This is a genomic window from Rhodospirillales bacterium, from assembly GCA_014323865.1.
Lineage (GTDB): Bacteria > Pseudomonadota > Alphaproteobacteria > SP197 > SP197 > SP197.
The window spans coordinates 1-57,671 of record JACONG010000007.1 but is presented as its reverse complement, the minus strand read 5'-3'; the positions used below and the strand labels follow the sequence as shown (position 1 = coordinate 57,671).

Here is a 57,671-nt window from a genome sequence, read left to right as displayed (position 1 = left end):
TCGACTTCGGCACCACGGAAGTCATCCATCGCCGGTTGGCTGACCACGTCACGGGCCTGCTGGATACAGGCGCGCAGGTCTTCGAGATCGCGCGGGTCGTCGAGGAAGTTGAAGTCGATGAGCGGCCGCTCCCCCGGATCGGCCGAAGCAAGCCTGACGGTCCCCCGGCTGTGCTCCCGCAGCGTGCCGACGCATGTGCAGAAGCCGCCGCGTTTGGTGCTGGCACCCCAGCCGTCCAGCAGGAATGGGAAGAAATGGTACTGGATGTCAGGATGCGGCTTGTCGGGCGTCGAGCGGGTGAAGGCGCCGACCTCGACGAAATTCGTGGCGCAGGGTCCGTCCTGGGTCAGGAACCACTGGACACCCGCCGCCACCTTGCGCAGCGGGCTGGCCGCGATCCTGTTCAGGGTGTGACCGATCTCCGCGCCCCACTGAACGTGAAGCTCGAGATGATCCTGCAAGTTCCCGCCGACACCCGGCAGATCGTGCACGACCTCAATGCCGTGCTCGCGCAGGTGATCGGCGGGTCCGATGCCCGACAGCATCAGGAGATGGGGCGACGAGAACGCACCGGCCGCAATGATGACCTCGCGTTCCGCACGGATGGTCTCGCCGGTGCCGAGTAACACGCCGACAGCCCGCTTGCCCTCAATCACGATGCGGTGGGTTTCCGCGCCGGTGCGGATCGTCAGGTTGGGTCGGCCTTTGACCGGCTTGAGGTAGGCATGCCACGTGCTGGCCCGCTGACCGCCGTCGATATTCTGGTCGAACGACCCGAAGCCCTCCTGCTGGTAGCCGTTGACGTCGTTGGTTCGGGAAAAGCCCGCCTGTTCGCCGGCCTCAACGAAGGCCCGGTTGAGGTCCATGCGAATGCCGAAGGTCTTCGTGGCCACGGGGCCGTCGCCGCCATGCCACGGCGTCTCGCCGCGCACATTGGATTCGCAGCGCTTGAAGTAGGGCAGCACGTCGGCATAACCCCAGCATTGCGCACCCTCTTCTTCCCAGCGCTCGAAGTCGCGCGCGTGACCCCTGATGTAGGCCATGCCGTTGATCGCCGACGAGCCACCCAGCCCCTTGCCACGCGGCTGATAGATCTTGCGGCCGGCCAGTTTCTTCTGCGGCACCGAGCGATAGGACCAGTTGTAGGGTCCGCCGAGGAAATGCATGCCGAAGCCGGCCGGCATGCGGATCGACCAGTGATCGGTGGAACCGCCCGCCTCGAGCAGAAGCACGCGGACGTCCGGTTCCTCGCTCAGACGGGCCGCCAGCGATCCGCCGCCCGATCCCGCACCGACGACGATGTAGTCGTAGCCCGCCATGTCCGCCCCTTTTCGCGTCAGCGTTTCTGGTCGCTCCAGCTCGTGTCGTAGATGCCCTGGATGTCGCCCTCGTCACGGACATACTCACGCGAGGCATCACGCATCGGCTGCCAGTCCCACGGATCGTTTTTGCCGACAGACAACGCCTTCTCGAGGAAGGTACGGGCGCGCTGGCTCGCGATCACCCGCTCCTTCAGGTCTGCCGTGTCCCACTGACGATGGATCTCGGCCTTGAGTTCGGCTTCAGCATCAGCCACGTCCACGGAGCCCGCACGGTTGGTTAGCTCGTCGGGATCGTCTTCGAGGTCATAAAGCAGTGGCGGGTCGTCATCGCAGTGGACGTACTTCCAGCGGCCACGGCGGACCATCAGCAGGGGCGATTCCGCACCCTCGCCGCAGTACTCGCTGTAGGCGGTATCGGCCCAGCCGTCAGTGTTACCGCTTGCCAGGCCGGCCATGCTGCCGCCGTCGATCGGCGAAAAAAGCTCGGGCATCGCACCGTCGTTCGCCCACTCCAGGAACGTGGGGAAGAGATCGAGCAGCGAGACATTCTCCCTGACCCGTCGGGCGCCGTAGGTACCGGGCGCGTGCACGATCATCGGGATCCGCGCCGACCACTCGTGGAAGCTCATCTTGAACCACATGCCGCGCTCGCCAAGCATATCGCCGTGGTCGCCCGAGACAACGATGATGGTATTGCCCCTCTCGCCGATCGCCTCGAGCGTTTCGAGCACGCGGCCGATGCGCTCGTCGAGCCAGGTCACCACCGCATAGTAGGCCCGCCGCGCCCTGCGGACATCGTCCAGCCCGACCTCGTCCATATGACGACCGATCGTGTAATAGAGACGACGACTGTGAGGATCGCGCTCATCAAGCGGGATGTCGCCGACCCGGGGCTCGTCGATCTCGTCGTCGGTATAGAGGTCCCAGTGGTTCGGCGGCGCGAGATAGGGATCGTGCGGGCTGATAAAGCTGGTAGCGAGAAAGAAGGGACTGTCGTCGCCACGGTCGGCATGGTCGTGCAGCCAGCGGCAGGCCTCGACCGTGACCTCCTCGTCGTACTTCACGTTCACGCTGCGCCGCCACGGACCTGCGTCCAGCAGGGCGCGCATGGAGTGGTACCAGGGCTCCCAATAGGTCGGGCCGAGGGTCCAGTCCGTAGTCCACAGGAAGTTGGCAGGATAGACGTCGGTCGTGACGCGGTCTTCGAAGCCGTGGAGCTGGTCGGGGCCGACAAAGTGCATCTTGCCCGACAGACACGTGTGATAGCCCATCATGCGCAGGTAGTGCGCAAAGGTCGGCACCTCCGACGACAGCGTGTTCGCGTTGTCGTAGGAACCAACACGCGACGGCAGGCGGCCCGACATCAGGCTGTACCGCGCTGGCGCACAGACCGGGTAGTTGCAGTAGGCATTCTCGAAGACGACGCCCTCGGCCGCCAACCTCTCGAGATTCGGCGTGCGGCAGACCGTGCCGCCATAGGGCTTGAGCACCTGCGGGGCGAGCTGGTCCATCATGAGGAAGAGGATGTTGGGCTGCTTGGTCATCGGTGCTCCACGGCAACAGCGGCTGGCTCTCGGTCGAAAGCAGAGACTAGACTCAGCCATAGCTTTGGGACCGCCAACATGTCCATGCCCGACAGCGTCTGGGCCGCAAGCGCCGCACCTGCCGCCGAGATGCCTAACCCATGGCGGAAAGTGAGGAGGCCGCCGTCGTCATCGTGGGCGGCGGCTTCACCAGTCTGAGGGCGGCGCTCCATTGTTTCGGAACTCGGCAAGTCGGTCATCGTGCTGGAGGCGGACGAACCCGGCTGGGGGCACATACGGCCGCGACAGCGGGCAGGTCAATCCGGGCTGGCGCATGCTGCCGTCGGAGATCCCGGCGAAGTACGGCAGCAACCGGGGTGCCGCCGTGCTCGACAAGGCAACCGATCTCATCTTCGGCCTGATAGAACGGCACGGCGTCGTCTGCGACCACGAACGCCCCGGTTTCGTTCACGCGGGCTTCGGCAATACGTTCCTCGAATCCTGGGTCAGGGAATGGGGCGAGTTGGGTGTGACGGTCGAACGTTACGACCACCAAGGCCTCAGGGACATGATCGGCACCGATTTCTATCATCCCGGCATGCGGGAGCCCCGAAGCGGTCACCTGCAGCCGCTGTACTACACTCGCGGCATGGCGCACACCGCCCTTGAGAAAGGTGCCATGGTATACGGTCGAACCCGTGCGACCAGCATCCATCAGGAGGGCAAGGGCTAGCGATTGGTCGCCGAGGGCGGCGAGGTGGCGGCCGAGCACGTGCCGCTATGTACCAACGGCTACACAGACCGTTCGTGGCCCGATCTCAAAAACCGTCGTTTCCATCGGCGACCGACCCCCTGAACGAGACACAGCTCGCCCATGTGCTGCTCGGCCGCCATGCCGTCGCTGAGACCCGCCGGGCGTTGCACTACTTCCAACTCGACCGCGACAACCACTTCGTCATCAATGGGTGGGGGCAATTTCACGAACCTCAGCGAACCCGTTTCCGTCGAACACCTCAAGAAGACGGCCGCCGAGATCTACCCGGCGCTGTACGGCATCGGCTGGCAATTCAAGTGGGACGGCCAGGTCGCCATCACGACAGACCACACGCCGTGCCTCTTCAAGCTGGCCGAGAACGTTCATGCCGGTATGGTCTTCAACAGCCACGGCGTTGCAATGTGTTCCATGTTCGGCATCCAGCTCGCCCGCGTCGTCCTGGGCGAGGAACCGGACATGACGATCGAGCCGACCGAAATCGTGCCCAATCACGCTTTCCGGCAACTGGGCCTGGCATGGTTCCTGGTGAGCGGCTGCCTTCTCGACCGCGGCGACATGCAGGAAGCAACCGCGACCTGGGACCGAGTGCGCCGGTGTACCAGCCACGCACGCCCGGCCACAGCAAGCGCGATCAGCACAAGCGCTGGGCCCTGCCCGATCGGGTGTTTTTCGTCTGCTGCGCCTGCCACATCCTAGCCTACGCCTTTCTGGAACGGCACGACCGGTGGCGAGATGGAGGCACTCTGGATCCGTCCCATCAACAGCTTTACCGGCAATCAACATCGTCGTGAGCTTCGGCGACAGGGTGTTCGACTACCACGGCTACAGCGACTGCTGGTTCTTCATGGATCGCTATTGGGCTCGGGCGCGGCGCCGCCACCCCGTTTGGGACGGAACGATCCGTGCCCTGCCCCGCGCGGTTATGGTCTCGGAACCGCTCTCGCGCACCTGCGACGGTCTGTGGCTGCGGCAGCCCGACCGGTTTCTGCACGATGCGATGCCGCGTGCTGAAGCCTATCTGGCCCGGTTCCCCGGACCCTGTGACAGCACGATGTCTTCGGGAGGCAGCATCGTCGCGACGGCCTGTGCCCGCGCCCAATCACGGAAAGCCGCAACCGGCGGCCGTTCCAGGGCGTGCGGCAGGCATACGAAATAGACGCGGCAGTCGAGTTCCAGCGTCAGGGAGAACGGTGCGGCAAGGCGTCCACGGCGGATGTCTTCCTGAACGAGGCCGCGCGGTTCGAACGCGATCCCATAGACCTGCCGATGCACGTCATCAAGCTGTGCATCGGCCATGGCCCAGCATCCCTACCCCTCGTTCCAGTACCCGCAGCCCCAATGGTCCTCGAAGTGATCGGCAACGAAGTAGTCGGCAAATCCGCGGCGCACCCGCGCAGGCCTGCCCTGGTGTCACAGCATCGCCGTGAGCATGAGGGAAAAGTCGCGCCATGTGCCGACCGCGCGATCGAAGAGATCGCTTCACCGTCAACGGGCGGGGATCGACTGCAACAATCGCCGCCTGCCGCTCGGCGACCGGAAGTGTCGCGCGTGACTGCTGTCAGAACACCACCGGCGGGGTGCCGTCGTGAAGGCCGCCGACGTGATCAGGGACAGCAGGTCATCGAACAGGCGGACGCGCTCGTCGATGTCGGAGAACGGACCGTGCGCGGCACAGTCCATCTGGTGGCCCCCGCGTTCAGTCGTCCGCCGTCGCACCGCCCTCGGACTTGCGCCGGGCGATGAAGGCCGTCAGTTCCTCGCGGATCGCTGGATCCATGGCCGGCTCCTCATATTCGGCAAGCAGCTGCTTGTAGACCTTGTGGGCGCGTTGGGTGGCGTCGAGTGCGCCGTCTTCCCTCCAGGTTTCCCAATTGCGCCAATCCGACAGAACGGGCTCGTAGAAGGCTGACTCATAGCGGTCGAGGGTGTGCTGGGTGCCGAAGTAGTGACCGCCGGGACCGACATCGCGCATGGCTTCGATGCCGAGCTCAGGCTCGGAGAAATCGAGCGGCTCCAACGCCTTCATCAGCGTCTGGACCATCTCGAGATCGATCACGATCTTCTCGAAGGACGCGCGCAGACCGCCCTCGAGCCAGCCGAAGCTGTGCATGATCATGTGGGTGTGGCCCATGACCGTCGCCCAGAGCGACATCGCACCTTCATAGGTCGCCTGGGCGTCGGGCCAGTTCGAAGCGTTCACGTTCGACGAGCGGTACGGGATGCCGTAGCGCCGTGCGAGCTGCGCTCCGGCCAGCACCGCCTTCACATACTCGGGCGTCCCGAACGCGGGCGCACCCGATTTCATATCGACGTTCGAAGTGAATCCGCCATAGACCATCGGCGCACCGGGATTGACCGTCTGGCAGAAGGCGATGCCAGCCAGGGCCTCGGCGTTCTGCTGGGTCAGCGCGCCAGCCATCGAGACCGGCGCCATCGCGCCTGCCAGCGTGAACGGCGTGACCACGACCACCTGGTTGCGCCGCGACATCTCGATCATGCCCAGCATCATCGGGATATCTAGCTGGAGTGGAGAGTTGCAGTTCACCACTGTCCAGATGCTGGGTTCGGTGAGAAGCGTCATTTCGTCGACACCACGCGCGATGCGCACCATCTCGATGGCATCCAGGATCTTGCGACGGCCGAGCGAGTAACCGAAGGCGACCTTGTCGGTGATCAGGAACTGTTCGCCGACGATGTCGAGATAACGGATGTTGGGTTCCACATCGATCGGTTCCAGCATTGGCGTGCAGCCGTGCACCGCATTGATGACCTGGGCCAGGCGCAGCAGATCACGATAGTCCTTCAGATTGCCCGCCCGGCGGCCGCCCTCGATGTCGGAGATGTTGGGGTTGCCGGCCACGGGGAAGAAGTTGACGTGGTTGCCACCCAGCACCCGGCTGCGTTCCGGATTGCGTGCGTGGATCGTGTACTGCGAGGGCGCCTTGGCGACGGCTTCCTCAATGAAGCCACGGTCGAAACGCACCCGCGTCTCACCCGGCGTCACGGCAACACCGGCCCCTTTCAGGACATCGCGCGCCTCATCAAGCAGAATGTTGACGCCAATCTCCTCCAGGACGCGCATGGAGCCGTCGTGCACCGCCTCGATCTCGTCGGCGCTGGCGATTTCCATGGGCGGATAGGGATTGCGTACTACGGTCCAAGGGAGTTGCGGCACCTTGCGCTCAGGGCTCTCGCTGCGGCGGCGGCCGGCGGCCTGTCTGTTCTTCGCGCGTCGTGCCATGTCGAGCTGCTCCCCTTGGTCTGCCTGCGCATATCACATCCATGAGCGCGAAAGATAAAGCGCCGGCGGGAAACCCCGCCGGCACCATTCAAAAATTCTATCAAACGATCAGGCCATCGAATCGTCAATCCAAACCTCTTCGTAGGGCCAGCCCGCACCCATCGAGAACGCGGAACTGCCGTGATAGTTCTGGATTCGTGAGGTCGTGGCCTCGATGTAGTTCGAGAAGAACGGCAGGAAGACCCCACCCTCGTCGTGCAGGATGGTGCACGCCTCATGGTAGATCTCCTGACGCTTTGCGAGGTCCGTCTCCAGACGGCCCATGACGAGCAGTTCGTCGAAGCGCTCGTTGCACCAGAAGGTCTCGTTCCACGAGCCGCCGCAGGCCAGCGCAATCGTGAGGATGGCATCGGCCGTCGGACGCGAGTTCCAGCCGGTCACGCAGAACGGCACCTGCATCCAAGTGTGGCTCCAGTAGCCGTCATCGGGCACGCGATTGAGCGCGATGTCGATCCCGGCTTCACGGGCGTTCTCCTGAAGGATGATGCTGGCATCGATCGCATTGGCATGACCCGCGTTCGAAACGGCCAGCTTGATCGAGCTGAGTCCGGCCTTGTCCCAGTACCACTTGGCCTTCTCGGGATCGTAGTTGTGCTGTGGGATGTCGTTGGAATAGGTCGGCAGACCCGGATTGACCGGGAAATCGTTGCCGACCTTGCCGTGGCCAAGCAGCACGTTCTCGACTAGGAAATCGCGGTCGACGCAGTGCTTCATCGCAAGGCGCAGATTATTGTCGTCGGTCGGCGCCCGGTTGGTTGCCATGATCCAGGCCATCCAGGAGCCCGACGGCGTGGAGTGAACCTTGACGTCGGACGACTGCTCCAGGAGCGAGGCGACGCGCGGCTCGACGCTGGGACCGATGTCGATGTCGCCAGCACGCAACGCGCTTGAACGGGCGGCGTTGTCGGGGATGCCCTGGGTGATGAACGCGTCGACGTGGCCCGCGTTCTCGTTCCAGTAGTTGCCGAACTTCTCAGCGACCGACGCAAGGCCCGGTGTGAACTCAGTCAGCTTGTAGGGGCCGGTGCCGACCACCACGTCACCGTCGACCCAGCCTTCCGGAACGATGGACATGTGAAAGTCGTGCGCCAGCGTGACCGGCAAGTCCGCATTGCCGGAGTTCAACGTTATCTTCACCACGTCGGGACCATCGGACTGCATGTCGATGATCGGTTCGAGAAGCGGCTTCGCCGGCGATTCCGAACCTTCCTTAATGTGCTCGTTGAGCGAATAGATCACGTCGTCGGCGGTCAGCGTCTTGCCGTTGTGGAACTCGACGCCATCACGCAGCACAAAGGTCCATTCACTGGCCTGATTGGCCGCTTCCCACTCGACTGCCAGGTTGGGCACAACATTCATGTCGCGGTCGAGATTGGTCAGCCGGTTGTAGACCTGATAGGCGCGCTGAATGTCGGTATTGTTGGTCATCTTGGTCGGGTCGAAGGTTTCTTCGGCACCCGTGTATTCGCCGGCGACATTGACTTCGCCGCCCTTGATCGGTGTCTCTGCGACACCGGCGGTGGTCAGCATGCCGGTTGCGACCGTCGCGGTGACGCCTAGGGCACCGGCACGGCCGATGAACTCGCGCCGGTCTATCTTGCCGACCTTGACCTCTTCAACCATCCAGTTCAGCTGTTTGTCGCTCATCACTAGCCTCCTCATCGATATTGTTGGCCCGCAGACTCGCGCACCTTGGAAAAGCCTCTACTCACAAAGACATCAAATGCAAGAACGAGAAAAGGGGCCGCCCGATGCCGGACGACCCCTTGAGATCACTCAAAAACGAAGATCAGGAACCGGCACCAATCCAACCGCGCCAGGTATCTTCGTTGTCGGCGAGCCACTGCTCAGCAGCCTCTTCGGGCTCCATACCGTCGATGTCGGCGAGCTTGGACATCACCGCGATGTCGAGATTCGAGAAATTGATCTTCTGCACGATCTCGTAGGCACCGGGCCAGTTGTCGGGGAAGCCTTCCCAGACACCGATCTTGAGATAACCGCCCTTCGGGTTACCGCAGTCGTAAGTGGCATCCGGGTTCATGCCCCAGGACGGATCGTCGAGGCAGCCCTCGCCGTACTCCGGAAACTCGATGAACTTGCCATCATAGACCGCCTCGATGAAGTTCGGCGTCCAGTTGAACAGCACGATCGGCTCGCCGCGCGACGAAGCCGCATCGAGTTCGGCCCACAGAGCGGCAGCCGAACCGGCATTTACGACCTCGAAGTTCATACCGAGGCCGTCGACACGCTCCTGATCATGCTTGAGCCAGTCGACCGGACCGGCCAGAAAGCGACCCCTCGGCGCGGTCTCGGGCGTGGAGAACATCTCGGCGCAGCCGTTGAGAGCCTGCCAGTCGGGCAGACCCGGGCAGGCCTCCTCGACGTAATCCGGATACCACCACTCTTCACGGGTCTTGGCGTCGTGGGTCTGGGCGTCGATCACGCAGCCCTCGTCGACCACCTTCTCGAAAGCGACGCCGAAAGCACCCTGCCAAACCTCATGAACGATGTCGATGTCGCCTTCGCACATCGACGTGTAGACCACCTGGCTGTCGGCCGGGATGTACTCGACTTCGTAGCCGGCGTCTTCAAAGATAGCGCCCAAAATATAGGAACCGACGATCTGACTCGACCAGTTGTGGATCGGAATCTTGATCGGATCGTCACTGTCCGCGCTGACCGTTCCCGCAGCAAGCATCAGACCTGCCGCCACTGCGGCAAACCCCTTCACGATACGCATGGTTCAGTCTCCCTTTGTCTCCAAGACGTGAGCGTAAAACACCATGCACCCACTCCTCTTTCGGAATCGGGCACACACTGCCACCATTGTGATTGGTATGAATTGATACGGCAGCGTTAGACCATCATCGTCCTTTTGACTAGAAATGCAAGGCGGAATCATTCTTTTTTGACGCTTGAGGAGTCACGGGGCATCGTGGCCGTAAGCAGAACAGCGACCAACAAAACATAAAGGGGGCGCGGTGTCAGAGGCGGAAATCTCCTGCCGTGGAGTCTGGAAACTCTACGGCCCTGATCCTACGGGCGTATTGCGTGAACACGGTGGTAATCCGCCGCCCGATGCGGTGAAAGCCAGCGGTCACATCTCGGCCGTGCGCGATGCCTCCTTCGATGTCTCGTCGGGAGAGATCCTCGTCATCATGGGACTCAGCGGCTCGGGCAAGTCGACCCTGGTGCGCTGCCTGTCACGCCTGATCGACCCCACGGCCGGCGAGGTCTTCATCGACGGCCAGGATCTCGCCCGGGCAAGCGAAAGGGAGATGATCGATCTGCGTCGCCACAAGATGGGCATGGTCTTCCAGCACTTCGCCCTGCTGCCGCATCGCACGGTCATCGAGAACGTCGCGTTTCCGCTCGAGGTTCAGGGCATCGACAAAGCCGCCCGCCGGAAAAGGGCGATGGAGATCATCGAACTGGTCGGCCTGAAAGGTCGTGAACGTTACTACCCACGTGAGCTTTCCGGCGGCCAGCAGCAGCGCGTCGGCATCGCTCGCAGCCTGGCGGTCGAACCCGATATCTGGTTTCTCGACGAGCCATTTTCCGCACTCGACCCCCTGATTCGTCATGAAATGCAGGATGAGTTCCTTCGCCTGCAGTCGATGCTGAACAAGACCATTGTCTTCATCACACACGATTTCGACGAAGCCATCCGCCTGGCCGACCGAGTGGCCATCATGTTCGAAGGTCAGATCCAACAGCTCGCGACACCCGAGGAGATCGTGACCGCGCCCGCAACCAACTATGTCGCCGAGTTCACCAAGAACGTCCCGCGGGAGAAGATCCTGCGCATCCACACGATCATGGACGCTGCAACCGACGGCGAGGCGGCCGACCAGACGGTCCATGAGAACGACCGGATCGCCGATGCCGCCGCGATGATCCTGGAACAGGACAAGCCGGTCCGCGTCATCGGTGCGAACGACGCCGTCGTCGGTTCCGTCAGCCGCAAGAACGTGATCAACGCATTGTTTGCCCCGGGTGCCTGATCGTGGCCATCGCCGACACCGTCGAGCATGACAATGAAGGCGCCGCACGCGCGCGCCTGCTGGGTCAGTTCGGTCTGGTCTTCCTCCCTTTTGTTGCGTTGCTGACGCTGCGTCCTGTTATGCCCGACTGGGCGATTGTTCCGCCCGAAACGTGGACGGTTCCCTTCATCGACTGGATCAACGCCATTGTCGAAGTCCTGAGCAACGAAGAGATTCTCGGTCTCTTTACATTCAAGGACACCACCCGCTTCATGGCGGAAACCATCGAGATCCCACTCGATTTCGCCGAAGGCGTCCTGATCTCGGGCTTCAAAAGGCCCTGGAAGCTGCCGCCTCTGCCCTGGGTCATGATCGCGGGCCTGGCGGCCGTGCTGGGCTGGTGGATCGGCGGTTGGCGCATGGCGCTGCTGGCGGGCGGCTGCTTTGTCTACTTCGCCGTCTTCGGCAAGTGGAAGCCGTCGATGCTGACCTTCTCGCTGGTCATGGTCGCGGCACCGGTCGCCGGCCTGCTCGGCATCGCGCTTGGCCTGCTGGCCTACAAGAGGCAATGGTTCGAACGCATCCTGACACCATTACTCAACGTGATGCAGTCGATGCCGCACTTCTCGTACCTTATCCCCGTCGCGGTGTTCATCGGCGTCAGCCACAAGGCCGGCGCAATCGCGACGATCCTGTTCGCCCTGCCCCCGATGGCGCGTCTCACCCTGCTCGGTCTGAAGGGCGTCTTGCCGGAGGTGCGCGAGGCCGGTGTCATGGGCGGCTGCACGAAACACCAGATGCTGCTGAAGGTTGAGATCCCGGCAGCGCGCAACGCCATCATGGTCGGCGTCAACCAGGTCATCATGCAGTGCCTCGCCATGGTCGTCATCGCCTCGTTCATCGGCGCCAAGGGCCTGGGCAACGACCTGCTGTTCCGCCTGCAGTCGCTGCGCATCGGCCAGGCGCTGGAAATCGGCGTCGCGATCGTGCTGATGGCGATTACGCTCGACCGGCTCAGCCAGACGCTCGCTCAGCGTCAGCCCGAGCATGCGCCCAATGGCCCCTGGTGGAAGCGCCACCTTTATATCTGCGCTGCCCTCGGCGTTGTCGCCGCCTCAATCGGTGCGGCGCTGATCACCGACTGGGCCGTGAAGTGGCCGCGTTCGGCTGCAGTGACAACGGCGCCGCTGTGGGACGGCATCGTCGATTACATTCAGGTCCACTTCTTCGATGCGCTCGAGATCGTCCGCGACGGTCTCTTGCTCCACGTCCTGATCCCGGTCCGAACGGCATTTCAGTGGATGCCATGGCCTGCCGTTGTTGCAATCACCGGCCTGGCAGGATGGGTTCTGGGGGGCTGGCGCCTCGCCGCGACGGTTTCGGCCTTTATAATGTTCATCGTGCTCGCGGGCTTCTGGGAACGCGCGCTGATCACCGCCTACATGGTCGCCGTCGCCGTCGTGCTCTGCGTCCTAATCGGCGTTCCGATCGGCATCTGGGCCGCCCGGTCGGAATGGCGCGCCAAGGCCGTGCAGTTCGCCTGCGACACCTTCCAGACCTTCCCGTCCTTCATCTACCTGATTCCCGTCATCATGCTGTTCCGGGTCGGCGATATGGCCGCGATCGCCGCGATCGTGATATATGCGACAATTCCCGCCGTCCGCTACACCATGTTCGGTCTGCGTAACGTGCCGAGCCAGATTGAGGAGGCCGGACGGACCTCGGGCTGCAACCGCTTCCAATTGCTCTGGAAGGTTCGCCTGCCGCTCGCCTTCCCTGAGATCATGCTGGGCGTGAATCAGACGATCATGTTTGCGCTCTTCATGGTGATCATCGCCGCATTCATCGGCACCCGCGACCTCGGCCAAGAGATTTTCCGCGCTCTGACCTTCCAGGACGCTGGCAAAGGCCTCGTCATCGGCTTGTGCGTCGCCTTCATGGGCTTGACAGCCGATCGATTGATCAACGCGTGGGCGACAAAGAGACGGGCACAGTTCGACCAATCCGCCTGAGGTTAGGCCTCACCGAAATTCACAAGATTCCGGTGCCCGCACGACCACATGTCATGTCAGCATCGTCGTTTGCGTGTTAGAGTGGGCCGCACTCAGTTGGAATCGCGGGCGGTTCCAACTGAGTGCGTGAATTCGCTCTGCATCCAAAGACTCAAAGCATCTTCACTCGTTCAGATTGATACAATCTGAACGGGATATGCTCTAGTGATAGGCAGGGTAATTCATCTAGATGAATTGAGAGCCTCCATGCTTCAGCCTGTGATCCAGGCTGCCCCCGACTACCTCAACCCCCGGATCAGGCCGGGCCTGCTGCTCCATGACGTTCCCGTCGTGGAGGCCACGCCCGAGTCGCTGCGCAAGTTCGGCGAGCTGGTGACCGATCCCCACGGGCATGATGTCGAGATCGTGCGTTGGCCGGCGACCGGTCGATCCCGACAGCGGCGACGAGGCGAGGGCATCTTCCCGACGGTCGAGCGCGGCAGCTTCTTCAACAAGCAGGGCCGCGTGCATGCGCGCGTGTCGGTCGACTTCGCGCGCGAATTCGGCTTGCTGCTGAAGGTTCCGCTCTGACAGGATGCGCCCGCGGCAATCGTCGCAGAGTGTCATCCTTGCATGGTCCCCTGCTCTGCTTCCAGCATCCGACGGCCGCGCAACGGTTGCGCGTGATCCGTGTCGCCAGCGGGCGCACGTGGCTTCCAGTCCCCTGCGGAGCCGACGGATGAGCCGCACGAACGAGGCGCACCAGCACGACAGTTCCGGAGTTGCGATCGCGGTCATCATCGCCGGCGTCGGCCTTCTCACCATGGGCGATATCATCGCCAAGATCGTCATGTAAAACCAGACGCCGTTCTTCTACGTGCTGTGCCGCACGATCTTTGCCTTCGTGCCGGTCCTGATCGCCCTGCAGATCACGCGGACATGGCGGCAGTTGAGGACAAGGCGGCCCGGCGCGCAGATCGCACGCGGCTTCTCCATGGCGATGGCCTACACCTGCTACCTTCAGTGCATCCAGGTGCTGCCCATCGCCGATGCCACCGCGATCGTCTTCTCATCGCCGTTCCTGGTGGCACTCGCGGCACGGGTCCTGCTCGGCGAAACGGTGCCGCTGATCCGCTGGATCGCCATCGGCCTGGGCTTCCTGGGCGCACTGGTGATCGTGCAGCCGGGAACCGAGGCGTTTCAGCCAGCCGCACTCTGGGCCGTGGGCGGTGCGATAGCATTGGCGATCACGACACTCCTCGCCCGCCGTCTGGGAACGACCGAACCCGCACCGGTCACGTCCTTCTATACGACCTGCGCCTTCATGTTGCTGGGTCTGATCCCGGTTCTGACCTTCCCCGGTCACTGGGCGCCGGTGTCGGACATCGAATGGCTGATGATCGCCGCCGGCGGGCTCAGTGCGGGCACAGCGCACTCCCTCATCATCCTCGCATACCGCAAGGGCGAAGCCAGCCTCGTGGCACCCTTCGAGTATTCGTCGCTGCCGATCGCTGTCGTGCTGGGCTATCTCGCGTTCGGCGATATCCCGACGCTGCCGGTCGCCATCGGCATCGGCATGATCATCCTCGCCAGCGTCCTTCTGGCGCGAAAGGTCTAGAGCGGATTCACCCGTTCAGATTGATTCAATCTGAACGGAATATGCTCTAGCCAGTCGCGGCACGTGCCATGGCCGCCTCGAGCATATCCATGTGATCGGCACCGAAGTAGAGCTTGTCACCGAACAGGAAGCTCGGAACGCCGAACACGCCCGCGGCGATGGCCTCATCGGTGTTGTCGGCCACAGCCTGCTTGTAGACCGGAGCCTCGACGATCTCGGCGATCGCGCGTGGGCCGAGGCCGGTCGCGTCGGCCACCGCCTGGAGCCAATCGAGATCGGTGATGTCGGCATGTTCGGACCAGTAGCCGCGCATCACGGCCTGGACGAAGGCGGACGCACAGCCTTGTTCGGCAGCGTAGACGCAGGCGCGCAAGGCGCGCGACGGTCGCAGCGGATAGTCCGGATGGGGGTCATAGGCCAGGCCGTGTTCGGCCATCCGGTCGTGAACGTCCTGTTCGTACCAGGCGACCCGTGCCGGGGTCTGGTCCATTGGCCGCATGCCGTCGATGCGCTTCATCAGCTTGGGCAGGTGGATCGGCCGCCAGATAACCGGCGCGTTGTGGCGTCGGGCCATCGCGTCGATCCGCGTCGACGCGAGATAGGACCAGGGGCTGTGCACGTCGAAGAAGAATGTGACCGACGGCACGACGGACCGTTCGCGCTGTTCCGCCTGACGATCGAGGAAGCGCTCAAGGTCGATCACCGCGCGGATGTGCTCGCCGCGCATAACCTCGCGGCCGTCCTGCTCCAGCCGCACCCCAAAACTGATCTTGCGCCTCTCCGTGCCCGTGACTTCGGCGCGGACCGTGACCGGTCGGCCAACATAGGCCGCACCAACGTGATCGACCGCCACCCGCGTGCCGACACTCGCCTCCCCCTCCTCGAAATGGGGATGCAGAAGCTGCCCGCAGGCCGTCTCGACCCAGACGATCATGGTGACGGTCGAAACCACCTCGACCCCGACATTGCCGATCGCAGCGGCGGTGTCATCGGCCGTGGGATCGAAGCGGATCGTGTGAGCGAGGTCTTCAGGGACGGGGCGCATGTCGGATAGGCGTGAACAAGCGCGATTACGCCGCCCTAGGCCAGCACAGCGGGAACTCCGGTGCGTCCATCACATCGCCCGGTTGCAGAACCACGTCGCGGAACGGTGGTGATGTCGGACCGGGGCGCGTAGCGAAGCGGGCGTCGTCGCCGATCCAGCGGGCGGAGACGGCGCGGCGCGGAGTCGAGAGTGAGCGGTTGGCCGGCGCGCCATGGACCGTGAGGTAGTGGAAGCAGATGCCGTCGCCCGGCTCCAGATCGAAGCCGCGGATATCGTAGTTGGCGCGGTTGGCCTCGATATCGGGCAGCTTCTCGTAGGTGTCGGCTTCGCCGTAGAGCGGCTGCGTGTTGAAACGCTCGGGCGTAAAGCTGCGGCCCCATTTGTGGGAGCCCGCGACGAACTCGGGGCTGGTGGCGCGCGCCACGGGATCGAGCGGAATCCAGATCGACACGTTCTGCCAGCCGTCGACGCAGTAGTAGGTCTGGTCGTGATGCCAGGGCGTGGCGATGGTCGCGCCCGCTTCCTTGACCAGCACATGCTCGTGGAACAAACGTGCGGTCTCCGACTGCATCAGCGCGGCTGCCAGCTCGGCACAGCGTGAGTGGCGCAGAAAGTCCTCATACTCGGGGATGCGCTGCCAGTTGCAGTAGTCGCTCATGAAGAGCCGGCCGCCATCGTCGTGATAGAGCTTTCCGTTCGCGCCGGGCTGATCGAGGTTCTGCTGCACACCTTTCGACAGGCTCTCGACCCAGTCGGGGAACAGGCTCTTGATGAGGACGACGCCGTCGGCCTGATAGGTGTCGATCGTTTCCTGACTGACGAGATCGGACATGGCAGCAATCCTCTGACTCGGAGGACCATTGCGCGTCTGGCCTGTCGCTTCAAGCCTTGCCGGTCCACGCCCTCCCGCTAAGCTTCGATCAGACGGGGAGAATCACATGGGTCACACGCTGGAGGTGTTCCAGCCGAGCTGGGCGATGGAACAACGCGCACCTGACGGCCTGGAATGGACGCTCGACGAGACGTTCCGGATGATCAAGGAGGCGGGCTACGACGGCATGTCGATCCACATGGTCTCGGACGACTTCCCGACCGTCGAACAGGCCAAGCCACTGTTCGACGAATACGGTCTGGAGAACATCCTGGTCGCCTTCCCCTGCGATGTGGAGGACCTGAAACCCGTCTTCGCGATGGCGAACAAACTCGGGAGCCGTTTCGTTGCGATCAACGCGGTTGTCTCCCCCTACACGCCCGACGAGGGCGCCGACCATGTCTGCCGTAGCCTGGCGCTGGCCGACAAGATTGGGGTCGAGGCGCATTTCGAACGGCACCTTTACACACTGACGAACGGCCTCTTCCACACCGGGCAGGTCATGGACCTCGTGCCGGAGATGGAGATCGCCTGCGACCTGAGCCATGCCGTCGTCAGCCGCGAGGTCGTGCTGCCGCTCGGCGACGTGCACAGGGCGGCCTTCGACAAGGTGCTCAAACGTTGTGCAGGCCTTCAGGGCCGCATCGCCACCCGTGAGCAGGTGCAAATCGCGATCGACTGGCCCCAGCACGCCGAATGGGTGGCGCTGTTCAACATCTGGTGGGAGCAGGCCATACACCAGTGGCATGAACGCAAGCCTGACGGCGCAATCCTGAACTTCCTCTGCGAATTGGGTTCGCCGCCCTACGGCATCACGGGTACCGACCGCTGGGACCAGGCCCTGATTCTGGAGGACTGGGCGCGTGCGACATGGGCCGTGCTCAACGCGGAGGCGGCGTGATCCCGCTTCCCGTGGATGCCGTCCGGATAGGCCAGTGCGTCAGCCACCATGCCGCGCGGGAGCCAGAGCGCGAAGCCGCGGTCCACGACCAGATGCGCCTGACCTACGGCCAGCTCGACGACGCCATGGCGCGCTGGGCCAAGGCGCTGCTCGCTGCAGGCGTCGGCAAGGGTGACCGCGTCGCCATGCTCTGCCCGCCCTCGGTCGAGTGGCTGACCGTGATGCTGGCGACGACCGAGATCGGCGCGATCTGGACCGGCTATCATCCGCGTTACCAGCTGCCTGAGTTCCGCCATGTCACGGAGCTTGCCGAGCCCATCGTTCTGGTAGCCTTCCGCTACATCCACGGCCGCGACTGCGAGAAGGAATTGCTGGCCCTCATGGCCGAGGTCCCGTCGATCCGCACGCTGGTGACGATTGATGCGCCACTCGAGGGCGGCACCATGGCGGACGCCTTTCTGAGAGCCGGTGACGACGTCACCGACAACCGGCTCGAAGCGGCGCGCGCATCGGTTACCATCGATGATACCGCCGTGCTGATCTTCACCTCGGGAACCACCGGGCAGCCCAAGGCGGCCATGGTGAAGCATCGCGCCCTGCTGACCGGTAGCGCGGTGGAGCTCGAGCACTGGCCGATGGACCGGCCCCGCATCCTTCACATGATGCCAACCAACCACATCGCGGGCGTCGGCATGACCGGCGTGTTCGGCATCTATGCCGGCGGCACGCTGGTGTTTCAGGACCGCTTCGACCCCGGCGGCCTGCTGCGCCTGCTCGAAGAGGAACAGATCGATCACCTTCTGGGCTCGCCGGTCCAGTTCCACATGATGGCGAACCATCCCGATCTCACCCGACGCGACCTCTCGAACCTCAAGTTCATGACTTGGGGAGGTGCGCCGATGGCCGCCGACGTGGTGGCGACACTGAACGACCTGCCCTGCGCCCTGCGCACCAGCTTCGGCATGACCGAGCTCGGCCTCTATATCACCTTCACCGCGGCCGATGCAGATTTCGAAGTGCTCTCGCGTACCATCGGCAAGCCGCATGCCGGGTTCGACATCCGCGTTGCCGATGCCGAGGGCAACGTGGCAGCGCCCGGCGAACAGGGTGAAATTCAGGCGCGCGGCGACTGGCTGCTGGCGGGTTACTTCCGCGATGACGACGCGACCCGCAAGGCCTACACCGCCGACGGTTGGTTTCGCACCGGCGACGTGGTCGAGGTCTGGGCCGACGGCAACTTGGAGATCGTCGGACGGACCAAGGAGATGTTCATCTCCGGCGGCTTCAATATCTATCCGCGCGAGGTCGAGATCGCGATCGAGGAACACCCCGACACCGGTCTCGTCGCGGTTCTCGGTGTGCCGGACAAGGTATTCAGCGAGGTCGGCTATGCGTTCGTGGAAGCACGATCAGGAACAGCGCTGAACGAAGCCGGTCTGGATGCCTGGTGTCGTGAGCGCCTGGCCAACTACAAGGTGCCCAAAACCTTCGATATCCGCGCAGAGCTTCCACGTCTGCCCATCGGCAAGATCGACAAACAGACCCTGAAGCGGGAACTTGAGACCAGAGGCAACAGGGAGTCGACGTGATGACAGTCCGACCTGAACCCACCGCCAGCATCACAGGGTCAAGGCCGACGTTGAGCCCTAAGGCTTCGGAGTTCCCGGCGCACATCACCTGGCCCGGAAACAAGGAGATGGCGATCCATCCCGACTACATGGTGGATGCCACGCCCTGCCCTGCCGTCGAAGCCATACGACCACTTCTCCGATGCATGACGGACCAGGACGCTCTGTGGCCCACCTGTGCCGGCCGACGGCCCGATCAACCCGCCCGTGATCTGCAACGTGATGTGGGCGATTACCGACTTCACGGTCGAGAACGGAGCCACGCGCCTGGTGCCGGGAAGCCGCCTCTCGGGCGTGGAGCCCGATCCCGAAGCCACGTTCGACACGGTGCAGGCGATCGCGCCGGCGGGCTGCATCGTTCTGTGGGAAGGCCGAACCTGGCATGCCGCCAGCCTCAACACCCGCCGCACATCGCGCATCGGCATCACCACCTACTGGGCCGCACCCTTCATCCGTCATCTGCTCAACTTCACCTATGGAACCAGATCCGAAGTGATCGCGGGACTGAGCGATCATGAACGTGCGCTGATGGGGTTCGGGCCATGGAGCACCTACGGCTCGATCGGCGACTTCAACGCCAAGCGGGCTTCGCCCGGAGACGAGAACACGGGCGAACTGAAGTGAACCTCAACCGGAGTTTCATCGCGGCCAAGGGAGCAATGCGACCGCAGAGCCGGGATTCCGTCTCGCGACAGCTTCAAGATTGAACATGACCGAGATCCCGGGCAGCCGCATTGCGGCTTCCGGGATGACACCAAGGGGGTTCAGTCCAGCCAGTACGGGTTCGACCAAGCGCGCTTGCCGTCCTTATCGATCACGGTGATGCGGAAGTAGCTGTCCTCGAAAGGGTAGAGGTCGAAACTGGCGCGGGTGATGCAGTCGCCCATCTCGCGCCCGGAACGGGAGCCGCGGCCCTGGATCGCGATCACGCTGGCTTCGGACGAGCGGACATTGACCCTGCCGTCCTCGACCGCGATGTCATGGATCTCGGGTCCCATGCTGGAGTAGTAACGCCCCGCCTTGAGGCTATGGAGCAGGAGTTCCGGCTCGTTCTCCTCGGCCTGCACCATCACCCAGCCACCGAGCCAGTCGTGGGTCAGTTCGTGGGCATCGTCGGCCGCATAGCCCGAGAGCTTCCAGCCCTCGTTGAGCAGGACATCGAGGAAGGGCCAGTCGTGGCCACGGTCGACCTCGACGGCGCTGCCGTGGTTGTAGATCTCGACCGCATGGGCAAAGGGCAGCTCGCGTGCGTCGGCATGGGTCAGGCCGTACCAGGACGGATGCACGATGCCAATGAAGGCGCCAGCCTCGTGGGCACGCCTGGCAATCTCGGGCCCCGTCTCACCGTCTCTCAACGGCTCGAAGTCGAACGGCAGCCCGATCGACTTGATATGCCAGATCTCGCCCACTGAGGTTTCCGGGGCGTGCAGTTCAGCACCGATGATCGTGGTGAAGTCGTCCGTGCGATAGGGCCGCGTGTCGGTCACCGTATAGCCGTAGACCTCCATGAAGTGGTCGGTCATCACGAGGAAGTCGTAGCCCTTCTCGCGATAGGCATTGCACACCGCGTCCGGCGCTAGGCTGCCGTCGGAGTTCGTGCTGTGGGTGTGCATGTTGCCCTTGTAGAAGTTACCGGGCCATCTGAAGTCCAGATTGTCCATGAGAGGCGCTCCTGCTGCACGCACGAGGATGCGATGCGTCCACATCTCCAAAGCAGCACTGTGACAAGCGTGTTCTTGCCTGGCAATCAGTCTTCAAGCTCAAGGACGATCAGCACCTTGGTCAGGGTCTCACGATCGATGTCGCAGGCGAGCATGTGGTCGAGGCGGGACCTGTGCGGTTGAAGCCATCGTGCACGATTTAGCGGCTGCCCGGCGGAACCGACGACCAGGTCAGCACCGTGCCGTCGTTGGGAATGCCCTCGCCGTTCATCCAGTCGGCCATAACATCGTGCTTGGACGGCCGCCCGTTGCTCTCTATACGTCCGGCGACCGAAAGCATGGGAACCTCGTCGACGATCTCGACGATCGCCTCGGCGTTTCGTCCAGATAGGCGTCGCGCACATTGAGCCGGACCTGATACAGATCGGTCGTGCGTCCGACCGCACCACGGCCGCGATGGCCTCGGCCGATTGGGCGATCGTGGCCTCCGTGTTGAGGTCGACTACCTTCCACGTCGAAACCGGCCACTTTAGAGAGCGGCAATCTGGTCGACGATACCGAGCGCCTGGGGCACCTCGAGAAGATCGGTGAGAGAGCCCGGCACCAGCAGAAGTTGACAGAAAATCCAAACCGTGCAAAAAATCCCGCATCCGAAAAATAGTGCAATATTGGCACCGCAGACATGGCCAAAGGCAGACCGACCACACGCCAGACTGAAGACGACGATCTCGTTGAGCGTGCTGCGTGGCTGCATTTTGTCGGTGGTCTGGCTCAAGGCGAAGTGGCGGCGCGGCTCGGCATGTCGACAACGCGGGCGCATCGGGCAATCTCGAAGGCGCAGGCGAGCGGAATTGTGCAGATTGTGGTCAATGCGACATCCGCGACCTGTCTGGAGATGGAAAACAAGATCGCCGAAACCTATGAGCTTTCTCTGTGCAGGGTGGCGATGGATCTGCCGGAACGGGGTCCGCTTCCTTTGAAGAGCCTCGGTGCTGCCGGCGGAGACTGGCTCACCCAGGCCATCACCAGCAAAGCGCATGATGTCATCGGCGTTGCCCATGGCCGTACCATCGCAGCCATGGTCGAACAGCTTGGGCGTACGCCGAAGACCGAAAAGGTGTTCGTATCGCTGTTGGGCGGGTTGACCCGATCTCTCGCGGCCAACCCTTACGATGTGATCCACCGGCTGGCGCAGAAAACGGGCGCGGACGCCTATCTGATGCCGGTGCCGTTGTTCGCAGATTCGGCCGGGGACCGTGAGGTGATGCTGGCGCAATCCATGTTGACAGAGGCGTTCAACCGGATGCACAGCGCCACGCTGGCCGTTGTCGGTATTGGCGATCTGTCGACGTCGATCGGGGCAAGCATGGCCGGTACCCAGGGGTTCAATGTGGGGCAGAGCCTGCGGCAAAGCGGGGCCGCGGCCGAGATCCTCGGGCAATTCATAGACGAAAACGGCGCAAAAATCGCCACCCCCTTGGACGGCCGGACAATGGCGCTGGATCTTTGCGATCTCAAGGGACGCGACGTGGTCGCTGTTGCCGGTGGCAACGGCAAAGTGAGCGCGATCAGGGCTGCACTCAGAAGTGGCATCTTGACAGGTTTGATTATCGACGAGGCAACCGCTCGCATTCTCGTCGAAGGGCTGGAGGGCAAAGACGCCGTAGCGGCCGATCAATTGCGAGCTTTGGGAGGACAAGGAAATGCATGATAAGGGAAAAGACCTAATCAGGGCCTATATGCGCGGCCAGATGAGCCGTCGGAGCTTGCTCCGTGGGCTGGCGAGCATGGGTGTGACGGCAGGCACAGCGTCGGTTCTTGTGAATGCTGCGGCGACCCAGGCGCTGGCCGCTGATTTCGATTGGAAAGCGCATTCCGGAAAATCGATCAAGCTTCTTTTGAACAAGCACCCCTACACGGATGCGATGCTGGCCAATCTGGACAACTTCAAAGAGCTGACCGGTATGGAAGTCGCCTATGACATCTTCCCGGAAGATGTATATTTCGACAAGGTGACCGCCGCCCTGAGTTCCCGGTCCAGCGAATATGATGCGTTCATGACCGGCGCGTATATGACATGGACCTATGGTCCTGCGGGCTGGATCGTCGATCACAACGAATGGATCGACGACCCCTCCAAAACCAACCCGAATTACAACTGGACCGACATGCTCGAAGGCGTGCGCAAATCCTGTGCCTGGAATGGTCGTCCTGGCGGGGCGCTCGGTTCGGATGATGCGTTCCAGTGGTGTATTCCGTGGGGCTACGAGCAAAACAATCTCGCCTACAATGTGGAGATGGTGGACAAGGCCGGTGTGGGCGTGCCAACCAATATCGACGAGCTGGTTGAAACCGCGGCCAAGCTGCAGGCGGCAAACGAAGGTGTTTATGGAATCGGTGTGCGCGGTTCGCGGAGCTGGGCGACCATCCACCCCGGTTTCCTGTCAGGCTATGCCAACTTTGGTCAAAGGGATCTCAACGTCTCCGATGACGGCAAATTGTCGGCCGCCATGAACACGGATGTGTCCAAGCACTACCACAGCAAATGGGTCAAGATGATCCAGGACAGCGGCGCTGCAGACTGGTCGACACATACCTGGTATCAGGTCGGCACGGATCTCGGCGCAGGAAAATCCGCCATGATCTATGATGCGGATATTCTGGGTTACTTCATGAATGGCGGCGAAAACGCCATGGCGGGCAAGCTGGCCTATGCGCCTTTTGCGGCCAACCCCGCGTCGGCTGCGCCGACGCCGAACATCTGGATCTGGTCCCTGGCCATGTCCAAGTTCAGCCAGGATCTCGATGCGACGTGGTACTTCATGCAATGGGCATCTGGTCCGGAACACGGTCTCTTTGGCGCGACCCAGATGGATTTCGTCAATCCGGTGCGCCAATCGGTCTGGGATGACGCAGGCTTCCGCAAACGCCTCAGCGACAGCTATCCGGGCTATGTGGAAATGCATGATGTGTCCGCATCTGGTGCCAAGATACACTTTACCGCGCAACCGCTGTTCTTTGACCTGACAACGGAATGGGCAGCGACCTTGCAGAAAATGGTGGCCAATGAGGTTCCCGTGGACGAAGGGCTCGACCAACTGGCCGAGAGCGTCAACGGCCAGCTCAAGGACGCAGGCTTGGGCTGACACATCGGATCGCGGCGGGCCATCTCGAGCCCGCCGCATTCCAAAGGACGACATTATGGCCAATGTGACCGGCGCCACCCAGGCAAGGCGGCGCTTTCGTGTCCCTTCCAGAGTATTTCCCTACCTGTTGAGCCTGCCGGCTCTTCTGGTTTGCATCGGTATCCTGATCCCGTTTTTCACAGCTGTGTGGTATTCGCTGCAGAAATTCCGGTTATCGCAGCCTTGGAACCGGGGTATTAATTGGGGTGAGAACTATCTCAATTTTCTCACGGATTCGTCGTTCTGGAACACGCTTCAAGTCAGCCTGATCTATGCCTTTCTGACCGTCGGGCTTGAATTGCTTCTGGGGCTCGGCATCGCGCTCCTTTTGCAAAAACGCACGCGGCTGAATAATTTTGTGTCGATCATGCTTTTAATGCCGTTGATGACAGCCCCAGCCCTCGCGGCGCTGATGTTCAAGCTGATGACTAATCCGAATTTCGGTATTCTGAGTTATTTTGCACAGGTGCTTGGATTTACCGATACGCGGTGGGGTTCGGACCCGTCGACCGCGTTGATGACCGTTGTTCTGGTCGATATCTGGGTCTACACGCCCTTCATTATGATTCTGCTGCTGGCCGGGCTGCGATCCCTGCCCAAGCAGCCATTTGAGGCGGCTTCGCTCGACGGTGGGCCGCGCCTCCAGCAGTTCTGGCGCATCACGTTGCCCATGTTGATGCCCTATATCCTTACCGCAGCGCTCTTCCGGCTCCTCGACAGCATCCAGCAATTCGACATCATCTACGCGATGACCCAAGGCGGACCGGGCGATCAGTTGATGGTGTTTCAGGTCGAGGCCTACCTGAACTTCTTCCAATCCACCAATGTGGGCCGATCAGCGGCGCTGTTGCTCGTTCTATGGGCCATCACCTTCTTTCTCTCCAACCTTTTCATCAAGAACTGGCTGCGTCTGCGCGAACGTGCCCGGGGCGAGGTCTGAACCCTATGCAACACCATTCACTGCTTGAATTGATCCTTCGTGGTATCGCGCTTGTGATGGTGGTTCTGTTCTTCATGTTCCCGATCTTCTGGATTCTGTTAATGAGCCTCCAGACCAATGAGACGATTTTGCGGTCTCCGCCATCAATGGTCTTTGAACCCACTTTGTCCAACTACGCGGCCATCATCGCCGGTCGGCTCGACAGCAATGTGGCGTCCATGGGCATCGAATTCATGTCCAATCTGATGAACTCGATCATCCTGTCGGTCGGATCGGTGACGCTGGCGCTCATTCTCGGGGTGCCTGCGGCATATGCCTTTGCCCGGCATAAGTTTCGCGGTTCCGAAGACATTGCCTTTACCCTCCTGAGCTTCCGGTTTGCACCACCGCTGCTCGTGCTTTTGCCATTGAACCTTTATTTCCAGCAGATCGGGCTGGCTGATACCTATTTCGGGCTGATCTGGGTGTATCAGTTGATTTGCCTGCCGCTTATTCTGTGGATCGTGCGCGGGTATTTCGAGGATATCTCGCCCGATGTCGAACATGCCTATCGCATCGCAGGTCATAGCTGGTTTTCCACGTTCCGCCGGATTTGCCTTCCGTTGGCAGCACCGGGCATCGCAGCGGCGGCGTTGCTTGCCTTCATTTTCGCTTGGAACAACTTCATCTTCGCGCTGGTTTTGGCATCGGCTGACAAACAGCCCGTGACCGTGGGTGCCCTGGCCTTTGTGACTGCAAGCGGCATCCAGTATGGCCAGATCGCAGCGGCTATTGTCCTGTCGATCACACCGACCCTCGCGCTCGCGCTTTATGCACAACGCTATCTGGTCGAAGGCCTCTCACTGGGCGCCGTAAAAGGGTAACCGCCGTTATGAGCATTCGGGTTGAGCGTCTCAGCAAAAGCTTCAAGACGGAAACCGTCCTGAACGACGTGTCCTTTGATGTGCCAAAGGGAGAAATCCTTGTTCTGTTCGGCCCGTCCGGCGCGGGCAAGACCGTGCTTTTGCGGTGCATCGCAGGGGCAGTCGAGCCGGATAGCGGTCATGTCTGGCTGAATGGAGAGGACGCCACCGCTCTACCGCCCGAGGATCGCGGTCTTGGCATGGCGTTTCAGAACTTTGCGCTCTTTCCGCATATGTCGGCGGAAAAAAACATTGGCAGCCCGCTTGAGGCTCGCCGTACAACGCGGGAGAACATCGCCGCGAGCGTTCGCCGGGTCGCGGAATTGCTCAAGATTGATCACGTGCTGAGCCATGCTCCAAGGGAGCTGTCGAACGGGCAAAAGCAACGGACCGCGCTGGCGCGTGCGCTCGTGGCTGAGCCTGATCTCCTCCTGCTTGACGACCCGCTGTGCAATGTCGATGCCAAACTGCGATTTGAGATGCGGCTCGAATTGCCTCGCCTGTTGGCGGATCGAGGCGCGACCGTCATCTATGTCACCCAGGACTACAAGGAGGCCATGGCGTTTGGCCGCACGATCGCGGTTTTGGAGGCTGGGCGCATCGCCCAGACCGGCACGCCGGAAGACATCTATTTCCGGCCCGCAACGCAGGACATCTCGCAACTGTTTGGCGATCCGGCAATCAATCTGCTCGATGTGACTCCGCAACGGGATGAACAGGGCGTGTTTGTGAGCCTGTCCGAGTTCCACGTGCACCTCCCCCCCGGCTATGAAGAGACGGTTGGACAACCGGCGGTGCTGGGGGTGCGCCCCGAAGCCATTTGGTTCGCCGAAGAGGGAATTCCGGTCGATATCGAGGCGGAAAACCCGTTCAACGAAAAGATGATCGCCCTGACCAAAACTCTGCGCGGCCGCGAAATCGTTGTCTCGCGCCCCGCCGGCCAACCAGGGCCGAGCGGGGGCAAGGCGAAGCTGTCGTTCGAAGGCAGGGCAACGCTCTTGTTTGACAAGGCCACCGGGACGCGGATCAGCCCCGCAAGCAGCAAAAGCGAGGCTGCGGCATGAGTTTCCTGGACATATCCTCGGTCAGCAAGACCTATGGTGGCAGTGTCCGTGCTGTAAAGAATCTTGATCTGACCATCAACAAGGGCGAAATCGTCGCTCTGTTGGGCTCATCGGGCTGCGGCAAAACATCGACATTGCGCATGATCGCCGGTTTCGAGGACGTCACCTCAGGCGAAATCAGGGTGCAAGGCAAACCGATCCACACATTGCCGCCGGCACGTAGGGGGGTGGCGATGGCATTCGAAGGCTATTCGCTCTACCCGCCTTTGACGATCAGGGAAAACATCGCCTTCGCGCTCAAGGCCGAACGGCTAGCTACATCCGAGATCACGGCACGCGTTGACGAGATGGCGAACCTTGTGGAGTTGGAGGACGTGCTCGACCGCTATCCTTCGTCAGTGTCGGGCGGGCAACAGCAACGCGCTTCGCTTGCCAGGGCCCTTGTGCGCAAGGCGGAGCTGCATCTTCTGGACGAACCGATGGGGCAACTGGAGCCGCAGTTCCGCGCGCTTCTGAGGGGCCGTGTCAAACACTTCATTCAGGACCGCGGTCTGACCGCCATCCTCGTCACCCATGACCAGACCGAGGCCAACGCGCTGGCCGACCGCATCGCGGTCATGGAGGACGGAGAGTTGCAGCAGTTTGACACGCCCGCAGCACTCAAGGACCGGCCCGCGAACCTCTTTGCCGGAACCTTCATTGGCGAGCCGCCCATGAATGTGTTTGCCGCCCGGCTGTCGCTATCAGGGGGAAAAATGCGGTTTTCACTCGATGGCGGCGTGGCGCTTGATTGTGACGAAACGGCCTTTGCGCCAGCTTTGAGGGATCGGCTTGCCACCTATCCGGATGGGGTGGCCATCGGTATCCGCCCCCATGCCGTGCGTTTGAGCGAGGGGGGCCTGCCGGTGACGGTGTTTGCCAATCAATGGCTGGGCGATCAATCCCATATCGCCGCGAATTTTGCCGAAAGCACCATTGTGTCTGTCCTGCATGACCGGGCAACGGTGCGACCGGGCGCCGAGATCGGGATCCAGATCCAGCCCGAGGATCTCCACATTTTTGACAGCGAGAGTGGCGCGGCCATCGGCCACGGGGGACAGCTGGCGTGAACACAATCGGCGATGTTCTGATCGGTGTTGACGCAGGCACATCCGTCATCAAGGCGGTCGCCTTTGACACGCAAGGCGCGCAGATTGCCTCGGCCAGTCGCCGCAACAGCTATCACAGCCGCCCCGACGGCGGTGTGGAACAGAGTATGGGCCGGACATGGGAGGACACCGCGGCGGTCTTGCGTGACGTAGCCGAGACCGTCGGGCCAACCCGAGTCTGCGCGATTGGCGTCACCGGGCAGGGCGACGGGACATGGCTCATTGATGATGCCGGCGAGCCGGTCCACGATGGCTGGCTTTGGCTGGATGCCCGGGCCGCTGCCGAAGCCGGAGAGGTCGCTGCCTCGGACGGGATCGGCACGATCTACACCCGGACAGGGTCTGGCGTGAATGTGTGCCAGATGCGCACCCATATGCTGTGGATGTCGCGCCATGCTCCCGACCTTCTCGATCAGGCGGCAACGGCGCTCCACTGCAAGGACTGGCTTTATTTCAAGTTGACCGGCGTGCGGGCAACCGATCCCACCGAAGGGATCTTTACCTTTGGCGATTTTCGCACCCGCCAATACGCCGAAGACGTGATCGACGCCCTTGGACTGTCGCGGTATCGCAGGCTCCTGCCCGACATTCTGGATGGTGCGCGGGAAGCCAACCGCCTGTCTGCGGATGCGGCGGCAGTGACGGGCCTGCCCGAGGGCCTGCCGGTTTCATTGGGCTATGTAGACATCATGTGCACGGCCTTTGGTGCCGGGCTTTATGACGAGGCGGTCCGGCCCGGCTTTACGATTTTGGGCAGCACGGGTGTGCATATGCGATTTGCGCGCGACGTGGACCAGATTCACCTCAACGCCGACCGTACCGGATACACGATGGCGTTTCCCGGTCACGCCTATGCCCAGTTACAGACCAATATGGCAGCTACGTTGAATGTGGATTGGATCTTGTCAATCACCGCACAAATCCTTGGCGCGCAAGGCATAGATGCAGAACCCGAAACCCTTATTGAGGGGCTCGATAACGAGGTCATGGAGGCGCGTCCCGGAGCCGCGCTTTTTCATCCTTACATTTCGAGTGCCGGGGAACGGGGTCCGTTCACCAATCCGGTTGCTCGGGCGAGCTTTACCGGACTTGACCAGTCCATCGGATGGTTCGATCTGGTGCGTGCGGTCTATGACGGGCTCGCCCTGGCGGCGCGCGATTGTTATGCATCAATGGGCGATATCCCCGCGGAAATCCGGCTCGCTGGAGGGGCCGCCCGCTCCGTGGCGCTGCGACGTTTTCTTGCATCCTCCCTTAACCGCCCCGTGCGCACGGTGGCGCGCGAAGAGGCGGGAGCGGCAGGCGCGGTGATGATCGCGGGGCTGGCCAATGGATGGTTCGACAGCCCCGCTGCGGCATCCGAATCCTGGGTCAAACCCCTTTTGCAGGATGCCGAACCCCCGGACCCGGGCCTCACAGCGACATATGACGTCTTGTTTGATGCCTACCGCAAGACCCGCGCTGCATTCCCAGCAATCTGGAACACGCAGCAAACCATGCGAGAAGCCTTGTCATGACAACAGATGTGGCGATCATCGGCGATCGTTTCATGCTCCCGGACATGTTTGAGGACGCGCTGTTGGCAGCCTGTGGCGATGCCATTGCGTGCCGCAAGCTTGAACAGCCCTGGCCCGATACGCCGATGGAACATGGATATGCCGTGCCGGGCATGGATGGTCTCAAGGAATACATGGGGTCGCCGGACGAGGTGATCGAGCATGTGGGCACCGCGCCGGTCTTGGTCACGCATCTCGCACCGCTGTCGCGGGCGATGTTCGAAGCGATGCCCAGTCTCAAGATGGTTGCGGTGTCACGGGGCGGTCCTCTCAATATTGACATGGTGGGAGCCAGAGATCACGACGTGCTCGTGGTCAACACGCCGGGGCGCAATGCCAGCGCGGTGGCCGAGTTCACGCTGGGCGCGATCCTCGCCGAGACGCGCAACATAACCCGCGGGCATGATGCCTTGCGCAAAGGCGACTATCGCGGCGATCTTTATCGCGCCGATGTCACCGGTGATGAATTATCGGATATGACTGTGGGCGTCATCGGGTACGGCGCCGTCGGGACACGGGTGGTCAAGTTGCTGTCCGCCTTTGGCACCCACGTGCTCGTCAGTGATCCTTATGTTCAGCTTGATCCGTCGGATATTGAGGCCGGCGTTGAAATGGTATCATTTGGACGCCTGCTCGCAGAAGCGGATATCGTGACGCTCCATCCGCGTGTCACCGAAGAGACACGTAACATGATGAACGCCGAAACCCTTCACGCGATGAAGCCCGGTGCCACGCTGGTCAATACTGCCCGAGGCCTGCTCATGGATTATGACGCGCTCTATGAGGTCTTGGCGGAAGGTCATCTGCGGGGCGCGATGCTTGAGACTTTCGCGATCGAGCCGACACCGCCGGATTGGCAGCTTTTGCAGTTACCCAATGTCACGCTGACCCCTCATATTGCCGGGGCCTCCCTCAAAACCGTGCGTATCGCCACCGGTAAAGCGGCAGAAGAAGTTCGCCGCTGGCTCGCCGGAGAGCTCCCCCTTAACCCCTGCTGAGGATCCTATGAAGAAAGCCGAGAAAAACCTGCGTCAGGCGATTATAGACAAATGCCTGTTCATGAATGCCAGTGGCCTGAACCAAGGTACATCAGGCAATATATCAACCCGATTCGAAGATCGGATGCTGATCTCTCCATCAGCCATCCCCTATGACAAGCTGACCCCCGACATGATTGCTTCCATGCCCTTTGATGCCGAATACGGCACCTGGGAAGGACCTTTGAAACCCTCGACTGAGTGGCGATTTCATTTCGATATCCTCAACAACCGGACCGATATGGGCGCGGTGGTCCATGCCCATCCGAGCTATTGCACGGCTCTGGCCATCGCACGTAAACCGATCCCCGCCTGCCACTATATGATAGCGGCCTTCGGGGGCACGGATGTGCGGCTGGCGCCTTATGCGCGTTATGGTACCGCGGATCTTTCGGACTACGCCATCGCAGCGCTGGAGGATCGCACAGCCTGCCTTCTGGCCAATCACGGGTCTATCGCAATGGGCGAGGATCTCGACAAGGCGATGTGGCGCGCGGTGGAACTCGAAGCGATTGCCAGGCAATATTATCTCACGCTGGCCATTGGTGGGCCGGTTCTGCTCACCGAAGCCGAGATTGCCGAAACCGCTCAAGGCTTCAGCTCCTACGGGATCCAGGATGACTACAAGGACATTGCCACCGGCTCGCCAGCGCAGGAGGGCAAGAAACGCAAGGCGAAATCCTGAGGTATGTCCGAGCCCTATGATCTCGTTGTGATCGGCGGTGGCATAAACGGTGCCGGAATGGCCCGGGATGCTGCCGGGCGCGGGCTTTGGGTACTTTTGGCAGAGAAAGACGATCTTGCACAAGGCACATCGTCTCGCTCGGGAAAATACATTCATGGCGGTTTGAGATACCTTGAGCATTACGAGTTCCGACTGGTTCGCGAGGCCCTGATCGAGCGTGAAGTCGTCCTTGAAGCAGCACCGCATCTTGCCTGGCCTCTGCGGCTTTTGCTTATCCATTCATCGGAACAAAGACCGCGCTGGCTGATCCGGCTGGGGCTGTTTCTCTATGACAATCTCGGGGGGCGCAAACGCATTCCAGCTACCAAGACGGTGCACCTCGACACCGCACCCGAAGGCAAAGCGTTACGCCATGGATTTGACCACGCATTTGCCTATTACGACGTATGGATCGACGATGCGCGGCTTGTCGTTCTCAACGCGGTGGACGCAGCCAGGCGGGGGGCCGAAATCCGAACCCGGACCCGCGTTGCATCGGCGCGCCGGGACGGGGCGATGTGGCGGGTCACACTCCAAGGTCCGGACGGGACGCGTGAAGTGACGGCCCGGGCGTTGTTCAATGGGGCCGGACCATGGGTAGAAAACGTGATTAGCCAGGTTGCGGGCGTGAATTCTTCAAAGCGTATTCGCCTTGTCAAAGGATCACATCTCATCATGAAACGCTGGTGGGACGGCGATCACGGTTTTGTCCTGCAAGCACCGGATAAGCGGATCATCTTTGTCAATCCGTACTTCGACGACCTCGCCCTGGTTGGCACGACCGACATTCCCTTTGACGGGCGACCCGAAGCGGTTGCGATAGATGAGGTAGAAATCTCTTATCTTCTGGGCATTCTGAACCACTATTTTCTTGCCAATCTGACTGAGGCAGACATTCGCTCGGCCTATTCCGGGGTGCGGGCCCTGTTCGATGATGACGCTACCAAAGGCGCATCCGCAGTCACCCGGGACTACACGTTTGAGATGGACGGGGGCGAGGACGGGCGTGCACCGCTTTTGTCCGCCTTTGGCGGCAAACTCACGACCTACCGAAAACTGGCAGAGGCCGCGCTGGACCGTCTCGCACCGATGTTTCCGCAGATGGACGGGGCGTGGACCGACGGAAGCCCACTGCCCGGGGGCGACATCCCCGGGTCCGAATTCACCCGCTGGTTCGCGACGTTCAAAAGGCGCTTTGCCTGGATGGACGACGATTTAGCCTGGCACTACGCGGTGTGCTACGGGACTGATGCCTTTCGATTGCTGAAAGATGTAACACGGATCGAGGATCTAGGCCTGCATTTTGGCGGCCTCTTCTATGCCCGCGAAGCCCATTGGCTCATGAAGCATGAATGGGCACAGACTGCTGAAGACATGCTCGAACGACGCACCAAACACAGTCTCTTCATGACTCCGGCCGAACAGGCGCAGGTTTCCGAGTGGCTCTTGCGTGCAGAGGTCGCATGACCGAAACCGATCTACGGCAGAGCGCCGAATTTGCAGCACTCCGCCTCGCATCCGCCCGTATCGGGCAGGATCCCATGCAGATCCAGGGGCCAGGCGGTAACGTCTCCTTCAAGAATGGCGCTCACATGCTCATCAAGGCCTCCGGGACGTGGCTTGCCGATTCGGCGACCAATGATGTTTTTACCGCCGTAAATGCCGCCGCGATGAAGGACGCGGTTATTGCCAGTGCGCCGACGGCGGACACGCCGCAGCTGTTTCAAAACAGTGATGGACTCAGACCATCGATCGAGGCCGGCTTTCACGCTGTCCTTGATGCGCCGGTCGTGATCCACACACATTGCGTGGCGACCCTGGCCCGCGCCACCGTCCCCATTACCCGATCCGAGCTGGATCCCCTGGGGCTCGTCTGGGTAGATTATGTCAAACCGGGTGCCGCTCTAGCCCGCGCCATCCGGGCGGCATGGCGGCCCGGCGCGCAGGGGGCTGTCCTCGGCAATCACGGCATCATCGCGGTGGGACAGACGACGGCCGAGGCCGAAGCCGTCCTTGCGCGCGCGCGCAACGCATTTGATCCTGGCGCTGCACCGTCCCGGGCAGCGGATCCGTCATTAGTCACCGATCTCGCGGGCACCCCTTGGAAACCGCTTGGTGCAGGGGCCACCACGGCCATTGCCTTTGATCCCGTGCGGCTCGGTTTGGCCTTGGGCAGCGCGTTCTTTCCTGATCAGGTGATTTTTTTGGGCCCGTCTCCATTCATCGCCGAAAGCGGTCCGATTGTGAGGCCCGATGGGCAGACTGGAGCCCTCGCGTTTTATCCGGACAAAGGAGCCGCCATCCCGCAGGATGCCTCGCCCGCACAGGAGGCTCTGGCGCAGATGATCGGCGAGGTTGTCTATCGTTTGCCATCTGAACCGAAGCGTCTCGACGATAGCGAAATCGCCGAACTTCTCGGCTGGGACGCGGAGAAATATCGGCAATCACTCCAAAAGGCCCGAACGGCGCGGCTGCAGGACGGAGCAAGATCATGACAGGACCCAATGCTTTTGGTATCGATATCGGGATATCGGGTGTACGCGCCGCCGTTCTTTCGCCTGCAGGGAACATCGTTTGCAAGGCCTCCGCAAAGCTGCGTGATTTCGGAGTGAACCTCTGGAGCCCCGACGTGTGGGAAGCGGCATTGGCCACCGTGATGACGGAACCTCTGGCACGGTCGTGGGGCTGGACAAGGCGAGCCGTCCAGCTGGTGACGCGCTTATGTGCAATGATACCGTTGCGGGCATGGTCATACCGGACCGCATAGCCTGGGGTAGCCCACGTGACAGCGCCGCGCATGGCGCGCGCTTGTTCTCCAGACATGGACGGGCAGTTGTGCGCATCCTCCATAAAGCTGACTGGATCGTGAGTTTGCTCGCCGGAGCTCCGGTCGTCAGCGATGAAAGCAACGCATTAGGTTACAGCGGAACGAATCCGCGACAAGGTTGCCGTCAGCGGCAAGAAGGTTATGTGGATGGTTGGGGTGCCGCCCCCTACGGCTACCTCGTCGAGAACCGGAAACCGGTGGTCGACAGCTTGATCCACTATGTGACAGTGATGGGTCGCGACGCAGGACGCCGCGGCCCAGAAATCAGATGTTACCTTTGCTCAGCTCGCCGGCAACATAATCTGCCTGCCGGATCGCCAGCGCGACGATGGTCAGCGTCGGGTTCTCCGCCGCACCCGTAGTGAACTGCGAGCCGTCAGAGACGAACAGGTTTGCGATGTCGTGGGTCTGACCCCACTTATTCACGACGCCGTCGCGCGGGCTTTCGGACATCCGGTTGGTGCCGAGGTTGTGAGTCGACGGATAGGGCGGCGTCGGGAAGGTGCGCGTGGCACCTACCGCGTCATAAACGGCCTGACCCTGTTGATAAGCATGATTGCGCATCGCGATGTCGTTTGGATGGTCGTCGAAATGGACATTGACCACCGGAAGACCGTATTGGTCTGTGACGTCGTGGTTGAGCGTGACGCGGTTGGCCTCCTGCGGCATGTCCTCGCCCACGATCCACATGCCGGCCATGTTCTCGTAGGCATCCAGCGCCGAAGTGAACTCCCGACCCCAAGCTCCCGGATCCAGGAAGGCGGCCATGAACGGCAGGCCCAATGCCAACGTTTCGAGTTCGTATCCACCAACGAAGCCGCGCGACGGATCGTGACGCGCTTCGTCCTGGATGATGCCGGCCATGGTAGTGCCGCGCCACATCTTCACTGGTTTGTCGAACACGGCGTAAACCGAGCCACTCATGTGCCGCATATAGTTCCGCCCGACCTGGCCCGAACGGTTGGCGAGCCCGTCGGGGAACATCGACGAAGCTGAATTCAGCAGCAGCCGCGGGCTTTCGAACGAATTGCCGGCCACACACACGACGCGAGCCTTCTGCATCTGCAGATTACCATCGGCGTCGAAGTATTCGACACCGGTGACCTTGCCGCTGTCGTCGTGCAGGATCCGGGCGACGTGCGATTGTGTCCGAACTTCCAAGTTGCCGGTCGCTTCGCCCTCCGGGATGTCGACATAGCCTGCCGACCACTTGCTGCCCCATTTACAGCCCTGGAAGCAGAAACCGGTCTGCTGGCACATCAGCCGGTCGCGCTTGTCGTCCGAGTTGATCGCCATGCGGCCGGTATGGACCTGCTGGTAACCGAGCGCTTGGGCACCTTTTTCAAAGACAAGGTAGTTGTTGTTGCCCGGTAGTCCGGGACGGTCGCCAGTGCGGGTGACCACAAGCTTGTCCTCAGCCTTGGTGTACCAAGGATCCATCTCGGCGGCATCAATCGGCCAATCCAGCAGCGAGGCCCCTTGCACGGGTCCATAGGTCGTTTCCGCCTTCCATTCATGCTCCTGGAACCTCAGCGATGCGCCTGCCCAGTGCTGGGTGGCGCCGCCCACCGACTTCACGATCCAGGCCGGCAAGCCGCTGAAGTCCTTGGCGACGCGCCAGTCGCCCGAAGTGGTGCGCGGGTCAAGCCAAGCCAGCTGGACAAAGCTGTCCCATTCGTCGTTGATAAAATCCTCCGGCAAATGCCGGGCACCTGCTTCGAGAGCCACGACTGAGACGCCTTTCTGCGCCAGTTCGTTGGCCAGAACGCCGCCGCCTGCGCCGGTGCCGATGATGACGACCACGCTGTCGTCGGTCAGATCAAAAGGTGCAGCCATAATGCTTGTCCTCCCTACGACTCAGAGCCAGTTGATGTCGTTGAAACCGCGGTTGATGTAGCCGCCTTTGCTGAAGCTCTCGCCCTCGTAGCCAAAGATCGGCCAGACGGCCTTCTGGTTGTAGAGGCCGGTCACCAATCCGCCGCGGATCTGCTGGAAGAAGGCGCTGTTTTCCATACCGCGCAGGATGTCGACGCGGTCGCGTTCCCACCCAGTGGCGAGGTAGCTGTCAAAGCCTCTGCCCTGGGCAGCGGCATTCAGCGCTGCGATGCCGTCCGCAATGCCGGGGGCGGCCTCGGGGGTGTCGTATCCCTTGACGGCGATCACGTAGAATTCGTCGCCCACCTTGTCGTGGGGATAGATGTCACGTGCCATCTGCACGAGGGTTGCAAAGGTCTCGGCATCCAGCGATGTGGGAGCATAGGCTTAGGCCGCATTGGGGGCGGCCAGAAATCCGGCACCCACGACGAGGGACGCGCTGGCCGCGCTGGCGCGCTTCAGCAGGTCTCGGCGTGTCAGCACGCTCAGGTCTTGCATGTCGGACATGTCTCCATTCCTTCTTTTTGCGATCATTGGTAACGCCCGCCCCGTTCCAGAACTTCGATCTGGTAACCGTCGGGATCTGCGATGAAGAAGAACCGGGCAACAAACTTACCTGCCGGCGCAAAGGTGACGAGCTTGCGCGGGGCGAGACCGGCGGCCTCCAAACGCGCGTGTTCAGCATCGAGGTCATCGACCAAAACCGCCAGGTGCCCGTAACCGTCGCCCAGGTCATAAGGCTCTGTCCGGCTTTTGTTGACAGTCAGTTCGACCTCGAACTCCGCCTCGGCGTTGCTCAGGTAGATCAGCGTGAAATCAGGAAAGTCGAGACGGTCCGCCAATTCGAGGCCGAAAGCTTCGCGGTAGAACGCCACCGAACGATCCTCGTCCAGCACGCGGATCATGGAGTGAATGCTTTTGGCCAAAGTTGGCCTCCTGTCCAGCTTTCATGTCTTGCCCTGCAGCTTAGACAGCCATTCCGGGAGGCTGGGTAGTATGCGGATACTACCCTTGAAATTTTTCTTTTACGGGATCATGCGAGTTACTCGGCTGCGATGGCCGCGGGCTTTCGGTCTGGCGAAAGCTCTAGGAATTTCAGGCAGGCGCAGCGCAACAGGGAGGTGAAATTGGATGGCTCGCCTCGCAGTTCGAGAACCTCGTCATGAAGCTTCGACAAGAAATGTGGGGTTGAAACGCCCTCGTTGGCGGCGATATCGTCTAGAATATCCCAAAATGCGTTTTCGAGCCGGATGCTGGTGCTCTGTCCGTTCAGACGCAACCGACGGGTGATACAGGCATAACGCACGGTATCCTGACCGGCAAAAACCTGACACATGGTGGAGTCCTCCCTCGATTTGTGCCCTGAAACTGGGCATCGCGAAGCCTTGTTATACATTTCGCATACAAAAATCACTTTGCCGAGTCCATACACGCTTCGTCTAAGCCGATTTGACATTAAACCATACCACAGCGCACGACTCAGGTCAACTCTTAAAGATGACTAGTAGATTAATTGGTTCGGTGACAAAGATCATGAGAAATAAAAGTGAATGTTTTACTTTCTAACTGTCAATCTGGTCATTCTCTTATGCCAAGGCTAAGAACATTGAGAAGGCAAAGTCCCCCCTGAAGGTGCGGGCGATGTTTGGACTTGGACCGCGATTGAAGCCGGATGTAGATGCGCGCCAAACTGGTGAAACTGTACGGCTACCAGACGGACGGCAAGAGCCATGAGCGAAAGTACAGCCACGCTTGAGTGCACGGGCGCATCAAGAAGCAATGGTTGGAAGGCTCTACCGATCCCAAGCACGTCAGCACCAACTATGTGAAGCGCCAGAGCCTGACCATGCGGATGGGTATGCGCTGGTTCACTCGCCTGACCAGTGTGTTCAGCAAAAGACTGGAAGACCACATTCACATGGTGAGCCTGTACTCTGTGCAGGACAACTCCTGTCTTAGCACAAGAGCCTTGGCGGCGTGTCGCTTGTCGGGCACTTCCGAGCGCGCAACACCGTGGTGGCAACCGCCGTCTGAACGGACGGTGGCGCTTAATCGCACGGGTTCAGATTCCCGTCGCCAGGCCGTCGATATTCACCTTGTTCTTGGTGTCCCAATACTGGCGCACCTTTTCTTCGCCCATCTTGTCGTAGAACGGCACGAGCTGTGTCTTGCCGCGCTGTCCCTTGTAGGCATAGAGCGGCACACCGCTGCCACAGGATGGCTCGACCCGATCAATGGCGATGTCGAAGATCTGGCGCGAGCCAGCCATGACGGGGAAAAGGCCGAGCAGCTCGCTCCAGCCGTCATCGCGTGGATGCAGCAGACGGGCCGAGCCGTAAACCCGCAAGATCATCGGAGCGCCCTCGAACGCGCAGAACATCAGCGTGATGCGATTCTTGACCTGGAGATGGGCGGAGGTTTCATTGCCGCTGCCGGTCAGGTTCAGCCAGACGATACGATCGGGCGCGAGAATGCGCAAGCTGTCGAGCCCCTTGGGCGAGACGTTGACACGACCGTCTTCGGCCGCCGTTGCGACAAAGAACATTTGCTGACGTTCGATGAAGTCGGTGAAGCGCTGATCCAGGGCGGGCTGGGGGTTGGGCATGACATCCTCCTGACATTTCAGGCACTATCACCCATGGCTCCTGACAGCATGCTGTCAGGAATGAACGGGCACCCTGCCTGCCATGGAGATATCATGCGATGCGCCGCGCCGACCGCCTGTTCGAGTTGATCCAGATCCTGCGCCGGGCCCGCTCATCAATGACGGCAGCACAGCTTGCCGAAGCGCTCGAGGTGACCCCGCGCACGATCTATCGCGACATCGCCGCTCTGATGGCAATGCGCGTCCCAATCGAAGGTGCCGCGGGCATCGGCTACATCATGCGGCCCGGCTATGACCTGCCGCCGTTGATGTTCGACCGGGAGGAGATCGAAGCCATCGTGGTCGGGCTGGGGCTCCTGCAGCGCATCGGCGACAAGGGGCTTGAGGCCGCCGCGGATCGGGTCGCCGCCAAGATCGCCGAGGTTCTGCCCGAGGCGCTCGGGCGCGATCTCGACGACGGCCGCTTCGTCATCTCCCGCTTCGGGGCAGCCGATCCCGACAATGTCGACATGGGCCTGCTGCGCCGTGCCGTCCGCGACGACCTGCGGCTTCGCCTGCTCTACAGGGACGGTGACGGAAGGGAGACGGACCGCACGGTCTTTCCCTTGGCGGTTATCTACTACACCGAAACAACGGTGCTCGCGGCATGGTGCGAGCTGCGCACGGCGTTCCGGCACTTCCGTGCCGACCGCATCGTCCATTGCGCGGAGACCGGCGACGGCTTCGCCAATCAGGCTGCAACACTGCGGCAGGACTGGCATGAACAACTCCGCATGCCTCACGCCGCTCTGGACTAAGCGCCTACGCCATCTGGCGGATGGCCAAGAGCACCCTGCTCCGTCATAGCCCGGCTTGACCGGGCTATCCATCGACGGCCGAACGAACCGTTGACGAGTGTGGATAATGGATGTTCCGGTCAACCTGTGGCATGGCGGAAGAAATGTAGGGCGAGTCGCCTTATACCGCGTGTCTGGTGACCTCGTCGCGGGTCACCTGTAACTGATCAAGGTCGAACCCGTAGAGCCGAGCGGCATTGCCGCAGAGCACGTGATGCGCCTGTTCGGGCGTCAGCGTGTCGCGGATCGTCTGGATGTGCTTCGCGCTCTCGGGGAACGAGCCCTCGTCGTGGGGGTAGTCGTTGCCCCACAGCAGGACGTCCGTGCCGGTGAAGGGCACGTTGTGAAGCGCGATGGGATCGTCAGTGATCGTGATCGCACCCTGGCGCAGAAAATATTCGCTGGGCTTTAATTTCAGGGGCTTCATGCCGAGATGACGCTGGCGCTGCATCTGATCCATGGCGTGCAGCACCCAGGCCAGCCAACCGCACTCACATTCCGTGACGACCATCTTCAGGTTCGGGTGGCGCTCCAGGATGCCGGAGCCGGTCAGTTCCACGATGGGCGACATGCCTGCCAGCATCCCGGTCACCGTCGCGTTGAGGTGTTCGTATTCCTCGTCGTCGTTCTCAACGTACGTCCGGTAGGCGGCAATGCGTTCGTCGTTCATCGCACCGAGATCGATGAAATCGGCGTCGAATGCCAGGTTGCCACTGAAGATATGAAAGGTGATCGGGATACCCGCCTCTTCGGCCATCTCCCAGAGCGGCTCGTACTCTTTCGCGCGATAGGGCAGCCAGGGAACATTGGCCGGCACGAAGAGCGTGCAGAAGCCGCGGTCGAGGGAACGTCGCGCCTCCTTGAGCATCTCGTCGATGTCATCGACCGCGAGCATCGCAGCGGGCTTCAGCCGATGGTGCACCGGGCCGAATACATCCCAGACGAAGTCGTTATGGGCCCTCGCCCACGCATGATAGTAGGCTGCATCGTCGTTGCCGCGGGAGCAGGCCAGTCCGATGTTTGGAAAGATCACCGAGGCATCGACGCCCTCCAGGGCCATGTCGCGATAGAGCCGATCGATGTCGGTTCCGAGCGCTGGGTCAAGCCGGAACTCCTTCATCAGGTCGACCTCGTTGCACGCCTTCTTGAGCGCGCCCTCGCGTTCGACACCGTCGACATAGATGCGGAAATGGCCGTCGTCACCCTGCCGGAACTCCGGCAGCTTGTCGCGCATATCCTTGGGGAAATAGGGCCTGATGGCATCGGGTTCGCCGACATGGGAGTCGGCGCTGATGACGACATCATGGAGTGCTGCAGACATCGACCTGCCTCCTTGTTCGTTCGCCAGTCTAACGCACACCTATGTCGAGGTCAGGCCGGCAAACCTGATGGGACGGCGACCGGTCAGGTCTCGCCGTCCGTCTTGGTGAGCTTCGCGATCTCCTCCTCGGGGATGTCGTCGAAGCTGGCGTAGTTCATGTGGTAGAGCCGGCTGTAGAGGCCGCCGTTGTCAGGAGCCCCTGCGCCTCGTCGACCGCGCGACCGAGAAACTGGGGCACGAAGAGCTGGAACACACCGGCCGCCACGGCGGCGGTGATCGCGATCGCCATGCGCCAGCGGTTCTGGAAAGCCATCTGCGTTATGCGCCACAGGACGCTCGTGTCGACCTTGGACACGTCGATCTTGTAGCGGCCGTCGAAATTGAGGTCAGAACGCCGCCGCGCGCCGTCTGAAGCGGCGGTCATGGCACGTTACCGGTTGTGGGCACGCGTGTACTCTAGAGCATCACGGCGCGGCGCGGGGGCGGAAATCACCACAGAATCACTCGATATGGGATGAATTTTTGTTGCTTGAAAGTCAGAAAAGTGAATAATCAGGATCAAACATTCATTTTAGCGAAGATGGTCGCCTATGGCCGTTGGTGTTGTTTCCGATCACCCCCTGCCCGAGTCACCCGATGTCCCAGGCGTCGGCGCGGAGCTTCGCGCCCTGCGCAAGGCACGCGGGCTGACGATCGCCGAACTGGCGCTCACCCTCGGTCGTTCCGTCGGTTGGCTCAGTCAGGTCGAGCGTGGCGTCAACGAACCCGCCATCCGCGACCTGCGCCATGCCTCGGAGTTCTTCGGCCTGCCGATCGGGTTTTTCTTCCACAACGACGATGCACCAGCCGACGAACGTGGCCGTGTGGTCCGCGCCAGCGCCCGACGACCGCTCGGCAACAGTGAGGAAGGCCTGGTCGAGGAGCTGCTCTCGCCCGACCTAACCGGCAGCTACGAGGTCGTGCGTTCGGTCTTCGCCCCGGGTGCCCGGCTGGCAGAGCCGGTGACCCGCATGACCGAGGAAGCCGGCTACATTATCGCCGGCACGCTCGACCTGGAGATTTCCGGCACCTGGTTCCGGCTCGAAGCCGGCGACAGCTTTCGTTTTCGAGAAGAGCCTTACCGCTGGCGCAACGCCGGTGCAGATGAGGCCGTTGTGATCTGGATTGTCTCGCCGCCTGTTTACTAGGGACGGCGTCGAAGGAGGACAGGACATGGTTGATCTCCCCAGCACGGCACGGGTCGTGATCATCGGCGGCGGCGCGGTAGGCGCCTCCAGCCTCTACCACCTCGCCAAGGCAGGCTGGACCGATTGCCTGCTGCTCGAAAAGAACGAGCTGACCTCGGGTTCGACATGGCACGCCGCCGGCAATGTCCCGACCTTCTCGGCGAGCTGGTCGGTCATGAACATGCAGCGCTATTCGACCGAGCTCTACCGCGGTCTGGCCGACGCGGTCGACTATCCGATGAACTATCACGTCACCGGCTCGATCCGGCTGGCGCATTCCCGGAACCGCATGCTCGAGTTCGAGCGCGTCTGCAGCATGGGCCGCTACCAGAACATGAACGTGAAGATGTGCACGAACGATGAGCTCATGGAGCTCTGTCCATTCCTGAAGACCCACGACCTCGAAGGCGGGCTGTATGACCCCTACGACGGCGACATCGATCCCGCGCAGCTCACGCAGGCGCTGGCCAAGGGCGCCCGCGACCTTGGTGCGAAGATCGTGCGCTTCTGCCCGGTTTCGGGCGTACGCCGCGACGGCGGCGAGTGGGTCATCGAAACGCCCCACGGCGACGTCCGCTGCCAGTATGTCGTGAATGCCGCGGGCTACCGCGCAGGTGAGGTCGGCGCGATGTTCGGCCGCGACGTGCCCTGTGTTTCCATGTCGCACCAGTACATGCTGACCGAACAGATCCCCGAGCTCGAGGCCTACTCCGCCAAGACCGGCAAGAAGCTTCCGCTGCTGCGCGACGTCGACAGCAGCTACTACCTGCGCCAGGAGAAGTTCGGCCTGAACCTCGGCCCCTACGAGCGCAACTGCAAGGCGCACTGGGTGACGGGCGACGATCCCATGCCCGACGACTTCTCGTTCCAGCTCTATCCCGACGATCTGGAGCGGCTGGAGTGGTACATCGAAGACGCCATGGCCCGTGTGCCACTGCTCGCGACCGGCGGCGTGAGCCGGGTGATCAACGGCCCGATTCCCTATGCGCCCGACGGTAATCCGCTGATCGGCCCGATGCCCGGCGTGCCCGACGCCTTCGAGGCCTGCGTCTTCACCTTCGGCATCGCCCAGGCCGGCGGTGCGGGCAAGGTACTGGCCGAATGGGTCATCGAAGGTGCGACCGAGTGGGACATGTGGTCGTGCGACCCCCGCCGCTTCACCGACTACGCCGACCGCAACCACGCGATCGCCAAGGCGATGGAGGTCTACAGCCACGAATACGCCATGCACTTCCCCGCACATGCATGGCCCGCCGGCCGCGACAAGCGGGTCTCGCCGGTCCACGACCAGATCACAGGCATGGGCGGTCAGATGGGCGCCTACAGCGGCTGGGAGCGCGCCAACTGGTTCGCGCAGGATGGCGACGACATCAGTGAAGAGTCGACCCAGACCTGGAGCCGCGCAGGCCCCTGGTACCAGCGCATCCGCGAGGAGTGCCTCGCCGTGCGGGACGCTGTTGGCGTGCTCGACCTGCCCGGCTTCTCCTGGTTCCACCTCAAGGGTGAGGGTGCCAAGGACTGGCTGCGCGGCATGATCACCGGCGGCATTCCGAAGATCGGCCGTATCGGTCTTGGCTACTTCGCCGACGACGCGGGCCGGATCATCACCGAGCTCTCGATCATTCGCTTGGGCGAGGACGAGATGTACCTGATCAGTGCGGGTGCCGCCCAGTGGCACGACCGCGACTGGCTCGAGCGGCACATTCCGGAGAGCTCCGGTATCACGCTGGAGAACCAGACCGGCCAGCGCTGCACACAGATCGTCTCGGGCCCGAACGCTCGCGCACTCTTCGCAGAGATCAGCGACGCTGATGTCTCAATGCCGTGGCTGACCTGGCAGAATGCGACCATCGCGGGCTGCGAGGTGCTGCTTCTGCGTGTCTCCTATGCTGGTGCACTGGGCTGGGAGATCCACAGTCAGTCAGCCGATACGTCGAAGGTCTATGGCGCACTGATAGAGGCCGGCAAGAACCACGGCCTCAAGCCGTTCGGTATGTTCGCGCTGAACAGCCTGCGACTTGAGAAAGGTTACCGCTCCTGGAAAGGCGATCTCTCGACCGACTACACGATCCTGCAGGGCGGCCTGGAGCGTTTCGTGAAGTGGGATAAAGAGAGCTTCAAGGGCAAGGCGGCGCTGGAGAACGAACGCCAGCAGGGTGTGAAGAAGCGCTTCGCCACCATGATCGTCGAAGCCGGCGACTACGACGCGCCCTACATGTCGACGGTGTGGAAGGGCGAGGACATGGTCGGCGAGACCACCTCGGGCGGATGGGGCCACCGGATCGACAAGTCGATCGCGCTCGGCATGGTGCGCGCCGACTTGGCCGAGCCGGGCACGGAGCTCGAGATTGAGATGTATGGCGAGCGCTACCCGGCAACCGTACAGCCAGACCAACCGCTGTTCGACCCCGACAACGAAAGCCTCCGGAGCTAGACCGATGCCCAAGATTGCAAGCAAGGCCCGCGCGGTCATCATCGGCGGCGGTGTCTCCGGCGCCTCGGTCGCCTATCACCTGGCCAAGCTCGGCTGGACCGACGTGATCCTGCTCGAACGCAAGCAGCTCACCTGTGGCACCACTTGGCATGCCGCCGGTCTCGTCGGCCAGCTGCGCAACGGCCAGAACATGACCCGACTCGCGAAGTACTCGGCCGATCTCTACACCAGGCTCGAGGAAGAGACCGGCATCGCCACGGGCATGAAGCAGAACGGCTCGATCACCGTGGCGCTCTCCGAGGAGCGCAAGGAGGAGATCTACCGCACCGCCTCTCTGGCCCGCGCCTTCGGTGTCGACGTCAACGAGGTCACCGCTTCCGAGGTCAAGGAACTCTACCCGCACCTCAACACCGACGATCTTGTCGGCGCCGTCCATCTGCCGCTCGACGGCCAGTGCGATCCCGCCAACATCGCCCAGGCGCTCGCCAAGGGTGCGCGCCAGAATGGCGTGAAGATCGTCGAGAATGTGAAGGTCACGGCCGTGCACGACGACGGCAAGAAGGTGACCGGAGTCGCGTGGAAGGGCGACGACGGCACCGAAGGCACGATCGAGAGCGAGTTTGTGGTCAACTGCGCTGGCATGTGGGCGCGTGAACTCGGCGCCATGTCGGGCGTCAACATCCCCCTGCACGCCTGCGAGCACTTCTACATCGTCACCGAGCCGATCGAGGGTCTGAGCCAAGTGCCGGTGCTGCGCGTACCCGAGGAATGGGCCTACTACAAGGAGGACGCGGGCAAGATGATGCTCGGCGCCTTCGAGCCCAACGCCAAGCCCTGGGGCATGAACGGTATCGCTGAGGACTTCTGCTTCGACCAGCTGCCCGAGGACATTGAGCACTTCATGCCGGTGCTGGAAAAGGCCATCAACCGCATGCCGATGCTGGGTGAAGCGGGCATCCGCACCTGGTTCAACGGACCCGAGAGCTTCACGCCTGACGACAGCTACTACCTGGGTGAGGCGCCGGAGCTGCAGAACTACTTCATGGCATGCGGGTACAACTCGATCGGCATCGTATCGTCGGGCGGCGCAGGCATGGCGCTGGCCCAGTGGATGAACGACGGCGAGCCGCCGTTCGACCTGTGGAACATCGACATCCGCCGGGTCCAGCCGTTCCAGAAGAGCCGGCACTATCTCAAGGAGCGGGTCAGCGAGTCGCTCGGCCTGCTGTATGCCGACCACTTCCCCTACCGCCAGCCTGAGACGGCGCGTGGCGTGCGCCGTTCGCCGCTCCACGAGCATCTCAAGGCGCGTGGTGCTTGCTTCGGTGTCACCGCCGGCTGGGAGCGTGCCAACTGGTTCGCGCCCGAGGGAGTCGAGGCGAAGTACGAGTACTCCTGGAAGCGCCAGAACTGGTTCGAGTACGCCGCCCAGGAACACATGGCCGTGCGCGAAGGCGTCGGCCTGTTCGACATGACGTCGTTCGGCAAGATCCGAGCGGAGGGCCGCGACGCCACATCCGTGCTCAACCGGATCTGCGCCAACGACGTAGATGTCGAGGCGGGCAAGCTGATCTACACCCAGTTCCTCAACAGTCGGGGCGGCATTGAGAGTGACTGCACGGTTACCCGGCTTTCGGAGACCGAATACCTGATCGTGGTGCCCGGTGCCTCGCTGGTGCGCGACATGGTCTGGCTCAAGCGCCACACGCCGGACGACGCCCATATCGTCTATACCGACGTGACGGCCGCCGAATCCGTGCTCTGTCTGATGGGTCCCAAGGCGCGAGACGTGCTCAGCGCCACCTCGCCCGCCGACCTTTCCAACGAGGAGCACCCCTTCGGGACCATGCGCGAGATCGAGATTGGCTATGGCGTCTGTCGCGCCCATCGCGTGAGCTACGTCGGCGAACTCGGCTGGGAGCTCTACCCCAGCACCGACCTGACGGCCCATGTTTTCGAGGTGCTCGAGGAAGCCGGTGCCGCCCACGGCCTCAAGCTCGCCGGTCTGCACGTGCTCGACAGCTGCCGGATCGAGAAAGCCTTTCGTCACTTCGGCCACGACATCACCGACGAGGATCACGTCCTTGAGGCAGGCTTGGGCTTCGCCGTGCGCGTGCAGAAGCCGGACTTCATCGGCCGCGACGCCGTGATGCGGAAGAAGGAAGAAGGCCTGAAGCGCCGCATGGTGCAGTTCAAGCTCAAGGACCCGGAGCCACTCGTCTATCACAACGAGCCCCTGGTCAGGGACGGCAAGATCGTCAGCCATCTGACCTCGGGCAACTACGGCCACTTCCTCGGCGGCGCGATCGGCATGGGTTATGTCCCGGTCGAACCCGGCGAGAAGGACGAAGACATCACCAGCTCGTCCTGGGAGGTCGAAATCGCCGGCGTGCGCATGGCTGCGGAAGCTTCGCTCAAGCCGATGTATGATCCCAAGGCTGAACGAGTCCGGATGTAGTTTTTGAGTTTCGTTGACACGGTCAGATCGGAAGGAAACAGACCATGACCGACACCAGCGTTTCCGACAATAGCGTCCCCCGCAGCCGCCGTCCTGGGGGCCGCGCCGCCCGCAAGGCGGCCCGTGCCGCACCGTTGCCGGAGAACATGCGGCCTGTGCGTCCGGGTATGGAAGGCGGCTGGTACAAGCCGCTGGCCGCCATCGACCAAGACAAGATCCACGCCACGGCGCTCCAGGCGCTCGAGGAGGTCGGCCTAGCCGACGCACCCGACAGCGGCGTCGAGATCCTGACGGGTGCGGGTGCCATACAGGGCGCCGACGGCCGCATCCGATTCCCTCACGCGCTGGTTGAGGACATGGTGGCCAAGGCCGCACGTGACATCACGCTGCACGGCCAGGACCCGCAGTACGACATCCAGCCCGGCGGCTACCGCGTCCACTTCGGATCGGCCGGCGCGGCGGTGTTCGTCTACGATCCCGAAACCCGCGAGAACCGCGAACCGACGGTCGAGGACCTCTATAACTCTGCCCGTGTGGTCGACAGCCTCGACAACATCCACTTCTTCCAGCGCACGCTAACCCCGCGCGATACGCCTGATCCCACCGACATGGACCTCAACACGCTCTACGCCTGCGTATCGGGCACAACCAAGCATGTCGGCACCTCGTTCACCGAGTGGAAGAACGCGGCCCGGGGGCTCGAGATGCTCCACATGGTGGCGGGCTCCGAGAAAGCCTGGCGCGAACGGCCCTTCGTCTCGAACTCGAACTGCTTCGTCGTGCCGCCGATGAAGTTCGCGACCGAAAGCTGCCTGGTGATGGAGACCCTGATTCGGGGCGGCATGCCGATCCTGCTGCTGTCGGCAGGCCAGGCGGGTGCAACGGCTCCTGCCCCGCTCGCCGGCGCGGTTGTCCAGGCGGTTGCCGAGTGTCTCGCGGGCGTGGTTTACGTCAACGCCATGGCACCCGGGCATCCCGCGATCTTCGGGACCTGGCCCTTCGTCTCCGACCTGCGCACCGGTGCAATGTCGGGCGGCTCGCCTGAACAGGGCCTGCTGACGGCGGCCTGCGGCCAGATGGCGCGCTACTACGACCTGCCCGGCGGATCGGCCTGCGCGATGTCCGATTCCAAGGAGATGGACATGCAGGCCGGGTTCGAGCGCGGCATGGCGAACGTCATGGCCGGTCTCTCGGGTCTTAACATGATCTACGAGAGCGTCGGCATGCACGCCTCGTTGCTAAGCCACTGCCTTGAAGCACTCTTCGTCGACAACGACGTGATCGCAGCCTGTATGCGCTGTGTGCGCGGCATTGAGGTCAGCGACGACACCATGGCGCTTGAGACCATGAAGGAGGTCTGCATGGGTGGCCCCGGCCACTACCTCGGCGCAGGCCAGACGCTGAGCCTGATGCAGACCGAGTACGTCTATCCGACGCTCGGCGACCGCAGCAGTCCCAAGGAGTGGCTCGAGAAGGACAAGCCCGACCTGATCGAGAACGCCATCAGTCGCAAGAAGGCGCTTCTGTCGGAGCACTTCCCCGCGCACATTACGGAAGAGGTCGACCAGGCCATACGCGATGCCTTCAACATCGTGCTGCCGCGCGACACCATGCGCCCGGCAGTGTGAACCAATTCCTGAGTGCATCCCGGCCGACCAACGAGAGAGCCGCGATCCCGTTACGAGACATCGGTGTGGCCCAGGCTCCCGGATCGGTGGGCCTACGGCCCTTGTCCGGGGTGACAGGTTAGATGGAAGGCTCAGTCATTGATGGCACAATCAAGTGAGGTCAGGAGGCATAGGGGGCGCGTTCGGCGAGGCCACTAGCGATGCGCGGGGCCATATGGTTGTTCATGCGAACCATGGGTCCGCACTCGGTCCGGCGGCTTTCGAAACACTATGATTCGGGCTCAAACCGCCTCGTTGATGCCATTGCGCCAGACACCGTTAAGAGTCTGACAAAACTGCCGATCGCAACACGCAAGTTGTTCGATGCAGTCGATCAGGTCGATTCCATGATGATTGAGCAGGTCTTCAAGAGGCCCGACGTCAAGACTGGCAAGAAGGCGCACATCGTCTGTGCGTTCGGCGGTTGCGCAGATGGCCCCAGCGCGACCCAGGACTGCTCGCGGACGAGCAACTCCATCCGTTCGTAGGCAGCGCTCTTCCCCTTGTGGCCTGACGTGTAGGCGATCCAGTCGTCAACCAGAGCCCCATCGCTCTCAAGCCGTTCGCAGAGATCACTCTTTGGCATCGACGAGCCCCAGATCGGCACGGATGTCGACGGTCATCTCGGCCGTCGCCGGCTCCAGCTCAATGCCAGCAGCATCCGCAACCTTCACGACAGCGTTGTAAGAGCCGATCGTGGCGGCGACATCGGCAGCCCACCAGGGGTCGGCATCGTTCTTGTCCCGTCACAGAATCCTCCAGAACCTTCCAGCGATCACGATGCAACCAAACTTGGGCCGGCTCGTGATGGTCGATCGGTCACATCTTGGCCAGCCGGGCGCCCACGATCTCGCGGCGTAGCGTTGCTCCGGTCCGACATTCCCCTTATAGGGGCGCGCATGTTCATCGGCATCGTCTGACTGCAGCGACCTGTGCTGCACCCGACCTGGCCTTTAGGCCGGGCGCTGGTCATTGACGACCGCATCGGCAAGCCGCTTGTTACGACTGGCACACCAGTCCATCCCGGTAACACCGCAACCGTTCTCGCCCTGACGGCCGTCCTCTTGTCCCTCCGACCAAGATCGGACTTTCCATGAGTTCCCTGTCTCTCTGGTTGCGCGAGCCCCGCGCCATCGTTCATCTCGCGGTGCCGCTGGCGCTGACCCATCTCTCCTACATGGCGATCATGATGACCGACGTCATCATGATGGGCTGGATCGGCACCGAGGCGATCGCGGCGGGCGAACTCGCGCGCACGTTCTATTGGGTGTTCACCGCCTTCGCCATGGGCGTCCTGACCGGCGCAACGCCGATCATGGCCCAGCATCTGGGTGCCCGGCGTTTTCGCGGGATCAGGCCGACCATGCGCAACGCGGCATGGCTCGCGGTGTGCCTTACCATCCCGGTGTCATTCATCTCCTGGTACTCAGGCCCGATCCTCGTGTTCCTCGGGCAGGATCAGCAGGTGGCCGACGACGGACAGGCCTATCTGCGCTGGCTCCTTTGGGGTCTTGTGCCCTCGCTGTGGTTCGCCGTTCTTACCGAGTTCCTCGCCGCCCACACACGCCCTCGGGCGGTGCTCGTGATCACCGTCTGCGGCATCGGCCTTAATGCGCTGCTCGACTACACGTTGATGTTCGGCAACTTCGGCGCACCCAACATGGGCCTTGAAGGCGCGGGCATCGCAAGCCTGGTCGTGAACTGGGTGATGTTCACCGCCTTGCTCGTTTTCATCGTGCGGGATCGCAAGTTCCGTCGCTATCGTCTGCTGGGGCGGTTCTGGCGCATCAAGTGGCCCGTGATCGGCGAAATCGTGAAGGTGGGCACACCGATCGCCTTCATCGAGATTGCCGAGATGGGCATGTACTTCGTGACGACGTCGATGATGGGACGACTGGGCGTCGAGGCGCTCGCCGCCCACGCCGTGACAGGACAGTGCTACGGGTTCGTCTTCATGATCCCGGTTGGACTGGCTCAGGCCGGCGCCGTCCGCGTGGGACGTGCCGCCGGCGCACGCCATCCTGATGGGGTCGTCCGCGCCGGATGGACCGCAACGGCGCTCGCCGGTCTGATTGCGGTGCTTCCGGTCATGGTGTTCTGGTTCGCCGGCCGATCGGTCGCCGGTCTGATTCTCGATCCGGCCGACGCCGCCAACACGGAGGCACTCAATCTCGCCGCAGTCCTTCTGAGCGTCGCTGCGTTCTTCATGATTGCGGACGCCGTGCAGATAGCCGCCCGCGGTGCGCTACAGGGATTGAAGGACACGACAGTCCCCATGCTGATCGCGGTCGGGACCAGCGCCGGGCTCGGCTTCCCGATAGCCTATGTTCTCGGGTTCGAACTCAAATTGGGCGGTGCCGGCATCTGGGCCGGCATGGCGAGCGCCATGCTGGGTGCGTCGATCCTCATGACCCTGCGCTTCAGGCGCCAGTCACGTCGATTCGCCGCAGAGATCGCCGCAACCGCAGCATGATCATCCCACTTTGATCGCTCTCTTTGCGTTCATATATTGTCATGTGCGCCAACAACGGAGCCGTTATGTAACAGGCCGATGTCATCATCGTCGGTGCGGGCATCTCGGGCGTGAGTGCCGCATGGCACCTGCAGACCATGTGCCCGGACAAGAGCTACGAGATCCTTGAGGGCAGCGACGTGGTGGGCGGCACCTGGGACCTGTTTTGCTGTCCCGGCATCCGGTCCGACAGCGACATAAGGATGGTGGGCGCAGCTGGGATTGAACCAGCGACCCCTACGATGTCAACGTAGTGCTCTCCCGCTGAGCTATGCGCCCATCCTTCGCGAGAAGACGATGTAGATAGCCAAAGCACGGGCGCTTTGCAACAGCACCGTCGCGGTCGCGGGACTATCCTAGGATGTCAGCCAGAACGTCGCTGAGGGTAGTCATCTCGTCGGGTGCGCCGATACTGATGCGCAGGTGGTTCGGCAGGTCGAAGTTGGCGACCCGGCGCAGCAGGATGCCCCGGGCCTTCACGGCCTGATAGAACGCCTCGCCGTCCATGCTGAGGCTCTCCGGAATCTCGACCAGGACGAAGCTCGCCTCGCTCGGAACCGGCTTCAGACCGAACTGGCGGAGCTGATCGGTGAAGCGGTTGCGCAGATCGAGTGTCTTGCGCCGCACGGCGGCAACATGGTCTTGGTCGGCGACCGCCGCAGTCGCACCCGCCAGGCACTGGGTCGGAATGCTGCCCAGGGTCCGCATCCTTTTGACTGTCGCCACGATATCCTCGGGCGCATAGGCCCATCCAACGCGGAGTCCGGCCAGCCCGTAAACCTTCGAAAAGGTGCGCAGGGTGACGACGTTGAATCCCTCGTCGATCAGACATTCGCCGGTGTCGAAGTCATCGCGGTCGACGAATTCGCCATAGGCCCCGTCGAGCCAGAGCATGACATTGGACGGCAGGTTCTCGGCCAAGCGACGAATCTCGGAGAACGGCACCAGGGTGCCCGTCGGGTTATTCGGATTGACGGCAAAGACAATCGCGGTCTCGGGCGTCACGGCCGCGAGCATGGCATCGACGTCCATTGTGAGATCGCGCTCGGGCGCCAAGATCACATCGGCGCCGTTGATCTCCACCAGCGTCTTGGGGAAGCGGTAGCCGTACTGGCTCATGACCATGGCGCGGCCCGGCTCCAGGTAGCATTGGGCGAGCTGCGCCATGATCTCCATCGAGCCGGAACCGCAGAGGATCCGGGCAGGATCGAGACCATGGCAACGGGCCAGCGCATCACGCAGATCAACTTGGTCGACGTCGCTGTAGGCTTGGCCCTCTTGGGCCGTGGCCCGGATCGCTGCCGCTACCTCAGGGCTCGGCGCAAAGCCGAGTTCGTTGCTGCCGAGTTGGATGGGCGTATCGAATCCCGGGATCGTGGTCTCGGCGCCGACATAGGACTCCAATGCCGCGATTGCCGGACGCGGTGAGGTGGTCACGACGTCAGGCCCCCTCGGCGACAGCGTCCTCGGCCGGGCCTGCCTCGGTGAACGCCACCTTGCCGGAAATCGTCAGGCCGTAGCCCTCGATCGCGCGGTAGCGCGCCGGATTGTTGGTCAGGATGCGGATGTCGCGCAGGCCGAGATCGTAGAGAATCTGTGCGCCGGTGCCGTACTGACGCCAGTCCGAGCCATGCAGCACGTCGTTCTGATCGGCATTGTCCTGGTCGTAGACGCGGCGACGTCCCAGACCCAGGCCCCAACCCTGTGTACCGCGTAGGTAAAGCAGAACGCCGACGGTCTCGGCCGCCAGCCGTTCCATGGCGAGATCGATCAGGCTTCGGCCTGCCCCCCGCATGCCGCCGAAGACATCGTCGATGGCACTTGCCGCATGCACGCGGACCAGAACGCCCTCGACCTCGGCCAGGGGATCGCCCTTGACCAGGGCGAGGTGCTCAGTGTCGTCGACCATGGAGCGATAGACATGGGCCACGAACATGCCATGGCTGGTCTGGAAGGGCGCGGTCTCCACGCACTCGACCAGCTTCTCGTTACGCCGGCGATAAGCAATAAGGTCGGCAATCGAGATGAGATGCAGGCCATACTCGCGCGTGAAAGGGATGAGATCGGGCAGACGCATCATCGTGCCGTCGTCGTTGACGATCTCGCAGATCGCGCCGGCCGGATAACAGCCCGCCATGCGCGCCAGATCGACCGCCGCTTCCGTATGGCCCGCACGCGTCAGCACACCGCCTTCTCGCGCCCGTAAGGGGAAGATGTGGCCGGGCCGGGCGAAATCGCCGGCACGCACATCGCGGTTGCCGCCGTCGCCCGTGAGCGCGCGGATCGTCTTGGCACGGTCTGCGGCCGAAATGCCGGTCGAGGTGCCATAACGGTAGTCCACAGAAACCGTGAAGGCCGTGCGGTGCTGCTCGGTGTTGTGCTGCACCATCTGCGGCAGGTCGAGTTCGTCGAGCCGCTCGCCCTCCATCGGCGCGCAGATGACGCCCGAGGTGTAACGCACGAAAAACGCGATCGTTTCAGGGGTCGCCCGATCGGCGGCCATGATGAGATCGCCCTCGTTCTCACGCGATTCGTCGTCGACAACCACGACAGGCTTGCCATCGGCAATGGCGCGGACCGCATCCTCGATCGAGGCGAAGACGGAGTTGTCGTTCATGACATTTTTTCCTGAAAGGCGGGTTCTCCGCGTATCACGCAACCAGAAGGTTGTCGATCTCGTCGGAAAGCCTGTTGAGATGGAACGGCCGCTCGAGCACGTTGTCATCAAACACGGGTCGGGCGCACTCCTTGAGCGGCAGAACACGAAAGCCATTGAGGGACAACACCCGCAAGCAGGGAACGGCCGCACCGGCCCGCCGGGCGAGCTCAGGGCCGTCGATCTCGTCCATGCAGTCCTGGGTGATCAGGATATCAAAGGCGACGGGCACGAGATGGGGGTCGCATCACGGCCGCTGCACACGGGTGAAACCGTGTGTCCCTGACGAAGCAGAGTTCTAGCGAGATAGCCTCGAAGCGCATCGTCCTGTGCTGCCAAGAGAATCCGCGCCATCGGCGTTATTTCCGTCCCGACCAGCGGCACCGCAAACCCACCGCACAGCCCACCCAACCGGGGGATGACATGTCCACGGGTGTAGTCTAAATCGGAGCCGTGACACGGGCAAACGACAACGGGACCGGAGACGTCCTGGTGCTCCGGAAACCCGACCGGTGGCGCCTACCGGCGGTCGTTTCCTCGCCGCACAGCGGCCGTGACTACAGCCCCGATTTCCTGGCCTCCAGCCGGCTCGACGACCTGGCGATCCGACGCTCGGAAGACGCCTTCGTCGATGAGTTGATCGAGGGCGTGACCGACCACGGCATCGCTTCGGTTCATGCGCTGTTTCCGCGCGCCTATCTCGATCCTAATCGCGAACCCTATGAGCTCGACCCCCAGATGTTCAATTCCGCGCTGCCACGCTGGGTCAACAGCCGCAGTCCGCGCGTCAAGGCCGGGCTCGGAACGGTGCCCCGGGTCGTCGCCGGTGGTGCTGAGATCTACAGGCGCAGGCTGCCGCCCGACGAGGCAGAACGCCGCATCAAGCGTTGCTATGTGCCCTATCACGACACTCTGGTGGCCCTGATCAAGGAGGGGCGCGAAACCTTCGGATCAATCTGCCTGGTCGACTGCCATTCCATGCCTTCGACCGGCAACGACGGCAATCAGCAAAATGCCGATGTCGTGATCGGCGACCGCTTCGGTGCGTCGTGCGACCGCTTGATCACGGCTGCCGCCACCGAGGCCCTGCGCGACCGTGGGCTTGTGGTGCGGCGTAACGATCCCTACGCCGGCGGCTTCATCACCGAGCACTACGGGCGTCCGGATTTTGGCATCCATGCTGTCCAGATCGAACTCAACCGCGGCCTCTACATGCATGAACGAACCATGCGTCGCGGACCCGGCATGGCGGCCGTACGGACGGCCCTTGAATCCATGGTTCTCGCCGTCGCCGAAGCGGCGCTGACCATCGCCGCTCCCGCCAACGCGGCCGAGTGAGATGAGGGCACCGGGCACGTCCGACCCCGCTGCGTGAAGCCGTCTCGCGCCACAAGGGCGAAGACCCCGAAGTCGCCCTTGGCACCTCATCTCTTCAATCTGGGCCGCGTCGAAGCGCGCTGCGGGCATCTCGAGGCTGCCGAGGCGGCATACCAGGCCTGCGGTCGCGCAAGGCGATTGCAGGCGTTCGACAACGCCGATAGCGTCGCGACAAGCAGGGAGAACAACACCATGGCAACCAACGATATCGACGTCGTCACGCAGTTTCCGCGCCGCATTCGTGTCATTGAGCACACGTGGATACCGATGAGCGACGGCACCAGACTCGCAGCACGCATCTGGCTGCCCACTGACGCCGAGCAGGACCCGGTTCCCGCCATTCTGGAATACCTGCCCTACCGAAAGGTCGACAGCACGCGCGCTCGCGATGAGCTGACCCACCCCTACTATGCCGGCAACGGCTACGCCTGTGTCCGCGTCGACATCCGGGGATCGGGGGAGTCGGACGGCATACTCAAGGACGAGTACCTTGAGGGAGAGCAGGACGATGCGCTCGAGATCCTCGCTTGGATCGCCGCCCAGCCGTGGTGCACGGGCGCGATCGGCATGATCGGAATCTCGTGGGGTGGCTTCAACGGCCTGCAGGTCGCCGCACGCAAGCCGCCGGAGCTGAAGGCGATCGTCACGATTGCTTCGACCGATGATCGCTACGCCGACGACATCCACTACATGGGCGGCGTCATGATCAACGACAATCTGTCGTGGGCCGCCACCATGTTTGGCATGCAGACCCGACCACCGCATCCGGCCATGGTCGACGACTGGCGGGCGCAGTGGCTGGAACGGCTCGAACGGAACGATCCCTGGATAATCAAGTGGCTTCATCACCAGCGCCGTGACGCGCAATGGCAGCACGGCTCGGTGATCGAGAACCACGGCGACATCGAGGCCGCCGTCTATGCCGTAGGCGGTTGGGCCGACGGTTACTCCAATGCCGTGCCGCGCATGCTGGCCGGTCTCTCGTGCCCGAAAAAGGGGCTGGTCGGACCGTGGGCGCACAAGTATCCCCACTTCGCCACACCCGGACCGCGCATCGGCTTCCTGCAGGAAACACTGCGCTGGTGGGATCAGTGGCTGAAGGGCATCGACACCGGGATCATGAACGAACCGGAGTACCGGGTCTGGATGCAGGAGAGCGTTTCGCCCGCCACCTGGCGCGCGGAACATCCGGGCCGTTGGGTCACCGAACCTTCGTGGCCCTCGCCCAACATCGAAACCAGAACGCTTCACCTGAACTCCAGGGGCGCACTCTCGACCGAATCCGGCGACGACGGCGACGCCATCATCCACACCCCGATGACGATGGGTCAGCGCCAGGGCGAATGGTTCAGCTACGGCCTCGTACCCGATGCCCCGGCCGACCAGCGCGAAGATGACGGCTGTTCGATTGTGTTCGAGACCGAACCGCTGACAGAAGCGGTCGAGATCATGGGCGCACCGGTGCTCGACCTTGAGGTCAGCGCCGACCGTCCCAATGCCTTCCTGATCGCCCGGCTGTGCGACGTTGCTCCGGACGGTGCCTCGACCCGGGTGAGCTACGGCGCCCTGAACCTGACTCACCGCGACAGCCACGAGCACCCGGAACCTCTCATCCCGGGCAAGACCTATCGCGTTCGCCTGCAGCTCAACGACATTGCACAACACATCCCGGCCGGCCACCGTATCCGTGTCGCGCTGTCCAACAGCCTATGGCCGATGTTCTGGCCGTCGCCGGAGCCCGTGACGGTGTTGCTGCGCACCGGTCGATCGTCACTTGGCCTGCCGCTTCGTGATGCCCGTGCCGAGGACGGAGCCCTGCGGCAGTTCGGACCGCCGGAGAGTTCGGCACCCTGGGAGACAGAGACCCTCGAACCCGCCGACTACCAGCGCCGGGTGGAACACGACGACACCACCGGCCAGACCCGCATGACGGTCGTCAACGACAGCGGCCTGACCCGGGATCCCGAAACCGGCTGGACCTTCGGATCACGCGTCTGGCAGGCCTTCGACATCAAGGAGAACGACCCGGCCTCGGCGCACATGACGGTTCACTGGACCCATCGCTTCGGCAGCGACGAGCATGATCTCGATATCCGTACAGAGACCCGCTCGACCCTGGCCTGCAGCGCCACCGACTGGCTCTTCTGGGCAAACTGCGAGGCGTTCGAAGGTGATCGCCGGGTCTTTGCGAAGACCTGGGACAGTGTCATTCCGCGCGATCTCAATTGAACGCGATGCCTGAGGGGCTGAATATCGACGGCGTGCGTGTCCGCGTCGGTCAGCGAAAAAAGTTCCAACGAGGCTTGACCCCCGGCCCTTCGACCCGATATGGTCGGCTTTCGTCGAGGATGTCGACGAACAGGGAGAAATCGACCATGAACAGGTTGGCCATGAACAAGTTGTCGAGCGTTGTTGCAGCTGTGCTTCTGATTGCAGGGGTTTCCGCCAACGCAGATTCCGGTGCCGATTCCGGTGAGGCCGCGACTCTCGCCAGTGTGTCCGAACTCACATTTGCTGGCCAGCAGGGTCCCGAACCCCTTGTCGTCCGACACACTGGAGGTTTTCGAAACAAAATAGTTGAACCGTTCATCTATCGTAACGGAATCATCAACAAGTTCAACAAGATTGATTCAGCTGCAGCTGGCAGTCTTGTCGCCCCGTCTTCCCTCCCGCGTAACGGGAAAGCCACCATGACGGGATAT

49 protein-coding genes, 1 tRNA gene and 1 pseudogene (1 of these 51 running past the window's edge) are annotated in these 57,671 nt (G+C 62.3%); 29 read left to right on the top strand and 22 right to left on the bottom strand.

Annotation, left to right across the window (positions count from 1 at the left end; all coding sequences use genetic code 11):
* Nucleotides 1–1,319 carry the 5' portion of a choline dehydrogenase gene (locus tag GDA49_03875; GenBank protein ID MBC6439547.1) on the bottom strand. The gene continues 325 nt to the left of window position 1, outside the view, so only the first 1,319 of its 1,644 coding nucleotides appear in the window; its start codon is at nucleotides 1,317–1,319; its stop codon lies beyond the left edge, outside the window.
* A 17-nt stretch (nucleotides 1,320–1,336) separates the two neighbouring features.
* Nucleotides 1,337–2,866: a choline-sulfatase gene (betC, locus tag GDA49_03870; GenBank protein MBC6439546.1), complete on the bottom strand. Its 1,530-nt coding sequence runs from the start codon at nucleotides 2,864–2,866 to the stop codon at nucleotides 1,337–1,339.
* Nucleotides 2,867–3,077: 211 nt separating this feature from the next.
* On the opposite strand from betC, the gene GDA49_03865 reads away from it, so the two are divergent.
* Both GDA49_03865 and GDA49_03860 read left to right on the top strand, forming a co-directional pair.
* Complete coding sequence (locus GDA49_03865) at nucleotides 3,078–3,578, top strand: FAD-binding oxidoreductase (protein ID MBC6439545.1); 501 nt, start codon at nucleotides 3,078–3,080, stop codon at nucleotides 3,576–3,578.
* A 228-nt stretch (nucleotides 3,579–3,806) separates the two neighbouring features.
* The gene (locus tag GDA49_03860; GenBank protein MBC6439544.1) at nucleotides 3,807–4,316 is read left to right on the top strand and encodes an FAD-binding oxidoreductase; all 510 of its coding nucleotides are present in this window, start codon (nucleotides 3,807–3,809) and stop codon (nucleotides 4,314–4,316) included.
* A gap of 318 nt (nucleotides 4,317–4,634) precedes the next feature.
* Here the strand turns inward: GDA49_03860 and GDA49_03855 are convergent, their stop codons facing one another.
* The 4 genes from GDA49_03855 to GDA49_03840 all read right to left on the bottom strand — a co-directional run bounded on the left by GDA49_03855 (nucleotide 4,635) and on the right by GDA49_03840 (nucleotide 9,661).
* Complete coding sequence (locus GDA49_03855) at nucleotides 4,635–4,916, bottom strand: hypothetical protein (GenBank protein MBC6439543.1); 282 nt, start codon at nucleotides 4,914–4,916, stop codon at nucleotides 4,635–4,637.
* A 400-nt stretch (nucleotides 4,917–5,316) separates the two neighbouring features.
* The gene (locus GDA49_03850; GenBank protein MBC6439542.1) at nucleotides 5,317–6,861 is read right to left on the bottom strand and encodes a trimethylamine methyltransferase family protein; all 1,545 of its coding nucleotides are present in this window, start codon (nucleotides 6,859–6,861) and stop codon (nucleotides 5,317–5,319) included.
* A 108-nt stretch (nucleotides 6,862–6,969) separates the two neighbouring features.
* On the bottom strand, nucleotides 6,970–8,568 hold the full coding sequence (locus tag GDA49_03845; protein ID MBC6439541.1) for an ABC transporter substrate-binding protein: 1,599 nt from the start codon (nucleotides 8,566–8,568) through the stop codon (nucleotides 6,970–6,972).
* A gap of 142 nt (nucleotides 8,569–8,710) precedes the next feature.
* On the bottom strand, nucleotides 8,711–9,661 hold the full coding sequence (locus GDA49_03840) for an ABC transporter substrate-binding protein (GenBank protein MBC6439540.1): 951 nt from the start codon (nucleotides 9,659–9,661) through the stop codon (nucleotides 8,711–8,713).
* Between the two features lie 241 nt (nucleotides 9,662–9,902).
* On the opposite strand from GDA49_03840, the gene GDA49_03835 reads away from it, so the two are divergent.
* From GDA49_03835 to GDA49_03820, 4 genes are all read left to right on the top strand, one after another.
* Nucleotides 9,903–10,925 carry a glycine betaine/L-proline ABC transporter ATP-binding protein gene (locus tag GDA49_03835; GenBank protein MBC6439539.1) on the top strand — a complete coding sequence of 341 codons (1,023 nt, stop codon included), beginning with the start codon at nucleotides 9,903–9,905 and terminating at the stop codon, nucleotides 10,923–10,925.
* A gap of 119 nt (nucleotides 10,926–11,044) precedes the next feature.
* The gene (locus tag GDA49_03830; protein ID MBC6439538.1) at nucleotides 11,045–12,916 is read left to right on the top strand and encodes an ABC transporter permease subunit; all 1,872 of its coding nucleotides are present in this window, start codon (nucleotides 11,045–11,047) and stop codon (nucleotides 12,914–12,916) included.
* A gap of 246 nt (nucleotides 12,917–13,162) precedes the next feature.
* Nucleotides 13,163–13,486, top strand: a complete 324-nt coding sequence (locus GDA49_03825) for a hypothetical protein (protein ID MBC6439537.1) — start codon at nucleotides 13,163–13,165, stop codon at nucleotides 13,484–13,486.
* Nucleotides 13,487–13,772: 286 nt separating this feature from the next.
* Nucleotides 13,773–14,513: a DMT family transporter gene (locus GDA49_03820; GenBank protein MBC6439536.1), complete on the top strand. Its 741-nt coding sequence runs from the start codon at nucleotides 13,773–13,775 to the stop codon at nucleotides 14,511–14,513.
* Between the two features lie 46 nt (nucleotides 14,514–14,559).
* Here the strand turns inward: GDA49_03820 and GDA49_03815 are convergent, their stop codons facing one another.
* Together GDA49_03815 and GDA49_03810 are read right to left on the bottom strand one after the other, a co-directional pair.
* Nucleotides 14,560–15,558 carry a DsbA family protein gene (locus GDA49_03815; GenBank protein MBC6439535.1) on the bottom strand — a complete coding sequence of 333 codons (999 nt, stop codon included), beginning with the start codon at nucleotides 15,556–15,558 and terminating at the stop codon, nucleotides 14,560–14,562.
* A 25-nt stretch (nucleotides 15,559–15,583) separates the two neighbouring features.
* Nucleotides 15,584–16,390: a phytanoyl-CoA dioxygenase family protein gene (locus tag GDA49_03810; protein MBC6439534.1), complete on the bottom strand. Its 807-nt coding sequence runs from the start codon at nucleotides 16,388–16,390 to the stop codon at nucleotides 15,584–15,586.
* A gap of 106 nt (nucleotides 16,391–16,496) precedes the next feature.
* Here GDA49_03810 and GDA49_03805 point away from each other — a divergent pair, with 106 nt between their 5' ends.
* The 3 genes from GDA49_03805 (at nucleotide 16,497) to GDA49_03795 (ending at nucleotide 19,582) form a co-directional block, all read left to right on the top strand.
* Nucleotides 16,497–17,330 (top strand): sugar phosphate isomerase/epimerase, encoded by an 834-nt coding sequence (locus GDA49_03805; protein ID MBC6439533.1) that lies wholly within the window; start codon nucleotides 16,497–16,499, stop codon nucleotides 17,328–17,330.
* On the top strand, nucleotides 17,327–18,919 hold the full coding sequence (locus GDA49_03800; GenBank protein MBC6439532.1) for an acyl--CoA ligase: 1,593 nt from the start codon (nucleotides 17,327–17,329) through the stop codon (nucleotides 18,917–18,919). The genes GDA49_03805 and GDA49_03800 overlap by 4 nt, the downstream gene beginning before the upstream one ends.
* Before the next feature lie 216 nt (nucleotides 18,920–19,135).
* Complete coding sequence (locus tag GDA49_03795; GenBank protein ID MBC6439531.1) at nucleotides 19,136–19,582, top strand: phytanoyl-CoA dioxygenase family protein; 447 nt, start codon at nucleotides 19,136–19,138, stop codon at nucleotides 19,580–19,582.
* A 140-nt stretch (nucleotides 19,583–19,722) separates the two neighbouring features.
* Here the strand turns inward: GDA49_03795 and GDA49_03790 are convergent, their stop codons facing one another.
* Nucleotides 19,723–20,619, bottom strand: coding sequence for a PHP domain-containing protein (locus GDA49_03790; protein ID MBC6439530.1), 897 nt, complete (start codon nucleotides 20,617–20,619; stop codon nucleotides 19,723–19,725).
* 199 nt (nucleotides 20,620–20,818) lie between these two features.
* Nucleotides 20,819–20,959 (bottom strand): hypothetical protein, encoded by a 141-nt coding sequence (locus GDA49_03785; protein MBC6439529.1) that lies wholly within the window; start codon nucleotides 20,957–20,959, stop codon nucleotides 20,819–20,821.
* A 342-nt stretch (nucleotides 20,960–21,301) separates the two neighbouring features.
* Between GDA49_03785 and GDA49_03780 the strand changes: the two genes are divergently transcribed.
* Genes GDA49_03780 through GDA49_03730 form a run of 11 tightly spaced genes read left to right on the top strand, consistent with a single transcriptional unit; the run spans nucleotide 21,302 to nucleotide 33,670 of the window.
* Complete coding sequence (locus GDA49_03780) at nucleotides 21,302–22,330, top strand: sugar-binding transcriptional regulator (GenBank protein MBC6439528.1); 1,029 nt, start codon at nucleotides 21,302–21,304, stop codon at nucleotides 22,328–22,330.
* Complete coding sequence (locus tag GDA49_03775; GenBank protein MBC6439527.1) at nucleotides 22,323–23,765, top strand: extracellular solute-binding protein; 1,443 nt, start codon at nucleotides 22,323–22,325, stop codon at nucleotides 23,763–23,765. The genes GDA49_03780 and GDA49_03775 overlap by 8 nt, the downstream gene beginning before the upstream one ends.
* Before the next feature lie 55 nt (nucleotides 23,766–23,820).
* Nucleotides 23,821–24,744 carry a sugar ABC transporter permease gene (locus GDA49_03770; GenBank protein ID MBC6439526.1) on the top strand — a complete coding sequence of 308 codons (924 nt, stop codon included), beginning with the start codon at nucleotides 23,821–23,823 and terminating at the stop codon, nucleotides 24,742–24,744.
* Nucleotides 24,745–24,749: 5 nt separating this feature from the next.
* Nucleotides 24,750–25,607 (top strand): carbohydrate ABC transporter permease, encoded by an 858-nt coding sequence (locus GDA49_03765; GenBank protein MBC6439525.1) that lies wholly within the window; start codon nucleotides 24,750–24,752, stop codon nucleotides 25,605–25,607.
* 8 nt (nucleotides 25,608–25,615) lie between these two features.
* A complete protein-coding gene (locus GDA49_03760; protein ID MBC6439524.1) occupies nucleotides 25,616–26,710 on the top strand; it encodes an ABC transporter ATP-binding protein in 1,095 nt (364 codons plus the stop codon).
* On the top strand, nucleotides 26,707–27,819 hold the full coding sequence (locus GDA49_03755) for an ABC transporter ATP-binding protein (protein MBC6439523.1): 1,113 nt from the start codon (nucleotides 26,707–26,709) through the stop codon (nucleotides 27,817–27,819). Before GDA49_03760 ends, GDA49_03755 begins: the two co-directional genes overlap by 4 nt.
* A 5-nt stretch (nucleotides 27,820–27,824) precedes the next feature.
* Nucleotides 27,825–29,375 (top strand): carbohydrate kinase, encoded by a 1,551-nt coding sequence (locus tag GDA49_03750; protein ID MBC6439522.1) that lies wholly within the window; start codon nucleotides 27,825–27,827, stop codon nucleotides 29,373–29,375.
* Complete coding sequence (locus GDA49_03745) at nucleotides 29,372–30,412, top strand: 2-hydroxyacid dehydrogenase (protein ID MBC6439521.1); 1,041 nt, start codon at nucleotides 29,372–29,374, stop codon at nucleotides 30,410–30,412. The genes GDA49_03750 and GDA49_03745 overlap by 4 nt, the downstream gene beginning before the upstream one ends.
* 7 nt (nucleotides 30,413–30,419) lie before the next feature.
* The gene (locus GDA49_03740) at nucleotides 30,420–31,136 is read left to right on the top strand and encodes a class II aldolase/adducin family protein (protein ID MBC6439520.1); all 717 of its coding nucleotides are present in this window, start codon (nucleotides 30,420–30,422) and stop codon (nucleotides 31,134–31,136) included.
* A 3-nt stretch (nucleotides 31,137–31,139) separates the two neighbouring features.
* Nucleotides 31,140–32,642, top strand: coding sequence for a glycerol-3-phosphate dehydrogenase (locus tag GDA49_03735; GenBank protein ID MBC6439519.1), 1,503 nt, complete (start codon nucleotides 31,140–31,142; stop codon nucleotides 32,640–32,642).
* Nucleotides 32,639–33,670, top strand: coding sequence for a class II aldolase (locus GDA49_03730; protein MBC6439518.1), 1,032 nt, complete (start codon nucleotides 32,639–32,641; stop codon nucleotides 33,668–33,670). Before GDA49_03735 ends, GDA49_03730 begins: the two co-directional genes overlap by 4 nt.
* 596 nt (nucleotides 33,671–34,266) lie before the next feature.
* On the opposite strand, the gene GDA49_03725 is transcribed toward GDA49_03730, so the two are convergent.
* The 5 genes and pseudogenes from GDA49_03725 to GDA49_03705 form a co-directional block, all read right to left on the bottom strand.
* Nucleotides 34,267–35,838: a GMC family oxidoreductase gene (locus tag GDA49_03725; GenBank protein ID MBC6439517.1), complete on the bottom strand. Its 1,572-nt coding sequence runs from the start codon at nucleotides 35,836–35,838 to the stop codon at nucleotides 34,267–34,269.
* A 21-nt stretch (nucleotides 35,839–35,859) separates the two neighbouring features.
* Nucleotides 35,860–36,384, bottom strand: a pseudogene (locus GDA49_03720) (twin-arginine translocation signal domain-containing protein).
* A 23-nt stretch (nucleotides 36,385–36,407) separates the two neighbouring features.
* Nucleotides 36,408–36,803 (bottom strand): VOC family protein, encoded by a 396-nt coding sequence (locus GDA49_03715; protein ID MBC6439516.1) that lies wholly within the window; start codon nucleotides 36,801–36,803, stop codon nucleotides 36,408–36,410.
* Between the two features lie 116 nt (nucleotides 36,804–36,919).
* On the bottom strand, nucleotides 36,920–37,213 hold the full coding sequence (locus tag GDA49_03710) for a ribbon-helix-helix domain-containing protein (GenBank protein ID MBC6439515.1): 294 nt from the start codon (nucleotides 37,211–37,213) through the stop codon (nucleotides 36,920–36,922).
* 726 nt (nucleotides 37,214–37,939) lie between these two features.
* Entirely contained in the window at nucleotides 37,940–38,482 is a 543-nt protein-coding gene (locus tag GDA49_03705; protein MBC6439514.1) for a pyridoxamine 5'-phosphate oxidase family protein, read from the bottom strand.
* 98 nt (nucleotides 38,483–38,580) lie between these two features.
* Here GDA49_03705 and GDA49_03700 point away from each other — a divergent pair, with 98 nt between their 5' ends.
* Entirely contained in the window at nucleotides 38,581–39,279 is a 699-nt protein-coding gene (locus GDA49_03700) for a YafY family transcriptional regulator (GenBank protein ID MBC6439513.1), read from the top strand.
* A 160-nt stretch (nucleotides 39,280–39,439) separates the two neighbouring features.
* On the opposite strand, the gene GDA49_03695 is transcribed toward GDA49_03700, so the two are convergent.
* Together GDA49_03695 and GDA49_03690 are read right to left on the bottom strand one after the other, a co-directional pair.
* Nucleotides 39,440–40,639 (bottom strand): amidohydrolase family protein, encoded by a 1,200-nt coding sequence (locus GDA49_03695; GenBank protein MBC6439512.1) that lies wholly within the window; start codon nucleotides 40,637–40,639, stop codon nucleotides 39,440–39,442.
* A 154-nt stretch (nucleotides 40,640–40,793) separates the two neighbouring features.
* On the bottom strand, nucleotides 40,794–41,063 hold the full coding sequence (locus GDA49_03690) for a hypothetical protein (protein MBC6439511.1): 270 nt from the start codon (nucleotides 41,061–41,063) through the stop codon (nucleotides 40,794–40,796).
* A gap of 166 nt (nucleotides 41,064–41,229) precedes the next feature.
* Here GDA49_03690 and GDA49_03685 point away from each other — a divergent pair, with 166 nt between their 5' ends.
* From GDA49_03685 to GDA49_03670, 4 genes are read left to right on the top strand one after another with little or no spacing between them, the layout of a single operon-like run.
* Nucleotides 41,230–41,826: a helix-turn-helix transcriptional regulator gene (locus GDA49_03685; protein ID MBC6439510.1), complete on the top strand. Its 597-nt coding sequence runs from the start codon at nucleotides 41,230–41,232 to the stop codon at nucleotides 41,824–41,826.
* 25 nt (nucleotides 41,827–41,851) lie between these two features.
* Nucleotides 41,852–44,299: an FAD-dependent oxidoreductase gene (locus tag GDA49_03680; GenBank protein ID MBC6439509.1), complete on the top strand. Its 2,448-nt coding sequence runs from the start codon at nucleotides 41,852–41,854 to the stop codon at nucleotides 44,297–44,299.
* Nucleotides 44,300–44,303: 4 nt separating this feature from the next.
* Nucleotides 44,304–46,757 (top strand): GcvT family protein, encoded by a 2,454-nt coding sequence (locus GDA49_03675; GenBank protein ID MBC6439508.1) that lies wholly within the window; start codon nucleotides 44,304–44,306, stop codon nucleotides 46,755–46,757.
* Between the two features lie 44 nt (nucleotides 46,758–46,801).
* Nucleotides 46,802–48,385, top strand: a complete 1,584-nt coding sequence (locus GDA49_03670) for a trimethylamine methyltransferase family protein (GenBank protein MBC6439507.1) — start codon at nucleotides 46,802–46,804, stop codon at nucleotides 48,383–48,385.
* A 373-nt stretch (nucleotides 48,386–48,758) separates the two neighbouring features.
* On the opposite strand, the gene GDA49_03665 is transcribed toward GDA49_03670, so the two are convergent.
* Nucleotides 48,759–49,010 carry a hypothetical protein gene (locus GDA49_03665; GenBank protein MBC6439506.1) on the bottom strand — a complete coding sequence of 84 codons (252 nt, stop codon included), beginning with the start codon at nucleotides 49,008–49,010 and terminating at the stop codon, nucleotides 48,759–48,761.
* A 507-nt stretch (nucleotides 49,011–49,517) separates the two neighbouring features.
* On the opposite strand from GDA49_03665, the gene GDA49_03660 reads away from it, so the two are divergent.
* The gene (locus tag GDA49_03660; GenBank protein ID MBC6439505.1) at nucleotides 49,518–50,897 is read left to right on the top strand and encodes an MATE family efflux transporter; all 1,380 of its coding nucleotides are present in this window, start codon (nucleotides 49,518–49,520) and stop codon (nucleotides 50,895–50,897) included.
* Nucleotides 50,898–50,980: 83 nt separating this feature from the next.
* Nucleotides 50,981–51,190, top strand: a complete 210-nt coding sequence (locus GDA49_03655) for an NAD(P)-binding protein (GenBank protein MBC6439504.1) — start codon at nucleotides 50,981–50,983, stop codon at nucleotides 51,188–51,190.
* Here GDA49_03655 and GDA49_03650 read toward each other — a convergent pair.
* The 4 genes from GDA49_03650 to GDA49_03635 all read right to left on the bottom strand — a co-directional run bounded on the left by GDA49_03650 (nucleotide 51,141) and on the right by GDA49_03635 (nucleotide 53,824).
* Nucleotides 51,141–51,215, bottom strand: a tRNA-Val gene (locus GDA49_03650). The genes GDA49_03655 and GDA49_03650 overlap by 50 nt on opposite strands.
* Nucleotides 51,216–51,287: 72 nt before the next feature.
* Entirely contained in the window at nucleotides 51,288–52,373 is a 1,086-nt protein-coding gene (locus GDA49_03645) for an aminotransferase class I/II-fold pyridoxal phosphate-dependent enzyme (protein MBC6439503.1), read from the bottom strand.
* Nucleotides 52,374–52,377: 4 nt separating this feature from the next.
* The gene (ribB, locus tag GDA49_03640) at nucleotides 52,378–53,553 is read right to left on the bottom strand and encodes a 3,4-dihydroxy-2-butanone-4-phosphate synthase (protein MBC6439502.1); all 1,176 of its coding nucleotides are present in this window, start codon (nucleotides 53,551–53,553) and stop codon (nucleotides 52,378–52,380) included.
* 34 nt (nucleotides 53,554–53,587) lie between these two features.
* Nucleotides 53,588–53,824 (bottom strand): hypothetical protein, encoded by a 237-nt coding sequence (locus tag GDA49_03635; protein ID MBC6439501.1) that lies wholly within the window; start codon nucleotides 53,822–53,824, stop codon nucleotides 53,588–53,590.
* 221 nt (nucleotides 53,825–54,045) lie between these two features.
* On the opposite strand from GDA49_03635, the gene GDA49_03630 reads away from it, so the two are divergent.
* Nucleotides 54,046–54,930, top strand: a complete 885-nt coding sequence (locus GDA49_03630; protein MBC6439500.1) for an N-formylglutamate amidohydrolase — start codon at nucleotides 54,046–54,048, stop codon at nucleotides 54,928–54,930.
* A gap of 246 nt (nucleotides 54,931–55,176) precedes the next feature.
* Nucleotides 55,177–57,198: a CocE/NonD family hydrolase gene (locus tag GDA49_03625; protein ID MBC6439499.1), complete on the top strand. Its 2,022-nt coding sequence runs from the start codon at nucleotides 55,177–55,179 to the stop codon at nucleotides 57,196–57,198.
* The last annotated feature ends 473 nt before the right edge of the window (nucleotides 57,199–57,671 follow it).

Bases quoted from the DNA above. Each gene is read 5' to 3' on its own strand.
- GDA49_03705 (MBC6439514.1), bottom strand. From the start codon at position 38,482: ATGCCCAACCCCCAGCCCGCCCTGGATCAGCGCTTCACCGACTTCATC.
- GDA49_03660 (MBC6439505.1), top strand. From the start codon at position 49,518: ATGAGTTCCCTGTCTCTCTGGTTGCGCGAGCCCCGCGCCATCGTTCAT.
- GDA49_03815 (MBC6439535.1), bottom strand. From the start codon at position 15,558: ATGCGCCCCGTCCCTGAAGACCTCGCTCACACGATCCGCTTCGATCCC.
- GDA49_03670 (MBC6439507.1), top strand. From the start codon at position 46,802: ATGACCGACACCAGCGTTTCCGACAATAGCGTCCCCCGCAGCCGCCGT.
- GDA49_03830 (MBC6439538.1), top strand. From the start codon at position 11,045: ATGCCCGACTGGGCGATTGTTCCGCCCGAAACGTGGACGGTTCCCTTC.
- GDA49_03710 (MBC6439515.1), bottom strand. From the start codon at position 37,213: ATGTGTCAGGTTTTTGCCGGTCAGGATACCGTGCGTTATGCCTGTATC.
- GDA49_03765 (MBC6439525.1), top strand. From the start codon at position 24,750: ATGCAACACCATTCACTGCTTGAATTGATCCTTCGTGGTATCGCGCTT.
- GDA49_03860 (MBC6439544.1), top strand. From the start codon at position 3,807: ATGGGTGGGGGCAATTTCACGAACCTCAGCGAACCCGTTTCCGTCGAA.
- GDA49_03785 (MBC6439529.1), bottom strand. From the start codon at position 20,959: ATGCTTTCGGTCGCCGGACGTATAGAGAGCAACGGGCGGCCGTCCAAG.
- GDA49_03735 (MBC6439519.1), top strand. From the start codon at position 31,140: ATGTCCGAGCCCTATGATCTCGTTGTGATCGGCGGTGGCATAAACGGT.
- GDA49_03790 (MBC6439530.1), bottom strand. From the start codon at position 20,619: ATGGACAATCTGGACTTCAGATGGCCCGGTAACTTCTACAAGGGCAAC.
- betC (MBC6439546.1), bottom strand. From the start codon at position 2,866: ATGACCAAGCAGCCCAACATCCTCTTCCTCATGATGGACCAGCTCGCC.
- ribB (MBC6439502.1), bottom strand. From the start codon at position 53,553: ATGAACGACAACTCCGTCTTCGCCTCGATCGAGGATGCGGTCCGCGCC.
- GDA49_03740 (MBC6439520.1), top strand. From the start codon at position 30,420: ATGAAGAAAGCCGAGAAAAACCTGCGTCAGGCGATTATAGACAAATGC.
- GDA49_03665 (MBC6439506.1), bottom strand. From the start codon at position 49,010: ATGCCAAAGAGTGATCTCTGCGAACGGCTTGAGAGCGATGGGGCTCTG.
- GDA49_03760 (MBC6439524.1), top strand. From the start codon at position 25,616: ATGAGCATTCGGGTTGAGCGTCTCAGCAAAAGCTTCAAGACGGAAACC.
- GDA49_03825 (MBC6439537.1), top strand. From the start codon at position 13,163: ATGCTTCAGCCTGTGATCCAGGCTGCCCCCGACTACCTCAACCCCCGG.
- GDA49_03700 (MBC6439513.1), top strand. From the start codon at position 38,581: ATGCGCCGCGCCGACCGCCTGTTCGAGTTGATCCAGATCCTGCGCCGG.
- GDA49_03755 (MBC6439523.1), top strand. From the start codon at position 26,707: ATGAGTTTCCTGGACATATCCTCGGTCAGCAAGACCTATGGTGGCAGT.
- GDA49_03680 (MBC6439509.1), top strand. From the start codon at position 41,852: ATGGTTGATCTCCCCAGCACGGCACGGGTCGTGATCATCGGCGGCGGC.
- GDA49_03855 (MBC6439543.1), bottom strand. From the start codon at position 4,916: ATGGCCGATGCACAGCTTGATGACGTGCATCGGCAGGTCTATGGGATC.
- GDA49_03810 (MBC6439534.1), bottom strand. From the start codon at position 16,390: ATGTCCGATCTCGTCAGTCAGGAAACGATCGACACCTATCAGGCCGAC.
- GDA49_03690 (MBC6439511.1), bottom strand. From the start codon at position 41,063: ATGACCGCCGCTTCAGACGGCGCGCGGCGGCGTTCTGACCTCAATTTC.
- GDA49_03805 (MBC6439533.1), top strand. From the start codon at position 16,497: ATGGGTCACACGCTGGAGGTGTTCCAGCCGAGCTGGGCGATGGAACAA.
- GDA49_03685 (MBC6439510.1), top strand. From the start codon at position 41,230: ATGGCCGTTGGTGTTGTTTCCGATCACCCCCTGCCCGAGTCACCCGAT.
- GDA49_03770 (MBC6439526.1), top strand. From the start codon at position 23,821: ATGGCCAATGTGACCGGCGCCACCCAGGCAAGGCGGCGCTTTCGTGTC.
- GDA49_03845 (MBC6439541.1), bottom strand. From the start codon at position 8,568: ATGAGCGACAAACAGCTGAACTGGATGGTTGAAGAGGTCAAGGTCGGC.
- GDA49_03725 (MBC6439517.1), bottom strand. From the start codon at position 35,838: ATGGCTGCACCTTTTGATCTGACCGACGACAGCGTGGTCGTCATCATC.
- GDA49_03850 (MBC6439542.1), bottom strand. From the start codon at position 6,861: ATGGCACGACGCGCGAAGAACAGACAGGCCGCCGGCCGCCGCCGCAGC.
- GDA49_03745 (MBC6439521.1), top strand. From the start codon at position 29,372: ATGACAACAGATGTGGCGATCATCGGCGATCGTTTCATGCTCCCGGAC.
- GDA49_03780 (MBC6439528.1), top strand. From the start codon at position 21,302: ATGGCCAAAGGCAGACCGACCACACGCCAGACTGAAGACGACGATCTC.
- GDA49_03840 (MBC6439540.1), bottom strand. From the start codon at position 9,661: ATGCGTATCGTGAAGGGGTTTGCCGCAGTGGCGGCAGGTCTGATGCTT.
- GDA49_03775 (MBC6439527.1), top strand. From the start codon at position 22,323: ATGCATGATAAGGGAAAAGACCTAATCAGGGCCTATATGCGCGGCCAG.
- GDA49_03695 (MBC6439512.1), bottom strand. From the start codon at position 40,639: ATGTCTGCAGCACTCCATGATGTCGTCATCAGCGCCGACTCCCATGTC.
- GDA49_03730 (MBC6439518.1), top strand. From the start codon at position 32,639: ATGACCGAAACCGATCTACGGCAGAGCGCCGAATTTGCAGCACTCCGC.
- GDA49_03675 (MBC6439508.1), top strand. From the start codon at position 44,304: ATGCCCAAGATTGCAAGCAAGGCCCGCGCGGTCATCATCGGCGGCGGT.